This is a genomic window from Humibacter ginsengiterrae (genome assembly GCF_054780115.1).
The window spans coordinates 1-56,329 of the sequence record NZ_BAAGWY010000005.1; the positions used below are offsets into that span (position 1 = coordinate 1).

At 67.7% G+C, this 56,329-nt stretch carries 56 protein-coding genes, 1 tRNA gene, 1 rRNA gene and 1 pseudogene (1 of these 59 cut by a window edge); 42 read left to right on the forward strand and 17 right to left on the reverse strand.

The features are described 5' to 3' along the window. The first annotated feature begins 4 nt into the window (after positions 1-4). The 7 genes from rrf (at position 5) to recN (ending at position 7,078) form a co-directional block, all read left to right on the forward strand. Positions 5-121, forward strand: a 5S ribosomal RNA gene (rrf, locus tag ACYVII_RS07695). Positions 122-1,388: 1,267 nt separating this feature from the next. Then, entirely contained in the window at positions 1,389-2,321 is a 933-nt protein-coding gene (locus ACYVII_RS07700) for a hypothetical protein (protein WP_460533528.1), read from the forward strand. After that, on the forward strand, positions 2,311-3,342 hold the full coding sequence (locus tag ACYVII_RS07705) for an HAD-IIA family hydrolase (protein ID WP_460534029.1): 1,032 nt from the start codon (positions 2,311-2,313) through the stop codon (positions 3,340-3,342). The genes ACYVII_RS07700 and ACYVII_RS07705 overlap by 11 nt, the downstream gene beginning before the upstream one ends. A 48-nt stretch (positions 3,343-3,390) precedes the next feature. Continuing rightward, positions 3,391-3,552, forward strand: a complete 162-nt coding sequence (locus tag ACYVII_RS07710; protein WP_460533532.1) for a hypothetical protein — start codon at positions 3,391-3,393, stop codon at positions 3,550-3,552. A gap of 22 nt (positions 3,553-3,574) precedes the next feature. Further along, positions 3,575-4,444, forward strand: a complete 870-nt coding sequence (locus ACYVII_RS07715; protein WP_460533535.1) for a TlyA family RNA methyltransferase — start codon at positions 3,575-3,577, stop codon at positions 4,442-4,444. Positions 4,445-4,446: 2 nt separating this feature from the next. Then, the gene (locus tag ACYVII_RS07720) at positions 4,447-5,364 is read left to right on the forward strand and encodes an NAD kinase (RefSeq protein ID WP_460534031.1); all 918 of its coding nucleotides are present in this window, start codon (positions 4,447-4,449) and stop codon (positions 5,362-5,364) included. Then, a complete protein-coding gene (recN, locus tag ACYVII_RS07725; protein WP_460533538.1) occupies positions 5,357-7,078 on the forward strand; it encodes a DNA repair protein RecN in 1,722 nt (573 codons plus the stop codon). Before ACYVII_RS07720 ends, recN begins: the two co-directional genes overlap by 8 nt. A gap of 18 nt (positions 7,079-7,096) precedes the next feature. Here recN and ACYVII_RS07730 read toward each other — a convergent pair whose 3' ends face one another. Together ACYVII_RS07730 and ACYVII_RS07735 are read right to left on the reverse strand one after the other, a co-directional pair. Next, positions 7,097-7,585 carry an SRPBCC family protein gene (locus ACYVII_RS07730; RefSeq protein WP_460533541.1) on the reverse strand — a complete coding sequence of 163 codons (489 nt, stop codon included), beginning with the start codon at positions 7,583-7,585 and terminating at the stop codon, positions 7,097-7,099. A gap of 27 nt (positions 7,586-7,612) precedes the next feature. Further along, a complete protein-coding gene (locus ACYVII_RS07735; protein ID WP_460533543.1) occupies positions 7,613-7,933 on the reverse strand; it encodes an ArsR/SmtB family transcription factor in 321 nt (106 codons plus the stop codon). Positions 7,934-8,057: 124 nt separating this feature from the next. On the opposite strand from ACYVII_RS07735, the gene ACYVII_RS07740 reads away from it, so the two are divergent. The 3 genes and pseudogenes from ACYVII_RS07740 to xerD all read left to right on the forward strand — a co-directional run bounded on the left by ACYVII_RS07740 (position 8,058) and on the right by xerD (position 11,318). Then, positions 8,058-9,764 (forward strand): CTP synthase, encoded by a 1,707-nt coding sequence (locus ACYVII_RS07740; protein WP_460534033.1) that lies wholly within the window; start codon positions 8,058-8,060, stop codon positions 9,762-9,764. After that, positions 9,757-10,242, forward strand: a pseudogene (locus ACYVII_RS07745) (NUDIX domain-containing protein); the annotation flags it as partial. The gene ACYVII_RS07740 and the pseudogene ACYVII_RS07745, both read left to right, overlap by 8 nt. Before the next feature lie 158 nt (positions 10,243-10,400). Next, positions 10,401-11,318 carry a site-specific tyrosine recombinase XerD gene (gene xerD, locus ACYVII_RS07750; RefSeq protein WP_460534035.1) on the forward strand — a complete coding sequence of 306 codons (918 nt, stop codon included), beginning with the start codon at positions 10,401-10,403 and terminating at the stop codon, positions 11,316-11,318. A 39-nt stretch (positions 11,319-11,357) separates the two neighbouring features. On the opposite strand, the gene ACYVII_RS07755 is transcribed toward xerD, so the two are convergent. The 6 genes from ACYVII_RS07755 to ACYVII_RS07780 all read right to left on the reverse strand — a co-directional run bounded on the left by ACYVII_RS07755 (position 11,358) and on the right by ACYVII_RS07780 (position 17,963). Next, positions 11,358-12,380: a LacI family DNA-binding transcriptional regulator gene (locus ACYVII_RS07755; protein ID WP_460533546.1), complete on the reverse strand. Its 1,023-nt coding sequence runs from the start codon at positions 12,378-12,380 to the stop codon at positions 11,358-11,360. 40 nt (positions 12,381-12,420) lie between these two features. Next, a complete protein-coding gene (locus ACYVII_RS07760; protein WP_460533549.1) occupies positions 12,421-13,611 on the reverse strand; it encodes a family 1 glycosylhydrolase in 1,191 nt (396 codons plus the stop codon). 56 nt (positions 13,612-13,667) lie between these two features. After that, positions 13,668-14,546, reverse strand: a complete 879-nt coding sequence (locus ACYVII_RS07765) for a carbohydrate ABC transporter permease (RefSeq protein WP_460533552.1) — start codon at positions 14,544-14,546, stop codon at positions 13,668-13,670. After that, positions 14,543-15,493, reverse strand: coding sequence for a carbohydrate ABC transporter permease (locus tag ACYVII_RS07770; protein ID WP_460533554.1), 951 nt, complete (start codon positions 15,491-15,493; stop codon positions 14,543-14,545). Before ACYVII_RS07770 ends, ACYVII_RS07765 begins: the two co-directional genes overlap by 4 nt. A gap of 58 nt (positions 15,494-15,551) precedes the next feature. After that, positions 15,552-16,811, reverse strand: a complete 1,260-nt coding sequence (locus ACYVII_RS07775; protein ID WP_460533557.1) for an ABC transporter substrate-binding protein — start codon at positions 16,809-16,811, stop codon at positions 15,552-15,554. A gap of 159 nt (positions 16,812-16,970) precedes the next feature. Further along, the gene (locus ACYVII_RS07780; protein WP_460533560.1) at positions 16,971-17,963 is read right to left on the reverse strand and encodes a BPSS1187 family protein; all 993 of its coding nucleotides are present in this window, start codon (positions 17,961-17,963) and stop codon (positions 16,971-16,973) included. A 243-nt stretch (positions 17,964-18,206) separates the two neighbouring features. On the opposite strand from ACYVII_RS07780, the gene ACYVII_RS07785 reads away from it, so the two are divergent. The 7 genes from ACYVII_RS07785 to der are packed head-to-tail and all read left to right on the forward strand — an operon-like array spanning position 18,207 to position 24,727. Further along, positions 18,207-19,103, forward strand: a complete 897-nt coding sequence (locus ACYVII_RS07785; protein ID WP_460533563.1) for a ParA family protein — start codon at positions 18,207-18,209, stop codon at positions 19,101-19,103. After that, positions 19,087-19,947 carry a segregation and condensation protein A gene (locus tag ACYVII_RS07790; RefSeq protein ID WP_460533566.1) on the forward strand — a complete coding sequence of 287 codons (861 nt, stop codon included), beginning with the start codon at positions 19,087-19,089 and terminating at the stop codon, positions 19,945-19,947. Before ACYVII_RS07785 ends, ACYVII_RS07790 begins: the two co-directional genes overlap by 17 nt. Further along, complete coding sequence (scpB, locus tag ACYVII_RS07795) at positions 19,940-20,578, forward strand: SMC-Scp complex subunit ScpB (protein ID WP_460533569.1); 639 nt, start codon at positions 19,940-19,942, stop codon at positions 20,576-20,578. The genes ACYVII_RS07790 and scpB overlap by 8 nt, the downstream gene beginning before the upstream one ends. After that, complete coding sequence (locus tag ACYVII_RS07800; protein WP_460533573.1) at positions 20,568-21,389, forward strand: pseudouridine synthase; 822 nt, start codon at positions 20,568-20,570, stop codon at positions 21,387-21,389. Before scpB ends, ACYVII_RS07800 begins: the two co-directional genes overlap by 11 nt. Beyond that, on the forward strand, positions 21,386-22,492 hold the full coding sequence (locus ACYVII_RS07805) for a prephenate dehydrogenase (RefSeq protein WP_460533576.1): 1,107 nt from the start codon (positions 21,386-21,388) through the stop codon (positions 22,490-22,492). The genes ACYVII_RS07800 and ACYVII_RS07805 overlap by 4 nt, the downstream gene beginning before the upstream one ends. Beyond that, on the forward strand, positions 22,489-23,208 hold the full coding sequence (gene cmk, locus ACYVII_RS07810; RefSeq protein ID WP_460533579.1) for a (d)CMP kinase: 720 nt from the start codon (positions 22,489-22,491) through the stop codon (positions 23,206-23,208). Before ACYVII_RS07805 ends, cmk begins: the two co-directional genes overlap by 4 nt. Next, positions 23,201-24,727, forward strand: a complete 1,527-nt coding sequence (gene der / locus ACYVII_RS07815; RefSeq protein ID WP_460533582.1) for a ribosome-associated GTPase EngA — start codon at positions 23,201-23,203, stop codon at positions 24,725-24,727. The genes cmk and der overlap by 8 nt, the downstream gene beginning before the upstream one ends. 98 nt (positions 24,728-24,825) lie before the next feature. On the opposite strand, the gene ACYVII_RS07820 is transcribed toward der, so the two are convergent. Genes ACYVII_RS07820 through ACYVII_RS07830 form a run of 3 tightly spaced genes read right to left on the reverse strand, consistent with a single transcriptional unit; the run spans position 24,826 to position 27,468 of the window. Beyond that, complete coding sequence (locus tag ACYVII_RS07820; RefSeq protein ID WP_460533585.1) at positions 24,826-25,419, reverse strand: dihydrofolate reductase family protein; 594 nt, start codon at positions 25,417-25,419, stop codon at positions 24,826-24,828. A gap of 2 nt (positions 25,420-25,421) precedes the next feature. Continuing rightward, positions 25,422-26,804, reverse strand: coding sequence for a DUF2252 domain-containing protein (locus ACYVII_RS07825; protein WP_460533587.1), 1,383 nt, complete (start codon positions 26,802-26,804; stop codon positions 25,422-25,424). A gap of 55 nt (positions 26,805-26,859) precedes the next feature. Continuing rightward, positions 26,860-27,468, reverse strand: coding sequence for a GNAT family N-acetyltransferase (locus ACYVII_RS07830; protein ID WP_460533590.1), 609 nt, complete (start codon positions 27,466-27,468; stop codon positions 26,860-26,862). 111 nt (positions 27,469-27,579) lie between these two features. Here ACYVII_RS07830 and ACYVII_RS07835 point away from each other — a divergent pair. After that, positions 27,580-27,653, forward strand: a tRNA-Pro gene (locus ACYVII_RS07835). A gap of 179 nt (positions 27,654-27,832) precedes the next feature. Here the strand turns inward: ACYVII_RS07835 and ACYVII_RS07840 are convergent. After that, a complete protein-coding gene (locus ACYVII_RS07840; protein WP_460533593.1) occupies positions 27,833-28,375 on the reverse strand; it encodes a TetR/AcrR family transcriptional regulator in 543 nt (180 codons plus the stop codon). 80 nt (positions 28,376-28,455) lie between these two features. Between ACYVII_RS07840 and ACYVII_RS07845 the strand changes: the two genes are divergently transcribed. Beyond that, positions 28,456-29,379, forward strand: coding sequence for an SDR family NAD(P)-dependent oxidoreductase (locus tag ACYVII_RS07845; protein WP_460533596.1), 924 nt, complete (start codon positions 28,456-28,458; stop codon positions 29,377-29,379). 47 nt (positions 29,380-29,426) lie between these two features. Then, the gene (locus ACYVII_RS07850) at positions 29,427-30,524 is read left to right on the forward strand and encodes a Gfo/Idh/MocA family oxidoreductase (RefSeq protein WP_460533599.1); all 1,098 of its coding nucleotides are present in this window, start codon (positions 29,427-29,429) and stop codon (positions 30,522-30,524) included. Positions 30,525-30,545: 21 nt separating this feature from the next. On the opposite strand, the gene ACYVII_RS07855 is transcribed toward ACYVII_RS07850, so the two are convergent. Both ACYVII_RS07855 and ACYVII_RS07860 read right to left on the reverse strand, forming a co-directional pair. After that, entirely contained in the window at positions 30,546-31,010 is a 465-nt protein-coding gene (locus ACYVII_RS07855; RefSeq protein ID WP_460533602.1) for a phage tail protein, read from the reverse strand. A gap of 21 nt (positions 31,011-31,031) precedes the next feature. Continuing rightward, a complete protein-coding gene (locus ACYVII_RS07860; protein ID WP_460533605.1) occupies positions 31,032-31,625 on the reverse strand; it encodes a TetR/AcrR family transcriptional regulator in 594 nt (197 codons plus the stop codon). 58 nt (positions 31,626-31,683) lie between these two features. Between ACYVII_RS07860 and ACYVII_RS07865 the strand changes: the two genes are divergently transcribed. The 8 genes from ACYVII_RS07865 to ACYVII_RS07900 all read left to right on the forward strand — a co-directional run bounded on the left by ACYVII_RS07865 (position 31,684) and on the right by ACYVII_RS07900 (position 39,279). Then, positions 31,684-32,166 (forward strand): GNAT family N-acetyltransferase, encoded by a 483-nt coding sequence (locus ACYVII_RS07865; protein WP_460533608.1) that lies wholly within the window; start codon positions 31,684-31,686, stop codon positions 32,164-32,166. Positions 32,167-32,467: 301 nt separating this feature from the next. Then, positions 32,468-33,631 (forward strand): ABC transporter substrate-binding protein, encoded by a 1,164-nt coding sequence (locus tag ACYVII_RS07870; protein ID WP_460533611.1) that lies wholly within the window; start codon positions 32,468-32,470, stop codon positions 33,629-33,631. Between the two features lie 20 nt (positions 33,632-33,651). Further along, complete coding sequence (locus ACYVII_RS07875) at positions 33,652-35,454, forward strand: ABC transporter permease (RefSeq protein WP_460533614.1); 1,803 nt, start codon at positions 33,652-33,654, stop codon at positions 35,452-35,454. 41 nt (positions 35,455-35,495) lie between these two features. Next, positions 35,496-36,362 carry an ABC transporter ATP-binding protein gene (locus ACYVII_RS07880; RefSeq protein ID WP_460533617.1) on the forward strand — a complete coding sequence of 289 codons (867 nt, stop codon included), beginning with the start codon at positions 35,496-35,498 and terminating at the stop codon, positions 36,360-36,362. Continuing rightward, positions 36,359-37,087 carry an ABC transporter ATP-binding protein gene (locus tag ACYVII_RS07885; RefSeq protein ID WP_460533620.1) on the forward strand — a complete coding sequence of 243 codons (729 nt, stop codon included), beginning with the start codon at positions 36,359-36,361 and terminating at the stop codon, positions 37,085-37,087. Before ACYVII_RS07880 ends, ACYVII_RS07885 begins: the two co-directional genes overlap by 4 nt. Next, positions 37,084-38,079, forward strand: a complete 996-nt coding sequence (locus ACYVII_RS07890; RefSeq protein ID WP_460533623.1) for an LLM class oxidoreductase — start codon at positions 37,084-37,086, stop codon at positions 38,077-38,079. The genes ACYVII_RS07885 and ACYVII_RS07890 overlap by 4 nt, the downstream gene beginning before the upstream one ends. Before the next feature lie 10 nt (positions 38,080-38,089). Continuing rightward, complete coding sequence (locus ACYVII_RS07895; protein WP_460533626.1) at positions 38,090-38,674, forward strand: CMD domain-containing protein; 585 nt, start codon at positions 38,090-38,092, stop codon at positions 38,672-38,674. Then, positions 38,674-39,279: a carboxymuconolactone decarboxylase family protein gene (locus ACYVII_RS07900; protein WP_460533629.1), complete on the forward strand. Its 606-nt coding sequence runs from the start codon at positions 38,674-38,676 to the stop codon at positions 39,277-39,279. The genes ACYVII_RS07895 and ACYVII_RS07900 overlap by 1 nt, the downstream gene beginning before the upstream one ends. 20 nt (positions 39,280-39,299) lie before the next feature. Here ACYVII_RS07900 and pntB read toward each other — a convergent pair whose 3' ends face one another. Both pntB and ACYVII_RS07910 read right to left on the reverse strand, forming a co-directional pair. Further along, positions 39,300-40,679 (reverse strand): Re/Si-specific NAD(P)(+) transhydrogenase subunit beta, encoded by a 1,380-nt coding sequence (gene pntB / locus ACYVII_RS07905; protein WP_460534037.1) that lies wholly within the window; start codon positions 40,677-40,679, stop codon positions 39,300-39,302. A 56-nt stretch (positions 40,680-40,735) separates the two neighbouring features. Then, positions 40,736-42,310 carry an NAD(P) transhydrogenase subunit alpha gene (locus tag ACYVII_RS07910; RefSeq protein WP_460533632.1) on the reverse strand — a complete coding sequence of 525 codons (1,575 nt, stop codon included), beginning with the start codon at positions 42,308-42,310 and terminating at the stop codon, positions 40,736-40,738. A gap of 103 nt (positions 42,311-42,413) precedes the next feature. Between ACYVII_RS07910 and ACYVII_RS07915 the strand changes: the two genes are divergently transcribed. The 3 genes from ACYVII_RS07915 to ACYVII_RS07925 all read left to right on the forward strand — a co-directional run bounded on the left by ACYVII_RS07915 (position 42,414) and on the right by ACYVII_RS07925 (position 45,643). Then, positions 42,414-42,602, forward strand: coding sequence for a hypothetical protein (locus ACYVII_RS07915; protein ID WP_460533635.1), 189 nt, complete (start codon positions 42,414-42,416; stop codon positions 42,600-42,602). Then, the gene (locus tag ACYVII_RS07920; RefSeq protein WP_460533638.1) at positions 42,569-43,165 is read left to right on the forward strand and encodes a Fic family protein; all 597 of its coding nucleotides are present in this window, start codon (positions 42,569-42,571) and stop codon (positions 43,163-43,165) included. Before ACYVII_RS07915 ends, ACYVII_RS07920 begins: the two co-directional genes overlap by 34 nt. Positions 43,166-43,405: 240 nt before the next feature. Beyond that, positions 43,406-45,643 (forward strand): TOTE conflict system archaeo-eukaryotic primase domain-containing protein, encoded by a 2,238-nt coding sequence (locus tag ACYVII_RS07925; RefSeq protein WP_460534040.1) that lies wholly within the window; start codon positions 43,406-43,408, stop codon positions 45,641-45,643. A 25-nt stretch (positions 45,644-45,668) separates the two neighbouring features. Here ACYVII_RS07925 and ACYVII_RS07930 read toward each other — a convergent pair whose 3' ends face one another. Continuing rightward, positions 45,669-46,019, reverse strand: coding sequence for a DUF2200 domain-containing protein (locus ACYVII_RS07930; RefSeq protein WP_460533641.1), 351 nt, complete (start codon positions 46,017-46,019; stop codon positions 45,669-45,671). Between the two features lie 67 nt (positions 46,020-46,086). On the opposite strand from ACYVII_RS07930, the gene ACYVII_RS07935 reads away from it, so the two are divergent. The 11 genes from ACYVII_RS07935 to ACYVII_RS07985 form a co-directional block, all read left to right on the forward strand. Further along, positions 46,087-46,827: an IclR family transcriptional regulator gene (locus ACYVII_RS07935; RefSeq protein ID WP_460533644.1), complete on the forward strand. Its 741-nt coding sequence runs from the start codon at positions 46,087-46,089 to the stop codon at positions 46,825-46,827. A gap of 92 nt (positions 46,828-46,919) precedes the next feature. Then, positions 46,920-48,092 carry a 4-hydroxybenzoate 3-monooxygenase gene (locus tag ACYVII_RS07940; protein WP_460533647.1) on the forward strand — a complete coding sequence of 391 codons (1,173 nt, stop codon included), beginning with the start codon at positions 46,920-46,922 and terminating at the stop codon, positions 48,090-48,092. Between the two features lie 22 nt (positions 48,093-48,114). Next, positions 48,115-48,876, forward strand: coding sequence for a protocatechuate 3,4-dioxygenase subunit beta (gene pcaH, locus ACYVII_RS07945; protein ID WP_460533650.1), 762 nt, complete (start codon positions 48,115-48,117; stop codon positions 48,874-48,876). Then, a complete protein-coding gene (pcaG, locus tag ACYVII_RS07950; RefSeq protein ID WP_460533653.1) occupies positions 48,869-49,426 on the forward strand; it encodes a peptidase associated/transthyretin-like domain-containing protein in 558 nt (185 codons plus the stop codon). Before pcaH ends, pcaG begins: the two co-directional genes overlap by 8 nt. After that, positions 49,419-50,594, forward strand: coding sequence for a lyase family protein (locus ACYVII_RS07955; protein ID WP_460533656.1), 1,176 nt, complete (start codon positions 49,419-49,421; stop codon positions 50,592-50,594). Before pcaG ends, ACYVII_RS07955 begins: the two co-directional genes overlap by 8 nt. Beyond that, positions 50,591-51,931: a bifunctional 3-oxoadipate enol-lactonase/4-carboxymuconolactone decarboxylase PcaDC gene (pcaDC, locus tag ACYVII_RS07960; protein WP_460533659.1), complete on the forward strand. Its 1,341-nt coding sequence runs from the start codon at positions 50,591-50,593 to the stop codon at positions 51,929-51,931. The genes ACYVII_RS07955 and pcaDC overlap by 4 nt, the downstream gene beginning before the upstream one ends. Then, positions 51,924-52,724, forward strand: a complete 801-nt coding sequence (locus ACYVII_RS07965) for a CoA transferase subunit A (RefSeq protein WP_460533662.1) — start codon at positions 51,924-51,926, stop codon at positions 52,722-52,724. Before pcaDC ends, ACYVII_RS07965 begins: the two co-directional genes overlap by 8 nt. Before the next feature lies 1 nt (position 52,725). Next, complete coding sequence (locus ACYVII_RS07970; protein WP_460533665.1) at positions 52,726-53,376, forward strand: CoA transferase subunit B; 651 nt, start codon at positions 52,726-52,728, stop codon at positions 53,374-53,376. Further along, entirely contained in the window at positions 53,369-54,583 is a 1,215-nt protein-coding gene (locus tag ACYVII_RS07975) for an acetyl-CoA C-acetyltransferase (RefSeq protein ID WP_460533668.1), read from the forward strand. Before ACYVII_RS07970 ends, ACYVII_RS07975 begins: the two co-directional genes overlap by 8 nt. Positions 54,584-54,649: 66 nt before the next feature. Continuing rightward, positions 54,650-56,077 (forward strand): MFS transporter, encoded by a 1,428-nt coding sequence (locus ACYVII_RS07980; RefSeq protein ID WP_460533671.1) that lies wholly within the window; start codon positions 54,650-54,652, stop codon positions 56,075-56,077. A 224-nt stretch (positions 56,078-56,301) separates the two neighbouring features. After that, positions 56,302-56,329: the start of a hypothetical protein gene (locus ACYVII_RS07985; RefSeq protein ID WP_460533675.1), read on the forward strand. 242 nt of this gene lie beyond the right edge of the window; the window shows 28 of its 270 coding nt (coding positions 1-28); its start codon is at positions 56,302-56,304; its stop codon lies beyond the right edge, outside the window.

Consider the following 56,329-nt stretch of genomic DNA (forward strand, 5'->3'; position numbering starts at 1 on the left):
GTGTTACGGCGGCCATAGCGAGAGGGAAACGCCCGGAAACATTCCGAACCCGGAAGCTAAGACTCCCAGCGCCGATGGTACTGCAGGGGCGACCCTGTGGGAGAGTAGGACACCGCCGGACTCCTTTCAACGGAATGGCCACCCAACGAGGTGGCCATTCCGCATTTAACACACGAACAACACCACACGGCATCCGCGCCCACTATGCGACGGGAAGGATTGTGCACATGGCACGAGACGATCGAGGCGATCGAGGGGAAGATCGCGACGACTCCCGGCGGAGTACTGGCGGCGATGGTGACCGAAGAGGACCAAGGAACGGGAGTCCTGACGGCGGTCGGCCGGAGCAGCGCCCGTCGACGGGACGCGGCGGAGGGCGGGACGGACGATACGGACGTCCGCGTTCCGGTGACTCTGGGAGCTTTCGCCCGCAGCGCGGAGACGCGAACGGGGAACGGCGGAGTGGTCCGAACAGGGGTGCGGATAGCTCGCGGTCGCGGGTGGACCGGGCAGCGACGCCTCATTCGAACGATCGTGATCGTCGGTTCGGCGACCGGCGCCCTGGCGACGGACGCGGAGGCCAGGACAGCGGTCGGTTCGACCGTCCAGGCTCGGACGAACGCCGTCGCGGTGATCGCTGGTCCTCGGACCAGCGTCCTGGCGGTGATCGTTCGTCCTCGGGCGACCGTCGTGCTGGTGGGTACCGGCGCGCGAGTGGCGCCGACGAGTGGAATGAACGGCGTACCGACGGTTCGCCCCGGCGGGACGATCGGCGTACGGGCGGCACAGGCGCCCAGAATGATCGGCGGCCGAGTCGCGATGGTGGCCGCGACAACGGTCGACCGTATGGGGATCGTCGGACCGGGTCGGGTGACCGCGGGAATCGCGATGGCGGTCGCGATTATGGAGACCGCGGTCGGACCGGGTCGGGTGACCGCGGGAATCGCGATGGCGGTCGCGATTATGGAGACCGCGGTCGGACCGGGTCGGGTGACCGCGGGAATCGCGATGGCGGTCGCGATTATGGAGACCGCGGTCGGACCGGGTCGGGTGACCGCGGAAATGGCGGTCGCGGTCGCGATTACGGCGACCGCCGTCGCACTGCACCGGGTGACCGCGGGAACTCCGATGGTCGCCGCGACTACCGAGACCAAAGAGGCACCGATGGTGCAAGCGGGGGCGGCCAGCGCCGCTACAACGAGGGCCGCCCGGGCGCCGATCGTGGTGCCGGCGGTCAGCGGCGGGACCGAGGGGAGCGCGAAGGTGCCCGCGATTACGGGCGTGACAGCGACCGTCGTAACGCCCGTGGATATGGACATGACGGGGGTCGCGACCGCTTGCAGAAGGGTCCGTGGTCGGAGTCGCGGCGGGGAGACAACGATGCCCAGGTGGGCGAGCGCGGATTCGCGCCGCGGAGTGTGCGGCCGCGTCACAATGACCCCGAGCTGCCCGAATCGATCACATCGAAGGACCTCAACGGGGCGGCTCGGAACGAGCTGAAGACTCTCAGCAAGGAGAACGCCGAAGAAGTGGCCCGGCACCTTGCGATGGCCTCCCAGGTCATCGGCGAAGACCCGGAACTGGCGCATCGGCACGCGCTGGCCGCCGCGCGACGAGCCGGACGCATCGCGATCGTTCGCGAGACGCTTGCGATCACCGCGTACGAGACGGGAGACTTCGCCCTGGCACTGCGCGAGCTGCGCACCTATCGACGCATCTCCGGTAAGAACGACCAGCTGCCGCTCATCGTCGACAGCGAGCGGGGTATCGGCCGGCCGGATCGGGCCCTCGAGGAGGGACGTTCCGTTCCGCGTTCGGAACTCCCGAACGAGGTGCAGGTCGCGCTGGCCATCGCCATGTCCGGGGCGCGTCTCGACCTCGGGCAGACTGATGCCGCCCTGGCCGAGCTCGAGATCCCGCAGCTGGACCGTCGGCGCGCGTTCTCCTACAGTCCGACGCTCTTCGACGCGTACGCGACGGTGCTGGAAGACCTGGGCCGTAACGCTGAGTCCGAGGAATGGCGCAACCTCGCGGAACGCGCTCGGGAGGCGCTCGGGCAGAACGACGAGGACGTCATGGTCGTCGAAGACGAAGGCGGGGAAGCGATCGGCGACGGAGATGGCGGGGACGCCACCAGCGACGGGGTCGTCGAGGAGCTGCCTGGCGAAGGTGATGCCGGCGAAGGTGATGCCGGCGACGGGGATGCCGCCGACGGTGAGCCCAGCGATCAAGCGGGCGACGGAGCATCCGAGGCCGATACGGCGACGGATGACGATAGCGCGCGCGGCGAGGCATCCGGTGAGCGCGGCGATGGGGAGTGACGGCCGGCGTCGGCTGTTCCGCCGAGATGCGGAGCGGTCGCCGCTCGACGGGGTCGACGTCATCCTGGCCGATCTCGACGGGGTGCTGTACTCGGGCGCCGAGCCGATCCCGCATGCGGCCGAGGCACTGAGGCGCGCCCAGGACAAGGGCGTGCGGGTGGGATGCCTGACGAACAACGCCTCGCGCACCGACCGGTCCGTCGCCGATCACCTCAACCAACTCGGCTACGCGGTGCACACGGACGACATCATCACCTCGCCTCAGGCGGCTGTCATGATGCTGCACGATCTCATCCAGCCCGAGTCGACCGTGCTGGTGGTTGGGGGAGACGGGCTCGTGTCGGAACTCGACAAGGCCGGGTACCACGTCACGCGCTCGGCCGAGGACCGTCCGGCCGCCGTGGTGCAGGGGTTCGCGCCGGACGTGGGGTGGGCGCAGCTGGCGGAGGCGGCTTTCGCGCTGGCGGATGAATCCGTGCAGTGGGTCGCGACGAACACGGACTGGACGCTTCCACAGCCACGGGGAGTGGCTCCCGGAAACGGAACGCTCGTCTCCGCGGTGCACACCGCAGTCGGGCGGCTTCCGATCGTCGCCGGAAAGCCGGAGCGGGCGATGTACGACCTCGCGGTGCAGCGATTCGGCGCGAAGGCACCGCTGGCGATCGGCGACCGGCTCGACACGGACATCCTCGGGGCTAACCGGGCAGGCGTGCCGTCTCTGCTCGTGCTCACCGGCATCGACCGAGCGAAGCAAGTGCTGGCAGCCGGCCGGGACGAGCGACCGCAGTACCTGCTCTCCGATCTCCGCGAGCTCGACGAGCCGTATCCGGCGGTGAAGGTGTCCCGATCCGGCGATGCGGTCGAGGTGCGGAACGCATTCGTGCGCCTCCAAGGCAGCGCGGTACAGATCGTGCGCAGGGGCGATCGGGAGATCGACCTGCTTCGGGCGGCCAGTGCGCTCATCTGGAACTGCGGCCGGCCCATCTACGCGCTCGAGGTTCCCGAAGAGTTGTACACGTGAGCGGTGTCCGGGGCCCCAGGGCAATAGCCCTCGCGGTACCGTGGACTGATGCTTGACGAAATGGTGCACGAGGGAGACGACGGGCTCCTGTCCCGGCTGCGCCTCATCGAAGAGCGTCCGCTCGAGGAACGCGCGGACGCGTACACACGCATTCACACGGAGCTCGCCGAGGTGCTCGAGGGCCAGGACGACCACCGTCAGGATGCCTGAGGCCGCGCCGGGAGCCGACGGGGTGACCGAACCGGCTTCCGCGACCACGGGCTCTTCGGGCGACGGCTCGTCGGGCGCAAGGTCGGAGACGAGTGATCAGCGCCTCGATGCGGCCGTGACCGCTCGAGGACTGGCGCGGTCGCGCACCCACGCGGCTCGGCTCATCGCCGACGGGCGGGTCAGCGTGGATGGCAAGCCCGTGGTCAAGGCATCCGCCCGGGTACGCGAGGGCGGCGAGATCACCGTCGATGCGCCGGACCACTACGTCAGTCGTGCCGCGCACAAGCTCATCGCGGCGCTGGACGGATTCCACCTGGACGAGACGGTCGCGGATGCCACCGCGCTCGATGTCGGCGCATCCACAGGGGGCTTCACGCAGGTGCTGCTCGAACGCGGGGCGCGGCGGGTGATCGCTCTCGACGTGGGGCACGAACAGCTCGCGCCGTCCATCGCCTCGGACTCGAGGGTCACGGTCGCCGAGGGCGTCAACGTTCGGTATCTCGGCACGGCGGAGCTCGGCCAGCTCACCGGTGGCGAGGCGATCGGGATCGTTGTCGGCGACCTGTCGTTCATCTCGCTGACTCTGGTGCTGCCTCCGCTAGTGGGGGCGGTCGGGCGTGACGCAGAGTACGTGCTCCTCGTGAAGCCGCAGTTCGAGGTGGGCCGCACGGGCATCCGCGAGGGCATCGTGCGCGATCCCGCGCTGCGAGAGGATGCGGTCACGTCGGTCATGTGGGCGGCGTGGGACCTCGGGATGCCGACCGCCGGCATCCTTCCGTCCCCCATCGCGGGAAGCCACGGGAATCGTGAGTACCTCATCCGGCTCAGCACACGCGCGGGTCGGCATCCGACAGAATGGTTGAACGACATCGGCGCGATGGTGGGAGAGTGAGCGTGGGCGGACCCCGGCGGTACTTCCTCGTGGTTTCGCACACCGGTCGTGGGGACTCGATCCAAGCGGGCATCCAGGTGTGCCGGCAGCTCATCGCCGCCGGAGTCGTTCCGGTTCTCGGAGCGGATGAGCGCGCCGAGCTCGTGGACGCCGCATCCGATCTCGCATCGCTGGCGGTGCTCGGCGACGATGTGATGCCGGATCAACTCGAGCTCGTGATCGTGCTCGGGGGCGACGGAACGATCTTGCGCGCGGCGGAGACCGTGCGGGACTGCGACGTTCCGCTGCTGGGCGTGAACCTCGGACACGTCGGATTCCTCGCCGAGAGCGAGCGGGACGACCTGGAGCTCGCGGTGAGCCGCGCCGTCGCCAGGGACTACACCGTCGAGGAGCGCATGACATTGTTCGTGCGCGTGAAATCCGGCACCGAGGTCATCTACACCAGCTGGGCGCTCAACGAAGCGAGCATCGAGAAGGCCAGTCGCGAGCGCATGATCGAGGTCGTCGTCGAGGTCGACGGCCGGCCGCTGTCGAGCTTCGGATGCGACGGCGTTGTGATGTCCACCCCGACGGGGTCGACGGCGTACTCGTTCTCCGCCGGGGGTCCCGTCGTGTGGCCCACCCTCGATGCACTCCTGCTCGTGCCGCTGAGCGCGCATGCCCTGTTCTCGCGCCCGCTGGTCGTGGCCGCCGACTCTGTGCTCGCCGTCGAGTTGGTGCGTCGCACCGACACGCCGGCCGTGCTGTGGTGCGACGGCAGGCGGGCCTTCGACCTTCCGCCGGGCGCGCGGGTGATGGTCGCGCGATCCGACACCCCCGTGAAGCTGGCGCGGCTGCACACGGCGCCGTTCACCGACCGGCTGGTGCGCAAGTTCAACCTGCCGGTCACAGGCTGGCGAGGACCGAACGCCCGTGATTGAGGAGATCTCGATTCGCGACCTCGGGGTCATCGAGAGTGCCACGCTGCCGCTCGGGCCCGGGTTCACGGCGCTCACCGGCGAGACCGGCGCCGGCAAGACCATGGTCGTGACGGCGCTCGGGCTTTTGCTGGGTCAACGTGCCGACAGCGCCGTCGTTCGGTCAGGCAGCGCGCAGTTGTGGGTGGAAGGACGGTGGCTCGTCCCTGCTGACGGAGAGGTCGCCGAGCGGGTCAGGGATGCCGGTGGCGACCTCGACGACTCCGGTCAGGCATCCTATGGTGAGCTCGTGCTGAGCCGCTCCGTCGCGGCGGAGGGCCGCAGTCGCGCCGTGGTCGGCGGTCGCGGCGCGCCCGTCAGCGTTCTCGGCGAGCTCGCAGAGCAGCTCGTCGTCGTGCACGGTCAGTCGGACCAGATCAGGTTGCGGTCGGCGACGGCACAGCGTGAGGCGCTCGATAGGTTCGCCGGGGCGACCCTGACGGAAGCGCTCGACGCGTACCGTCAGGCGTTCCGGCGCTGGAGCGCGAATCGGGAGGAACTGGCCGAGCTCATCGACGAGCGGGATCGCCGCGCCCGCGAGGCCGACGACCTGCGGGTGGCGCTCAGCGAGATCGAGGCCGTGGCGCCAGAACCGGGCGAGGACGAGGCGCTCGCGGAGCAGGCGGAGCGGCTTACGAACCTGGAGTCGTTGCGCATAGCGGCGTCGGTCTCCCGGGAGGCACTGTCGGCGGAGGACTCCGACGGGCCGGACGTGCGGGGGCTCCTGGAGACGGCGCGCCGAGAGCTCGAGCGCGCCGGCGCGCACGACCCGGCACTCCAGGCGTTGGCGGACTCGATCGCGGGGCTCGGATTCCAGGTCGAGGATGCCGCAGCGCAGCTCTCCACCTACCTGGCGGCGCTCGACGCGGATGGCACGCGAGACTTGGAAGTGATCCAGGAGCGCCGTGCCGAACTGACCGCGCTCGTACGCAAGTACGGCCCCAGCCTCGACGAGGTGCTGGAGCGCGCCGCAAGCGGTGGAACGCGTCTGGCAGAGCTGGAAGGCGACGAGGAGCGCATCGAGCAGCTGACCACGCTCGTCACGGAGGACGAGGCGGAGGTCGACCGGCTGGCGGCATCCGTCTCACACCTCCGGTCGAAAGCGGCACACGAGCTCGCCGCACTCGTGACGGAAGAACTCGCGGCGCTGGCCATGGCGGATGCCGAGGTCGTCGTGGACGTGCAGTGGCGCGACGACTACACGCTCGCAGGCCGTGACGCCGTATCGATCCTGCTGCGACCGCACGCCGGCGCCGAGCCGCGACCGCTCGGCAAGGGCGCGTCCGGCGGGGAGCTCTCGCGGGTGATGCTGGCCATCGAGGTGGTGCTCGCCGGGAGCGATCCCGTGCCGACGTTCGTTTTCGACGAGATCGACGCGGGGGTCGGCGGGGCGTCCGCGATCGAGATCGGCCGACGACTGGCCAAGCTCGCAGAGACCGCTCAGGTGATCGTCGTCACGCACCTCGCGCAGGTTGCGGCGTTCGCGACCAACCACCTGACCGTGGTCAAGGCGGGGGACGGATCTGTGACGGCATCGAGCGTTCGGCAGCTGGACGGAGACGACCGCATCTCCGAGATGGCGCGCCTGCTTTCCGGGCTCACCGACTCGGAGAGCGGTCTCGCCCACGCACGGGAGCTCATCGAGCTCGCCAGGGATGGCGTAGGCGCCCGGTCGTAGACCGGGTGGGTATCACGATCAGCTCGTGACGTCCGCCGTCGCAGCCGATCCGAGCGCCGCACCAAGGGCATCCAGCTGATGCTCGATGCCTTGCGTTCTGTACTCCGGCTGGTCTTCGCCGTCGAGGTAGACGCCATGCTCGGTGAGCACCAGTTTCGTACCCGATCCCGATTGGTGGAACTCCACGGTGGTGAGGGACACCGAGATGCGTGTCTCACCTCGCAGCATGAAGTTCGTGTACACGATCCGCTCGTCGGGCACGATGTCGTCGTAGCGCGCGACGTAGGTGTAGACCGCGCCGTCCGGTGCGCCGCTGCGGCAGAATTCGCGGCCGTCGACTCGGAAGTCGAGCTCGTACTGGGTGCTCGAGGCATCCTCGTCAGCCTCGCCGAGGAACCAGGCGCGTTTGGCGCGCGCGTCAGTCCAGGCATGGAAGACCTTTTGCGGGTCTGCGGGGTAGGTGCGCTCCAGCACCATCGTGTCGTGAGTGACGTATCGTTCGGACATCTTTCGCTCCTTCGAATCGCTTTCTGATCATTCGTGCTCGTCGGCGAGGTAGTCGCCGAGCCGGTCGAGCCGGTCGTTCCAGGCGAGTCGCCTTTCGACGAACCACTTCTCCGCTCGGTCGAAGACGGCGCGGTCGAGGCTGCAGGTTCGCACTCGTCCGGTCTTGCGGCTGCGCACCAGCCCGCTGGCCTCCAGCACGGCGAGGTGCTGGAGGACGGCCGGCAGCGACATCGTCAGTGGACGGGCGAGTTCGCTGACCGCCTCGTCGCGAACAGCCAGCTGCTCGACGATGCTTCGACGGGTGGGATCGGCGAGCGCACGGAACACGTCGTCAATTTGGTTAAGCACATGCTTAACTAAGCATGCCAGGAGTCCCACGTCAAGCATCCTCTTGGCCCGGGCATCGAAGCCGGTGTGTCGTGCCCATGCGTCCGCTGCGGGCGCAGACGCGCTGATAAGATGAAAGCCCGTGGTGGAAAAAACTGACGCGGGCCCTTCAACTGATCACAGCAAGCCGAACGGCACTACCAAGCACATCTTCGTGACAGGTGGTGTCGTTTCTTCTTTGGGCAAGGGCCTCACGGCCGCCAGCCTCGGCAATCTGCTGACCTCCCGCGGACTGCGGGTCGTCATGCAGAAGCTGGACCCGTACCTCAACGTCGACCCAGGAACGATGAACCCGTTCCAGCACGGTGAGGTCTTCGTCACCGACGACGGCGCCGAGACCGATCTCGACATCGGCCACTACGAGCGGTTCCTCGACATCAATCTCAGCCAGGCCGCCAACGTCACCACCGGGCAGATCTACTCGCAGGTGATCGCCATGGAGCGCCGCGGCGAGTACCTCGGCGACACCGTGCAGGTCATCCCGCACATCACCGACGAGATCAAGCGCAGGATGCGGCTGCAGGCATCCGACGATCCCCAGCCCGACGTCATCATCACCGAGATCGGCGGGACGGTCGGCGACATCGAGTCGCAGCCGTTCATCGAGTCCGCCAGGCAGGTGCGCCACGAGCTCGGGCGCCAGAACTGCTTCTTCGTGCACGTGTCGCTCGTTCCGTACATGAACGCGTCGGGAGAGCAGAAGACCAAACCGACGCAGCACTCGGTGGCGGCGCTGCGGTCCATCGGAATTCAGCCGGACGCTCTCGTGCTGCGCAGTGACCGTCCGGTCTCCGAGGGCAACAAGAAGAAGATCGCGCTGATGTGCGACGTGGACGAGCGCGCCGTCGTGAACGCCGTCGACGTGCCGAGCATCTACGACATCCCGAACATGCTGCACGACCAGGGACTCGACGACTACATCGTCGACCAGCTCGGCCTCGCCGCCGAGCAGCCCGACCGGGAGAGTTGGGAGACCCTGCTCAAGGTGGTGCACGAGCCCAAGCACGAGGTGACCATCGGCCTCGTCGGCAAGTACGTCGACCTGCCGGATGCCTACCTTTCGGTCACCGAGGCGCTGCGGGCCGGCGGCTTCGCGAACCGGGCGAAGGTGAACCTGCGCTGGATCGCCAGCGACGGATGCCAGGAGCCGGAGGGCGCGGCTCGAGAGCTGGCCGATGTCGACGGGATCTGCGTGCCCGGCGGCTTCGGCATCCGCGGCATCGAGGGCAAGCTCGGCGCGCTGCGGTTCGCGCGCGAGAACGGAATCCCGGCGCTCGGGCTCTGCCTGGGCCTGCAGTGCATGGTGATCGAATACGCGAGGAACGAGGCCGGCCTCGACGGGGCATCCTCCAGCGAGTTCGACCCGGACACGCAGTTCCCGGTGATCGCGACGATGGCCGAGCAGGTGGAGATCATCGCGGGCGGCGACCTCGGCGGCACGATGCGGCTGGGCCTGTACCCCGCGAAACTGCAGGACGGGTCGATCGTGGCCGAGCTGTACGGCGCGGACGAGGCATCCGAGCGGCACCGTCACCGCTACGAGGTGAACAACCACTTCCGTGAGCAGATCGCCGCCGCTGGGCTCGCCTTCTCCGGCACATCGCCCGATGGCCACCTCGTGGAGTACGTCGAGCTGCCGCGCGAGACGCACCCGTTCTACGTGGGGACCCAGGCGCATCCGGAGCTGCGATCGCGGCCGAACAGGGCGCATCCGTTGTTCTGCGGCCTCATCGCCGCCGCTCTCATCCGCCAGGAGTCGACGCGTTTGTTCGAGGTGAAAGAGGATGCCTGAGGCCGCATACGACGATCTTGCGGACGAGCCGTACACCGGGCTGGTGACCGAATCCGACGTCGTGTACCGAGGTCGGGTCTGGGACGTGCGACGCGACACGGTCGATCTCGGCGGCTCCACCGTGGTGCGGGAGTACGTCGACCACACGGGTGCCGTCGCGGTTCTCGCGCTCGACGATGAGGACCGGGCGCTGCTGATCAGGCAGTACCGGCATCCGATCCGCTCGAAGGACTGGGAGTTGCCCGCCGGGCTGCTGGACATGACGGGAGAGCCTCCGCTCGATGCCGCCAAACGCGAACTGGCCGAAGAGGCCGACATGGTCGCCGACGAGTGGAATGTGCTCGTCGAGTTCGCGAGCACACCGGGCGGCAACAACGAGCTGATCCGCATCTACCTGGCCAGGGGGGTGCATCCCGCCGAGGAGGAGTTCGCCCGCGAGGAGGAAGAGGCCGACATCGAGGTGCGCTGGGTGCCGCTGGAGGAGGTCGTGCGCGGCGTGCTCGAACGGCGGCTGCGCAACGGGCCGCTCGCTCTCGCGTCACTCGCCGCAGTCGCCTCACGGACGAACGGATACGCCTCCCTCGGCGAGGCGGACGAGCCGCTGCGGCGGGGATCGTGGCTGAGCCGTCCGCTGGCATGACTCCGGAGGCCGCGGTCGGGGCGTACCTGCGGCACGTCGGAATCGAACGCGGGCTCTCGCGCAACACGGTCGCGGCGTACCGTCGCGACCTCGGGTCGTACGCCGAGTGGCTCACCGAGCGGGGCATCCACGACATGGGAGCGGTCGGCCCCCGTGCGGTAGACGACTACGCCCGGCACCTGGTGACCCGCGGAGAGACGGATGCGACGCAGCGGCTGGGTGCGGCATCCGTCGCCCGCATGCTCTCCACTGTGCGCGGTCTGCACCGCTTTCTCCTCGACGAGGGGGAGGTGCAGGAGGACGCCGCGCGCGACGTGCGGCCGCCCAAGCTGCCGTCTCGCTTGCCGAAGGCGTTGACCGTCGCGCAGGTGGAGTCGCTCCTGGCGGCGACGGACGGGGACGAGCCTTCGCGGATCCGCGACAAGGCGCTGCTGGAACTGCTGTATGCGACCGGCGCCCGGGTCTCCGAGGCCGTCGACCTCAACGTGGACGATGTGATCGAGCGCGATGTCATCCGGCTGACAGGCAAGGGCAGCAAGCAGCGGATCGTGCCACTCGGCCGCTACGCGCGACAGGCCGTTGACGAGTACCTGGTGCGGGTACGGCCGCTGTACTCGGTGCGCGGGCGCGCGACCCCCGCGTTGTTTCTCGGTGCGCGCGGCGCGCGGCTGAGCAGGCAGAGCGCGTGGCTCGTCATCCGTGCGGCGGCGGAGCGGGCCGAACTCACGGCCTCAGTTTCGCCGCACACGCTGCGACATTCGTTCGCGACGCACCTGCTTGAGGGCGGCGCCGACGTGCGCGTGGTGCAGGAGCTGCTGGGCCACTCGTCAGTGGCGACGACGCAGATCTACACGCTGGTCACGGCCGACACGCTGCGTGACATGTACACGACGGCGCATCCGCGGGCGCGGTAGGCGGATCTGCGTCGTGCGGGTCGGCCGAGCCGGTTGCCCTCACGACAGCTCCTGCGTCGATTCGCGCTGGATGATGGCGAACTCCGACGTGAATCCCTCGACGGGCGTCCGCAGCTCGGGCCCTTCATCGAGCCGACGCAGCAGGAATCGCACGGCGGATGCCGCCATGGCTGCGAGGTTCACCTTGACTGTGGTCAGCGTGGGCTGGTTGAATCGCGCCTCCTCGATGTCGTCGAAGCCGATCACATCGACATCCTCCGGAACCCGCAACCCGGCGTCCTGGAGAGCACGGATCGCACCGAGGGCGAGGGCATCGTTGAAGGCCACGACCCCGTCGAACGGTGTCTTCTGGAGTAGCGCCTCACGTACCGCCTTAGCGGCATTCTCTCGCTGCCAGAGCCCGGCATCGATCTCGAACGCCGGATCCGGTGCGATCCCGGCATCCGCGAGAGCACGACGGTAACCACGAAGCCGGAGATGCGCTGGTCCGGCCAGGTCGCCCGTTCGCCGCCCGAGGGCGAGGATGCGCCGGCGCCCGCGGGCGAGCAGGTGTTCCGTGGCAGCTCGGGCCCCCGACTCGTTCGGCATGGTGACGAAATCGGTCGACCATCCTGCGATGGGCTCTCCGAGGAGCACGACCGGCATCGTGACGGTTTCGGAGAGCTCGGCATTCCCTGCCGTCAGTGCGAGTGCGCTGAACAGGATGCCGTCGACGAGTCGCGCCCGTCGTCCGCGAAGCAGTTCGAGCTCTGCCTCTGGCTCTCCGCCCGACTGCTCGAGCACGACGAGAAGCTCGTGCTGGTCGGCTACCTCGATCACGGCTGCCGCCAGCTCAGAGAAGAACGGGTTCCGGATGTCTGGAACGATCAGGCTGATCGCTCCGACACGACCCGAACGCAGGCCGCGCGCCGCCAGGTTGGGCTTGTAGCCGAGCTCGGCGATCGCCGCGCGAACACGCTCGGCTGTGTCTTCGCTGAACTTGCCCTGCGCGCGGACGACGTTCGAGGCGGTCTTGATCGAGACTCCCGCCGCGCGAGCCACGTCGACCAGCGTCACGGTCATGCGTCACCCCTCCCGCCGAGGCTGCCAGTGTAATGGCCGGTCAGTCTGCCTCGCCGTTGGCGTGCGCTCGATACGCTTTCGCCACAGAGTTCCGCCGTCTCTGAAGACCGCCTTCGGTTTCCACGAGGTCGTAGAGACCCATCGCGAGACGATGTGCAAGCGGCGGTGCACTGGTGTGACGCCAGGTCCACTCGATCATGTCGAACAGCGGCCACCAGGTGTATCCGACGATCGATATGCCGCCGGAGCGGAGATCCTCGATCTCGTCGAGGGAATCGTTCAACCAGGTAATACGTTCGGTCTCCGAGCCCGTCACGCATGTCTCGCTGAGCAGCACGGGATGGCCGTACCTCTCCGCGTAGGCGGTCAGCACCTCACGGAGGCCCGCAACTCCGTCGTCGCGGGTCGGCCGCGGATCCGCGAACCCGCCTCGGTGGGAGACGCCCGCCTCGAAGACCTCGGTCGAGTGGCGCGGATAGTAGTTGACACCCATGATCTGCGGGGGAGCCGGATGCGCCGCGATCCGGTCCAGGCGTCGCAGTTCGATGCCGGACTTCAGAAGACCCTGGTGCAGTGGGTGTCCATCGACCACCAGGCCGTGCATGAGATCCTCGAAGAGGAACCGCTCGACGAGGAGACGCTCCACGTGCGGGGCATGCTCCATGGCCGTGACATCGCCCACGTACCGGAAGCCGGCATCGACGTGCACGATGTTCGCCGCTGCCCCTACCGCATCGCGGATGCCCGCCTGAGCGAGCTGCGACGCCTCCGCCAGCGCCACCACGATCCGGTTCAACCCGGACTGCCCTTCGAGATACGGCGGCCAGTAGGCATATTCGCCGGTGAACTGGGCATGGATCATCGGCTCGTTCACCGGTGTGTAGTCCGTGACGATGTTGGAGTAGCGCTGCGCCGTCCGGCTCGCGAATTCACCGAATCGAGCGGCGAAGTCGGGGTTCGCGAACTCGTCCTCGAGCCAAAGGGGTGTGCCGTAGTGCAGGAGGTCGACGACGGGACGAATCCCGAGCTCGGTCATCCGGCCCAGAACCCTGTCGGTCCACTCGAAGTCCCACGTGCCGGGTGCGGGGTTCACGCGATGCCAGGGAACACCCCACCGAAGGAACTCGGCGCCGACGCGGTTCACGAGATCCAGGTCATCGCGCCATCTCGTGTAGTGCTCCGTCAGCTCGTACTCGTCGATCGCGCGTTCGCCGGGACCGCTCTGAGGCACGAAGGTGTCCTCGATCCCGAGCCCGAAGCGAAGGCGCTCACCGGACCACCAGCCGCTCACTTGAGACCCGTCGCTGCGACGCTCGACACGAATCTGCGCTGCACGATCACGAACAAGGCGGTTAATGGCAACAACGCGATGAGCGAGCCGGCCATCATCACGCCGTACGGCACGATGCCGCTAGGCCCCGTGAGCAGGGTGAGGCCGGACGTGATGGTTGCCATGTCCGACTTCGTCGAGAAGACGAGTGGCCAGAGCAGATCGTTCCAGTTGTTCACGAAGACGAAGACCCCCAGTGTCATGAGCGCCGGCACGGCGTTCGGCAGGATGATGCTGCGATATATGCGCCACTCCGAAGCGCCGTCCATACGGGCGGCGTTGTCGAGATCGCGCGGAAGGGCGAGGAAGAACTGCCGCAGGAAGAAGATGCCGAAGGCATCTGCCGCACGCGGAACGATGAGCGCTGCGAACGTGTTGATCCAGCCGAGTCCGGCCACGATCTGGTAGAGCGGCACGAGTGTCGCCTGGAACGGGATCATCAGCGTCGCGACGATGAGCACGAGGAGAACCCGGTTGCCCGTGAAATCGATGCGGGCCAGCGCGTAGGCGGCCAGCGAATCGAAGATCAGTGCGCAGACGGTGACCCCGCCGGCGAAGACGAAGCTGTTGAGCACCAGCCTGCCGAACGGCAGATCATGGAAGATCGTCTCGAAGTTGGCTAGCGTCCAGTGCGCCGGTATCAGCGTGGGTGGGAAGGCGTTCACCTCCGAAACGGGTTTGAACGCCGTGAAAACGACGACGAGTACGGGCAGCAGGATGGCAAGTACGCCGATCGCGATGAGGATCCCGAGAACGGTTGTCCCGAGCGCCTTGCCCGTGGAGGCGCGCCTGATGCCCACACCTCGGCGCGCCGTGACGCTCTGTGTCGCGCTCATGCGGAGAGATCCTTCTCGCGCCGGGAGCCGAGCAGGAACTGCGCGAGGCTCAGCACCAGGGTTCCGATGAGCAGAACATAGGAGAGCGCCGAGGCCACGCCGAGGTCGAGCTTCTGGAATCCGGTCTGGTAGATCTCCGTGACGACCGTGTCGGTCGCGTGGTATGGGCCGCCCTGCGTCATCACATAGATCTGATCGAACGCCTGCAAGGCCGCGATGAGTGCGAAGATCACGACGAACGTCATCGTGTTGTTCAGAAGGGGCAGCGTTACCTTCATGAAGCGCCGGAACGGCCCCGCGCCGTCGACTCGAGCCGCCTCGTAGAGGCTCTCCGGGATGTCTTGGAGCCCGGCGAGGAAGATCACCATGTAGAAGCCGAAATTCTTCCAGACGGCTACCAGGACGACCGCGGGCATTGCCAGCGTGGGCGAGTTCAACACGTTGCCGATGTGGATCCCTATGCCTTGCAGCCAGTAGTTGAGAAGGCCGACCTGGGGGTCGAGAAGGTACTGCCACGCGAACGCCGAAACGGCGAGCGAAACAATGAAGGGGAAGAACAGCGCGGAGCGGAACAGGCCTCGAAGCGGGACCACCCGCGAGTTCATGAGCAGCGCGAGAAGCAGGGAGACGATGATCGCCGCCGGGACGAACAGCACGGCGTAGAGAGCCGTGTTGGTGAACGCCCTCAGGAATGTCGGATCGGTGAACACCTGCACGTAGTTGCCGAAGCCGACGAACGTCTCGCTGCCGAATCCGCTCGATTCGAAGAACGATGTGCGCAGAGCGGAAAGCATCGGCGTGACCACGAAGATCGCGAGGATCGCGCAGGCGGGCACGAGGAAGCAGATGGCCGCTATCCATCGGCGGGCAACGGTGGGGATGCGGCCGCGGCCACCGAGTTGCATCCGGGGCCGGTAGCGCCTCATTTGCTGGGTGTTGGTGCTCATCACACCTCCTCTCGTCGGAGTGGGCGGGCGGCGGTCGTTCGTGCCGCCCGCCCTTGTCTCATTTGGACAGCGCCGCCTGCGCGGCCGATTGCGCGGTCTTGAGCGCCGCGTCGGCGCTCTCGCCTCCCGATATGGCGTGTTGCGTCGCGTCGTCGACCGCGGAAAGCACGTCAGAGCTGTCGACCACGCCGGGCAGCAGCGGCCGGGCGAGGGAGGACATCTTCGTCAGTGCTGCGACCACAGCGTTCGATGACACATCGGACGCCGGGATGTCGGTACGCAGCGGAGGCCAGCCGGAGCCAAGAGACCACTCAGTGTCCACCTTCTTGCTGTAGAAGTAGTCGAAGAATTTCTCGGCGGCCGCCTTCTGTGCGCTGTTTGCCTGAGCGGTGATGCCCATGGAGACGCCGATGGCGGACGCGGCCTGCGTGACGGGACCGGCGGGCACCGGCGCAAGGCCCCACGAGATGTGGTTGTCCGTGGCGGTCGCGGGCATCCACGGACCGGCGATTTCCATCGCAGCCTTTCCAGCCGCGAAGAGGTTGTCCGCGGCGACGCCTGTCAGGCCCGTAGGTGAGATGTGGTCGTTGCGCACCGCATCTGCCCAGTACGTAAGCGTCTTCACGTTCGCCGACGAATCGACCTTTGCCGTCTTTTCGTCGGCGATGGTGCCTCCGCCTTCGAGGAACAGTGTCTGCCACACACCGTTGGCCACCGTCTGGTGGTCGGGCAAGGCGAGCCCGTACTGAGTGGGCGTCGAGGAGCCTGCCGGAGTCACCGTCAGCTTCTTGGCATCCGCTACCCACTCATCCCACGTCTTCGGGAAGGATGTGATGCCTGCAGTCTGGAACATGGTCTTGTTGTAGATGACGGAGAGCGGGACGAAGCCTGTGGGGACCCCGTACTTCTTGCCTTCGACCACCTCCATCGTGACAGCGTTCTTGTTCAGCGACTTGGCGTTGGCGCTGGACGAGTACCAGGAGCTCAGGTCTTGCAGTGCTCCCTTGCCCGCGTACACGGGCAGGTCTTCTGCGGGCAGTGCGACAAGTTCCGGTCCGGATTTCGCCGTCAGCGCCGGCAGTAGCGAGTTCTCGATGACCGCCCAAGTCTTCGTGGATTCCTGAACGGTCACCTGATGCTGCGACTTGTTGAAGTCGTCGATGATCTTGTCCAGCTTCTTGCCGTCGTCGGCGGTGTAGCCGTGCCAAAAGGTGAGTGTGACGTGTTGGCCGGACGAGCCCGACGAACTCGCCGCGCATCCTGTCAGCATGGCGACTGCAGCGCCGACCGCGGCCATCGCGGCGATTGCTCTCTTCATTGAAAACCGGTGCCTTTCCGCCGGTCGAGTTGCTGCGCGCCGGCGATCGAGGGCTTAGCCCTGGGTAGGAGGTACAACGTTGTACCCAACGTCGTGGAACTAGTGTCGCCGCGCGTGAGGAGGTTGTCAAGTAGACAACACCGCAGCGCCGGTTCGTCCTCAGCGCACCTGCTCGAGCATCCAGCGCCAGGTCGGCGCGAACACCATGGCCCTCTCGGTGCGCGGCCCTGCGTCATCGACGGTGTGGCCGTGCGACTCCAAGGGGTTGCCGATGTCGAGTGAGCTGAGTAGCAGGTGACCGCCGGTGGGCACGTGGGACGCGCGCCGGGCATTCGGAGTCCCCATGCCGAGCCGCTGCCAGGAGCCCACGATGCGGTGGAAGTAGATGTCGTGCACATCGTCGAAGCCGTACATGCGCGACGGGGGAGTCGCGCCGCGGGTGCGCATCCACGAGGCGGCGACGTCGCCATACGTCTCCACCGGGGAGGAGTACATCAGCACGCCGCGCACGCGGTGATAGTGCGAGATGAACGCGGACTCGCCGCCGCCCTGGGAGTGCCCGGCGAAGACGACGCGACTCCAGTTCGGATGCCCGTCCACGATGTACCGTCCCCAGTCGCCTGACGCGTCCTGCTTCTCGAGGTAAGCGATGGCGGCCGCGAAACGGCGTTCGATCGAGTTCGCTGCCCCCACGCGGCTGAACCGTGACGGGTGCGAGCCGTCGTACCGGTTCTGTTGCAGTTGGGTGTAGCACTCCGCGTTGGCCCGGCAGGTGCGCGTGACGGATCGGCCGATGTTCCAGTAGTCGAGTCCGAGCACGCTGTAGCCCACAGAGACTGCCGTTGCCAGATACTCCCGGTAGTTGTTGGGCACCTCGCCGGTTGCGGGGAGGAAGACGAGGAGAGGGGCGTCGCCCGCCGCGTGCTGCGCGACCTCCTGTGCGTTCGGGTCGTGCACTTTCAACGCGAGATAGGGGAGCGTGAAGCTGAGCACCTTGCCGTTCTGGGAAGGCAGGCTTCCGGTGCTTTCGGATGTCTGTGCGCGGGCGTATTGCGCCGGAGGAGGCACCGGAACGACGCCCGCGGTCAGGCCGGCGAGCAGCATCGCAAGAGCGGACGCAGCAGTGGTCCACATGCGTCGCCTGCCGTTCATGCGGGCCAAGGTAGCAACAGCTTTCGTCCACGCGCTTGAGGCGGGCCGCTCAAGGGTGCGAGCCCGCTCAGGGATTGCACAGCATCGGCGGCGGTCGCCGGCGCTGGGAACCCGACTCCGCGGTGCGGATCCGGTGCTGCGCCTGCGGAACGGCGGCGTTCCGGACTGTTCACCATCCCGATGCTCGATAGACTCGATCGCGAATCCTTGAGCCAGAGTCAAGCAGAGCCGAGCGGAGAAGTCGTGGCGCGTATTCCAGCCGACGAGCAGGAACTGCCGGGCCTCGGCGGCACCGCCGTCGAAACGCTGGGCCCGACGGGACGTCCGCTGCGCCAGTTCCCGATCCCTCCGGCGCTCACCGAGCACGGGCCCGCCCGGGTCATCGCCCTGTGCAACCAGAAGGGCGGCGTGGGCAAGACCACCTCGAGCATCAACCTCGGCGCGGCGCTCGCCGAATACGGGCGCAAGGTGCTGGCGATCGACTTCGACCCGCAGGGTGCGCTGTCGGCTGGGCTCGGCGTCGCCACCCACGAGGCCGTCACCATCTACGACCTGCTGCTCTCCACCGCCCACGACCCGGCCGAGGCCATCCAGCACACGGCGACGCCGGGACTCGACGTCATCCCGGCGAACATCGATCTCTCGGCGGCCGAGGTGCACCTCGTGAACGAGGTCGCCCGTGAGCAGGCCCTCGCCCGCGTGCTGCGCAAGGTCGCGGGAGACTACGACGTCGTGCTGATCGACTGCCAGCCGTCGCTGGGCATCCTCACCGTCAACGCGCTCACCGCCAGCCACGGGGTGCTCATCCCGCTGGAGTGCGAGTACTTCGCGCTGCGCGGTGTCGCTCTGCTCATCGAGACGATCGACAAGGTGCGCGAGCGCCTCAATCCCGCTCTTGAGCTCGACGGCATCCTGGCGACGATGTACGACGCCCGCACGCTGCACTCGCGCGAGGTCCTCGAACGAGTGGTCGACGCGTTCGGCGACAAGGTGCTCGAGACCGTGATCAGCCGCACGGTGAAGTTCCCCGACGCAAGCGTCGCGGCCACGCCGATCACCCAGTTCGCGCCTGAGCACCAGGCAGCCGACGCCTACCGTCAGCTGGCGCGGGAACTGGTCTTCCGTGGCGCCGCCGCCTGAGCCGTCGGCGCAGCACGACGCACAGGATGCCGTCGAGAGCGACGTCGTCGAGGGTGCAGCGGGTGCACCGTCGTTCCGTGTCGCACTCGAGGTGTTCGAGGGTCCGTTCGACCTGCTGCTGAGCCTCATCGGGCGGCACGAACTGGACATCACCGAGGTCGCGCTGAGCAAGGTGACCGACGAGTTCATCGCGTACCTCAAAAACATCGACACCGCAGATGAGCTCGACCAGGCCAGCGAGTTCCTCGTGGTGGCCGCCACGCTCCTCGACCTGAAGGTCGCAGGCCTTCTGCCGCAGGGAGAACTCGTCGACGCCGAGGATGTCGCCCTGCTCGAAGCGCGCGATCTGCTGTTCGCCAGGTTGCTGCAGTACCGCGCCTTCAAGGAGGCCTCCACCTGGTTCGCGCAGCGTCTTGAGGCGGAGTGGGCCAGGCATCCACGCTCCGTGCGCCTGGAAGAGAAGTATCGATCACGCGAACCGGAGCTGCAGTGGACGCTCAGCGTCGACGACTTCGCGGCCATAGCCGAGCTCGCGTTCGCGCCGAAGGCGATCCCCGTGGTCGAGCTCGATCATCTGCACGCGCCTCTCGTGAGCGTGCGCGAGCAGGCTGCGCTCGTCGTGGCGCAGCTGAGGCGCGGCACGCCGCACACGTTCCGCGAGCTGATCGCCGGGGCCGAGCGCAAAGGCGTGATCGTCGCACGGTTCGTGGCCGTTCTGGAACTGTACCGGTTCGCGGCGGTGGCGTTCGAGCAACTGGAACCCCTGGGCGAACTGACCATCAGATGGGTGGCGGATGCCTGGTCCGACGAGAATCTGGCGAACCTGGGAGCCGACTATGGATGATGACGCGCAGTCCTTCGACCTGCAACCGCCGCCGGAATCGACGGAGCAGGCAGAACCCCCGCACGAGGAGAAGCATGCGTACGACGTGCCGAGGGCCATCGAGGCCGTGCTCATGGTCGCGGACGAGCCGCTCCCGCTGGTGACCCTGGCGACTGCGGTCGGCGCGCCCGTCGCCGCCGTGCGGCAGGCGATCGACGGGCTCGTCGCCGACTTCGACGGCGAGACCGGTGGACCGGTCCGCGGCTTCGAGCTGCGCGAGGTCGGAGGCGGCTGGCGGCTCTACGTGCGCGCCGAGTACGACAGCCTCGTGACCGACTTCGTCAGCGAGCAGGCGCCCGCCAAGCTGTCCCAGGCGGCGCTGGAGACCCTCGCCGTGGTCGCCTACCGCCAGCCGATCACCCGGGGCGCTATCGCGTCCATCCGTGCCGTGAACGTCGACTCCGTCGTGCGCACACTGCTGTCCCGCGGGCTCATCACGGAGCTGTTCACGGACGCCGAGACCGGTGCGATCAACTACGGCACGACCGACCTGCTGTTGCAGCAGCTGGGCATCAACTCGATCGAGGAGCTCCCGCTCATCTCGCCTCTGCTCGCCGATGGTGCGGAAGGGTTCGAGGGCGATGTGCGCTGACAGAGCCGGCCGCGGGCCGGCCGAGAAACCGGATGCCGGCAACGGCGCCGATCGCGCAGACATCGGTTCCGAGCCGGGGGAGCGTCTGCAGAAGGTGATGGCGGCGGCCGGTGTGGCATCGCGCAGGGTGAGCGAGCAGCTCATCATCGAGGGCCGGGTGCGCGTGAACGGCGAGGTCGTGCGCGAACTCGGCAGCCGCATCGACGTCGCCGTGGATCGACTGGAGGTGGACGGCATCGCCGTGCAGCTGGATGCCTCCAAGCACTACGTCATGTTGAACAAGCCGACCGGCGTGGTCAGTTCGATGCGCGATGACCGTGGCCGTCCCGACCTGACGCAGTTCGCCGACCGGTACGAGGTGCGGCTCTTCAACGTGGGCCGGCTGGATGCCGACACCAGCGGCCTGCTGCTGCTGACCAACGACGGCGAGGTGGCGAACGTGCTCGCGCATCCGTCGTTCGGCGTCACCAAGACCTACATCGCGACCGTGCGGGGGAGCGTGATGCCGGCCACGATGGCGAAGCTCATGCGCGGGATCGAGCTCGACGACGGTCCGATCGCGGCGGACAAGGCGCGGCTGGTGCAGGCATCCGGCGGGCAGAGCATCGTGGAGGTGACGCTGCACTCCGGGCGCAACCGGATCGTGCGGCGCATGCTCGACGCGGTCGGGCATCCTGTCACCGCTCTCGTGCGACGCCAGTTCGGGCCGCTGAAGCTGGGCAGCCTGCGGTCTGGCGGCACCCGCGAGTTGACTAAAATCGAGCTCGGCCAGGTGCTCACTCTTGCCAGGTCGAAATCGGAGCGAACGTGAATCAGAACCCTGTCGCGCGCCTCGACGGCAGCGTGCGCGTCGTGGGGGCCGGGCTGCTCGGGGCATCGATCGGGCTGGGCCTGCGGGCGCGCGGTGTCGACGTCATCCTGGCGGATGCCTCTCGCGCCGGGCTGAGCCTCGCCGTCGACTACGGTGCGGGTCGGTTGCCGCACGAGGGCGATGACCCGTCGGTGATCGTCGTGGCGGTGCCGCCGGATGCCACGGCATCCGTCGTCGCAGCCGAGCTCGCGGCGTTCCCGGATGCCACGGTGACGGATGTCGCCAGCGTGAAAGGCGCGCTGCTCGCCGAGCTCGAACAGCTCGGCACCGAACTCGGCCCCGTCGACTTGAGCCGGTACGTCGGCTCACACCCGCTCGCCGGCCGGGAGCGCGGCGGGGCGATCGCCGCCCGCGCGGACCTTTTCATCGGACGGCCGTGGGTGGTGTGCCCGCGACCGGAGGTGCCTCGAGAGCGCGTCGTGGCGATCGAGCACCTCATCCTCGACCTGGACGCGACACCCGTCACGCTGCCTGCGGACGAGCACGACGCGGCGGTGGCACTCGTATCGCACGCACCGCAGGTGGTGTCGTCGCTGATGGCCAAACGGTTGGACGGTGCGCCGTCGTCCGCTCTGGCGCTCGCCGGGCAGGGCGTGCGCGACGTGACCCGCATCGCCTCCAGCGACCCCGAACTGTGGGTGCAGATCCTGTCGGCCAATGCGCCCGCCGTGGTAGACATCCTGCGGGCGTACCGCGACGATCTCGACGCCGTTATGAGCGCACTGGCGGATGTCGAGGCATCCGGTGCCCGCCGCGCGATCGCGCAGGATCTCGCCGCCGGCAACGCCGGGGTGGCCGGGCTTCCCGGCAAGCACGGGCAGGATCGCCGCTACGCGGGCATCGTCGTCATGGTCGACGACCGGCCGGGCGAGCTCGGGCGGTTGTTCACCGAGCTGGGCGAGATAGGGGTCAACATCGAAGACTTGCGGCTGGAGCACTCGCCCGGCGCGCAGATCGGCCTGGCCGAGATCGCGGTGCTGCCCGAGGTGAAGACCCGAGCGATCGAAGACCTCTCGGCACGAGGATGGAGGACCGCCGGATGACCGAGCCCACTCCCATCGTCGTCGCCGTGGACGGGCCCGCGGGCAGCGGCAAGTCCAGCGTGAGCAAGGCCGCCGCTTCCCGCCTCGGCTTCGCGTTCCTCGATACCGGCGCGGCCTACCGCGCGCTGACCTGGTTCGCGATGCGACGCGGCATCGACGTGACCGACATGGGCGCCGTGGTCGACGCCATCGCCGACTTCGACTACCGCATCGACACGGAACCCGGCCGCCTCCGGGTCTTCGTGGGTGGGACCGACGTCACCACAGACATCCGCGATCCCGAGGTTTCGGCGCGGGTGAGCGCCGTGGCGCGCATCCCGGAGGTGCGGCTGCGGCTGAACGAACTGTTCCGAGGACTGCTGGCAGGCACGGACCACGAGGGGATCGTCGCCGAGGGCCGCGACATCACGACGGTGGTGGCGCCCGACGCCCCGGTGCGCATCCTGCTGACCGCGGCGCCCGAGGTGCGCGCGGCCCGCCGGGCAGGCGAACTCGACGGGCACGCCGCAGCGGATGTAGCGGCGCAGCTGCACGCCCGCGACCACGCAGACCTGCAGGTGGTCGACTTCATGACCGCGGCAGAGGGTGTGACCACGGTGGATTCCACCGACTTGGATTTCGATGAGACCGTCGACGCCGTGATCGACGTGATCCAGGCCGCGCGCGCCGCAGACGCGCGCGGGGCCGCCCCGTCCCGAGGAGGAACGGATGTCTGACGCCCACCCCACCGAACGCGCCGCCGACGACTTCGAGGCGGGTCCCGACGACCTCGTCGAACGTCTGGCGAACGTGGACGACGACCTCGCCCACCAGCGAGCCAACGCTCTGCGGGCCGGTCTCGAGGACTACGAGCTCGACGACGCCGACCTTGACGTGCTGGATGCCGTCACCGAGAACCCGGACGAGATCCAGTACCTGCCCGCGCTGCCGGTCGTCGCGATCGTCGGGCGCCCGAACGTGGGCAAGTCCGCGCTCGTGAACCGCATTCTCGGCCGTCGCGAGGCCGTCGTCGAGGACGTGCCCGGTGTGACGCGGGACCGCGTCACGTACCAGGCGGAATGGAACGACCGCCGTTTCAGTGTGGTCGACACCGGCGGATGGGAGCCCGACGCGAAGGGCATCGACGCCTCGGTCGCTGCGCAGGCCGAGGTCGCGATCGACCTCGCAGACGTGGTGATGTTCGTGGTCGACGCGAACGTGGGTGCAACATCCACCGACGAGCATGTCGTTCGGTTGCTGCGCAAGTCGAAGAAGCCCGTGTTCCTCGTCGCGAACAAGGTGGATGACGCCCGCCACGAGCCGCAGGCGACCGAGCTGTGGTCGCTGGGGCTGGGGGAGCCGCATCCGGTCAGCGCACTGCACGGCAGGGGAGTCGCCGACCTGCTCGACGAGGTGCTGAAGGTGCTGCCCACAGAATCCGCCTTCGCGCAGCGCGAGATCGGTGGTCCGCGTCGCGTCGCCATCGTCGGGCGGCCCAACGTGGGCAAGTCGAGCCTGCTGAACAAGGCGGCGGGGGAGGAGCGCGTGGTCGTCAACGACCTCGCCGGCACCACCCGCGACCCGGTGGACGAGCAGATCGAGCTCGGCGGACGCGTGTGGCGCTTCGTCGACACCGCGGGCATCCGTCGCCGCGTTCACCTGCAGCAGGGCGCCGACTTCTATGCGTCGCTGCGCACGAGCACGGCGCTGGAGAAGGCCGAGGTCGCCGTCGTCGTGCTCGATGTGAGCGAGCCGATCAGCGAGCAGGATGTTCGCATCATCGACCTCGTTCTGGAGAGCGGGCGCGCGCTCGTGCTCGCATACAACAAGTGGGACCTGCTCGACGACGACCGGCGCCGCTACCTGGAGCGCGAGATCGAGCAGGACCTCGCGCACGTGTCGTGGGCACCCCGGGTGAACATCTCTGCACGCACCGGACGGCATCTGGAGAAGCTGGTCCCCGCGCTCGAGACGGCGCTGGAGTCGTGGGACACGCGCATCCCCACCGGCAAGTTCAACGCGTTCCTCGCCGAGCTGACGGCGGCGCATCCGCACCCGGTGCGCGGAGGCAAACAGCCTCGCATCCTGTTCGGAACGCAGGCCTCGAGCCGGCCGCCGACCTTCGTGCTGTTCACGACCGGGTTCCTCGACCCCGGCTACCGGAGGTACATCCAGCGCCGACTGCGCGAAATCTACGGCTTCGAGGGCACCCCGATAGTGCTGAATATGCGTGTTCGCGAGAAGCGGCGGCGCTAGTTCTTCGCGAGACTAGCCGTATGCGCTGAGACCGGGCGCCATGCGCTCAGGGTCGGCGCATGCAGCTAGTCTCACTTGTTGCGGTGGTGGCGCATCGCTCAGTTCGCCCCGCGCACGGCGTAGCGATGCAGCGTGACGCCCTGGTCGTACGTCTGCTGCTCGAGCAGGTCGAGATCGACGCGAGGGTGCGGGTCGTCGAACAGCGGTCGCCCCGCGCCGAGGATGGTCGGATGCGTGAACAGCATCAGCTCGTCGATCAGCCCGGCGCGCAGCAACTGCGTGGCAAGCGTCGCGCCGCCGACGCCGATGTCGCCCTCGGCACTCTGCCGTAGCGCGGCCAGCTGGTCGATCGCGTCGTCTCCCCCGATGATGCGCGTGTTGTGGGATGCTGTCGTGCGGGTGCGCGAGACGAGCACCTTGGGCATCGAGGTCCAGATCTCGCCGTACTCGCGCAGGTAGGCGGGAAGCGACTCGTTGGTGCGGGCATCCGGCCAGAAGGGGTCCATCATCTCGTAGACGATGCGTCCCTCGACGAACATCGACATCCCTTGAGCACGCCGGTTGAATTCGCGATGGAGCGGCTCCCCGATGCGAACCCAGTCCGGGCCGTCCAGATCGGAGTGGTCGCCGGCCTGGTGCTCGATGTAGAGGTCGAGCGAGACGTTCATCCAGTACACGAATCTCGCGCTCATGGTCAGATCTCCCCCTTCTTCACGGCCTTGCGCAGTGCCTGGTAGTCCTCGACCGACTGGTCCGCGTAGGCGGATGCCCACTCCGCGACGGCGGAATCGAACGGGGTGCCGCCGCCGAGGTATCCCGCGATGAACGGGGCGGCAGGGGATTGGGCGTGGGCGCGCGCGAGCACCGTGCCGCAGGCATCCACGTAGTCGGTGAACGGCCGGAAGTCGAGCGTCTCGGTGTCGATGGAGACGTTCTGGTCGCGGAACTGCCGGATGTAGAACGCGTGCCCGTCGTACTTGACCCAGCCGAGGAACGGGTCGCTGACCGCCTGCAGCACGTGCTGGTTCGCGACGACGCGGTGCCCGTGCTCGTCGGGCTCGACCCGGTCACCGAAGACCGGCGCCCTTCCCGCCTTGGCGCCGCCGAACTCGACCGCGACGGACTCCACGGCTTCTTTCACCTGCAGCACCAGCGACTCGCCGGCGGGACCAGACAGAACGATGATGTAGCAGCGGCTGCCGACGCTGCCGACGCCGACGACGCGACGCACGGCATCCGTAGGCACGTACTGAGAGAGCAGCACCGCGATGTCGGAGGGCACCGTTGCGAGGTAGCGCTTGACGATGCCCAGGATGCGTTTCTCCGTCGTCTCCGGCACGTGCGACAGCACCGGCGGATTCTCGGCGATCATCGTCGAGCCGTCGTCGGCTCGCTTCGTGATCTTGCGCACCACTCGCGCGGACGTGCGACGGGATGCGGCCTCGATCGCGTGATCGAGCACCTTCTGAGAACTCGAATGCCGCTGGCCCCTGTGCACGTCGGCTCGGATGTAGTACCGCTCCAGCACACTCAGCTGCGTGATCTGCCGCATTGCGATGCGGTAGCTCGCGGCGGCTTCGAGCGCGGCGGTCTGCACCTTGGACTCCTTGAATCCACGCTGCCGGGCGGCGACCACGACGCTGGTGACGAACCGCTTCACGTCCCACTCCCACGGTCCGTACGCGGACTCGTCGAAGTCGTTCAGATCGAAGACGAGTGAGCGTTCGGGCGAAGCGTAGATGCCGAAGTTCGCGAGGTGCGCGTCACCGCAGATCGTGACATCGACGCCCGTGCGAGGCGCATCGCGCAGGTCCGCGGCCTGGATCGCTGCCGAGCCCCGGTAGAACGCGAAAGGGCTGGCCGTCATCCGCTCCAGGCGCAACGGGACCAACTCGGACACGCGCTGCTCGTGCTGCTTGCGCAGGATGCCCACCGGATCGCGGCCTTTGGCCGGCTTGTATTCCGCATGTCCCGAGCGCGGAAGCTTGCCGCGGGCAGCCTTGCCCGCATCGAACAGCTCGGCCGCGCTATGGATCGCCTCATGCTCGAACCGAAGGCGTCCCTCGTCTGCGCTCATGCAGATAAGACTAGGGCGGCGCAGGTCCCGCACGCTGAGGTCGTGCGGGCCGGACTCAGAGGGTGAGGCTCACGACGGCGCGGCTCGGCTGCGGCCGGGAGACGATGTCGAATCCTGCGCCGATAAACACGGAGAGCACGCCGTGGAACAGCTCGGCCGACGACGCCGTGCGTTCATCGGTGTCGACGGGATAAGCCTCGACGATCCGTGCGCCGGATACTCGCGCATGCTCCACCGCCGCTGTGAGCAGTGCGGATGCCACGCCTCGCCTGCGGAATCCGACCCGCACGACGAAGCACGTGATCGACCACACGCTCGAGTCGTCGTGCTGCTGCGCTGGCCGACCCTGCGCAACGATACGGCTCGTGCGAAGCCGCGGATAGGTCGATCGTGGTTCCACTGCGACCCAGCCTGCTGGCTCATCGCCCACGTAAGCGATCAGGCCAGGTCCGGGTTCTCGTCTCACCTGCTCACACAGCGCGGACTCGAGAGTGGGGACATCCGTCTCGCGCCACTGCGCGTTCGACAGCTTGAAGAACTGGCACCAGCAGGTGGCCGGGTCTCCGCGGATGCCGAACACGGTACGCACGTCGCTCCACGGCACGTCGCCTACCGGCTCTACTCGGATGTCTGTCACCGCGTCGTCGCGCACCTTCGTCGCCATGCGGTCAAGCTATCGCGCGCCCCCGACATGCCGCTATCGCGGGTCCCAGGAGTTGGTGCGGTCGCCGTCTCCGCACCCTGTAAACTGTCCAAGGCCGTTCGCGGACGGCTACGGGATGTGGCGCAGCTTGGTAGCGCACCTGACTGGGGGTCAGGGGGTCGCAGGTTCAAATCCTGTCATCCCGACAGAAAAGCCCAGGCGAGAAGCGGTTTTCTCGCCTGGGATTACGTTTCGCGAACTCTCGGCGTTCTGGTCTGCCGGTGCATCCAGTCCCGGATGCCAGGAGGCTGCGACGCAAGACCGGCGACATGCGCGAGACCCGTGGCCGGGGTCCTCCGCATCGATGCCCCGCTCGAGTGCCGTTTCAGGGCGTTCGTGGGCTGAGGCCGGCGATCATGACGTCGATCAGAAGCTCCTGATCCCGGCCGTTACCCAGACGCACGGCATGCTCGAGACCGCACACGAGCCGCTGGACGTGTCCGATCGAGATTTCGGGTCTGATCCGGCCCTCCCGAATGGCCGCTTCGAGAGCGACATCGGTGAGGCGAACGAGCTCTTCTCGCAACACGCGGAATTCGGGTGAGACATCGTCAGCGATGAGCACTGTCTGCAGGCCGTCGCAGGAGATCTGCATTTCGGCGCCTCGCTTGACGAGGCTTGCGAATGCCGACCCGGCAGAGGGACCCTCGGCGGCGTCGCGGGCGATCTCGACCAGTTCTTTCAGCGCGTCCAGGTTGAGCGCTTCGAGAAGCGACGTGACGGTCGGGAAATGGCGATACACGGTCCCGACTCCGAGACCAGTGTCTCGCGCGATGTCATTGAGCCGGATGCTTTCGGGTGCACGAGCGCGCGCGGCGTCGAGGATCCGAGCGCGGGAGCGCGCCGCATCGGCTCTCAGGGCGGGCATCCGCTCATCGTAACAAAACGGATAGCTTGTCCGGTTGCACTAGAGTAAGCGGACAACCTATCCGCTTTGGAGGAGAGCAGATGAACTGGGATCCACAGCGACTGCCCGATCTGAGCGGCCGCGTCTACGCCGTGACCGGCGCCACCGGCGGAATCGGCTACTTCGCTGCCGAGCAGCTCGCGACGGCCGGCGCTGAAGTGGTGCTCGCCTCCCGCGCGCAGACGAAACTTCAGCAGGCGAGCGAAGCCATCCTCCAGCAGGCGCCCGGCGCAATCACGCACCACGTTCGGATTGATCTCACGTCGCTTGCGTCGGTCGCCTCAGCGGCCGACCGGCTCGCGGAACTTCCTCGTCTGGACGGAATCTTTCTCAATGGCGGTCCCATGGAGTTCTCGCGTCGCGCGCTCACCGAGGATGGCCTGCCGCTCATGCTCGGCGCTCACACCGTGGCCAACGTCGCGCTCATCGCGATGTTGATGCCGTTTCTTCTCGGTCAGGGAATAGATGGGCACCGTCGCATCGTCCACGCCTCGACGGGCTACGTTCAGCGGTTCCCCACGAGCGTCGCCGACGTCGAGCACACACCGCGCACCGGGATCGGTGCGTATGTGAAGGCGAAGACGGCCACCGAGGTGTTCGCGTTCGAGCTCGACCGCCGCCTTCGAGCGGCAGGGCTTCCACTGGACTCGATTGTGACGCGTCCAGGTGTGGGTGTGGATGCGAAGACGCCCCGCAGGCCGGGCGTACGCGATGAGACCGTGCGATACCGGCGCAATCCCTATACTCCGTGGGCCCAGGGAAAGGACGCCGCAGCCTGGTCCGGCGTTCGCGCGCTGACGGACCCCGATGCTCAGGGCGGCGAGTACTACGCGCCCGCGGAGGGCATGCGGGGCAAGCCCGTGCGCGTGGCGCCAGACCCACGCACGGTGGATCCGGGACCCGACATCGCCGAGCGGGTCTGGACCAGGCTTGCAGAGCTGGGCGGCGCCGGATCTCCGCTCTGAGGGTTGGGCCGGAGGTGGATCCGCGGCACGTCGGGTATCCATGGGACATGACCACGATGCGTACACCCACGGAGCCGGCGACCCTCGCGATCGTAGGAGGCGGGTACCGGGCAGAGGCGTTCCTGCGGGTGGCGGATGCGCTGCCCGAGCGGTTCAGAGTCACCGCCGTCATGGCGCGCAGGCCCGAGAATCGCGAAGAGATCCGCGATCGGTGGTCGGTGGACACCGTCGACTCGATCGACGACCTCGACCGCGGCAGGCCCGGCTTCGTCGTCGTGGCGGTCAGCCCGTCCGTGTCGACCGATATCATCCTCGCCCTGACCGGAGCAGGCCACGCAGTTCTCACGGAGACGCCGGTGGCGCCCGACCTGCCGTCCTGCCTCGCACTCGTCGACGCGGTTCGCGAAGGTGCACGCATCCAGGTCGCGGAGCAGTACCACCTCGAGCCCTTGGTCTCGGCGCAACTCGAAGTGGTTCGGAGAGGCGTGGTGGGCGAGGTGTCGGAGGCATCCGTCTCGATCGCGCATGATTATCACGGCATGAGCGTGCTGCGGCGGTTTCTCGGCATCGAGTTCCAGAATGCGCGCATCACCGCCCGCCGATTCTCCGAACGCCTGCAAGACGGGCCGAGCCGGCAGGGCGATCCGCTCGAGGACCGTCTCGTCGACGGCATCCGCACCTCGGCGTGGCTCGAGTTCGACGGTGGAGCGCACGGTGCCTACGAGTTCCACGACCAGCAGTACCGGTCGTGGATCCGCACACCTTCGGTTCAGGTGCGCGGATCCCGCGGCGAGCTCAGAGACGAGACAGTACGCCACCTCCGGGATGGGTTCACACCGGTGAAGAGCCGCATCGAACGCGTCGAGGCGGGTGGTGCCGGGAACCACGAGGGGAAGTTCCTGCGGTCGTACGCCTTCGAGGGAGGCATCCTCTACGACAACCGATATCGCCCGGCTCGGTTGGCGGACGACGAGCTGAGCATCGCGGCGCTTCTCGACGGGATGGCTGCCTACGCAGGCGGGGGCGCCCCCGTGTACAGCGTCGCCGAGGCGTGCCAGGACCAGTACCTGCAGCTCGAGATCCGCCGTGCGATCGAGGCCGGTTCCCCTCTCGCCACGGCCACACAGCCCTGGGCTGAACGGTGAGCGAGACTCCGGCCCGAGCGCTCAGTAAGCGCCCTTGATGACGAAGTAGGACCCGCGGATGACGCCGGCCAGCCGCGACTTCTGCCGGGCGAACTTGAAGTTCGACGCCAGTTCTTCCGGCACCTCCATGCCCTCGGCGAGCTTGAAACCCACGGCCCGCTTTCCGCCGTCATCGAGTGTGTACATCACGTTGATGGAGAGCCCGGACTCGTAGAACACGTACGTCATGCGGATGTCGTCCACCTCGAACTCCGTCACCTCGAGCGGACGCGAAGCGATGACGATACCTCGCTCCTCGAACAGGATGCGCTTCACCCGATCGAGCGCTCCCGTCGCCTCGTCGGCCGGAACGACGGTGAACGTGTGGTCGTACTTGTTCTTGAAGTAGCGCGCCTCATTGGCGCGCAGGCCTGCAAGCGCTTCGGCCACGGGGGACGACTCGAGTCCCGTGGTCGACACGTTCACAAAGTCGACGGCGTACCCCATACATCCTCCATAGTCGGTGTTTCAGGCAACCGTACTCGACGGGGATGACGGCGAGGCCGTGCCGGCGAGGGCCGACGTGAACGCAGCGTCCACGCGTACCCGCTCCCCGGTCGCGAGCAGGTCGAGCATGCAGCCGCGCAGCACGGCGAGCACGGCCCTCGAGCGCATCTTCGCGTCGTCGGTGCCGTCGCCGAACGCATCGAAGAGTACGAGCCAGTCGTGCACGGTCTCGGCGGCGAAGCCGGCCAATGGGCCGTCCTGCGCGATCAACGATCGCCCGTACGCTTCGACCCAGAGGTTCAGCAGTCGGCGATGCTCGGGTGCGGCGAGCCAGGCCCACACCTTCCCGGCGACCGTTGCGAGGTCGGCGTGAGAGGACGAGCGACGCACCTCGTCGAGCATGGTGAGCTCATCCGCGCGTGCCTCGGCCAGGATGGCCCGCACGACGCCGTCCTTGCTGCCGAACAGGAACATCAGCACGCCGGCGCTCGTACCGATCGCGTCGGCGAGCGGCCGCAGGGACAGGTCGGCGAGACCGTGCTCGGAGACGTACTCATACCCGCGCCGGGCGAGCTCGTGGCGACGTGGCGAGGCATCCGTTCTCACTTCGGGCATGTCGCGATAGTATCGCCACTGGAACGACTGTTCCAGTGAGTTCTTCGCGGAGGATGACATGGATGTCACAGTGCGGACCGCCGACCGGCCCGGCGACCTCGGATGGATGGTCATGGCGAACGCCGAGGTGTATGCCCAGCAGTTCGGCTGGAGCACCGACTACGAGACGCTGGTTGCTCGCATCGTCGCCGACTTCGCCGAGGGCGCCGGCTCCGAACGACAACGTGCCTGGATCGCCGAGGTCGACGGCCGCCGCATCGGCTGCGTGATGTGCGTCGACGCGGGGCAGGACGTCGCCCGGCTGCGCCTGCTGCTCGTCACGCCCGACGGCCGCGGGCGCGGTGCCGGGAGCGCGCTCGTGGATGCCTGCCTCGACTTCGCCCGCCGCTCCGACTACCGCAAGACAGTCCTCTGGACCAACTCGGTGCTCGAGTCTGCTCGGCACATCTATCAGCGCGCCGGCTTCCAGCTCGTCGCCGAGAAACCGCATCACAATTTCGGCGCCGACCTCGTCGGACAGGACTGGGAGCTCGTCCTGTAGGAAAAGCGCAAGCATGCTGCAACCGGCGGCGCCAGGAATTTCTTCCCTCGTGACGCCGTGTTGCCTTCGGTTCCCGTCTGTTACCGGTCGCGCGGGTCGCGCGCCCCGACGGCCATAGTGTGGCGTCACCTGTAGGCGCCCGCAAGGTCGCCGAACCATCCACGCATCGTCGCGTCGGCTCCCCGAGGGTTGAGCCTGTCGAAACCGGGACGCGACGTGAACCTCGTTTCGACAAGCTCGACCAGCAGTGCGGGAGACCGGATGCCTGTGCACGCGCCACCCGACACGAAGAGGAAGTCCCATGAAGAAGCTCCTTCAACGCGCAGCCGTCGTCTCCGTCGCCGGGTTCATGGCGCTCGGTCTCGCCGCGTGCAGTGGTGCAGCGGATGCGTCGTCGACGAGCGGCTCGGGCAAGAAGAGCACCGTCTACTTCGGGGTCTCCGCGGCCGAGACCGGCCAGTACGCGCAGTACGGACAGCAGTTCAAGGAGGCGTTCGACCTCGCCGTCGAGCAGGTGAACGCGAAGGGCGGCATCAACGGCCACCCGGTTGCGCTGAAGTACGAGGACTCGCAGTCCGACCCCAAGCAGTCGGTGCCGGTCGCCCAGAAGTTCGTGGGCGACAGCAGCGTGGTGCTGGTGTTCGGCGACTACTCGTCGGCGGCATCCATACCCGCCTCCCCGATCTACACGGCGGGCAAGCTGCTGCAGTACGGCTTCAACAACTCGAACCCCGACTTCACCGCGAAGGGCTCGGAGTACCAGTGGTCCACGTCGATCACGACGAGTGACACCTACAAGTGGACCGCCGACTACATCAAGAAGCGGGGCATCAAGTCGGTCGGCGTGAGCTACCTGAACACCGCGGACTGGGGCATCCCCGCCTTCCAGGCCTTCAAGTCGGAGGCCGACAAGATCGGTCTGAAGATCACGGACTCCGAGGCCGTGCTCGACACCGCTGACGACTACAAGCCGTCGCTCATCAAGGCGGTCAAGGGCAACCCGCAGGCCTTCGTGCACATCGGCTACGGTCCGGATGCCTCCAAGATCGTCACGCAGCTGCGCGCGATCGGGTACAAGGGCACCTTCTTCGGCGGCCAGGACGAGGAGTCCTTCGACGGCACACCGGCTGCCGAGGGCGCCATCAACGGGGCCCAGTTCGTGGAGACGAGCACCGACCCAGCGGTGAAGAGCTTCGTGACGGCGTTCAAGAAGAAGTATCCGAACGAGACCGACGTGACGAGCTTCGAGGCAGGCGCGTACGACGCGCTCAACGTCGCTGTGGCTGCGGCCAAGAAGGGCGGCATCACGCGGGAGGGGATCCTCAAGGGATTCAAAGAGGTCAAGGATGTTCCGAGCGTCGTCTACGGAAAGATCACGTTCGACCCGACCACCCGTCGGGTGCAGTCGCCGCAGCTCACGCCCACGATTCTCAAGGGCGGCAAATGGGTCGTCTACAACGGCTGAGCCGTTAGACCTGCGCACCCATGCTTGACACACTGATCGCCGGCGTGCTCCGAGGGAACGTCTACGCCCTCGGAGCGGTCGGCATCTCCCTCGTCTTCGGCGTCATGAACGTCGTCAACTTCGCCCAGTTCTCGTTCTTCGGTCTGGGCGCCATGCTCACGTGGTTCTTCGTCGCCCGCCTCGGCCTGTCGTTCTGGCTGGCGCTCCCGCTCGTGCTGGTTGTGTGCGCGGCGCTCGGACTGATCATCAACGCCGCCGTCGTGCGTCCGCTGGCGAAGTTCCTGCCGCTGGCGGCGATGCTCTCGACGTACGCGGTCTCGCTGATCCTCGACAACACGTCGCAGGCCGCGTTCGGCGCGAACTCGCGCGTCTTCCCGCAGGTGCTGCAGACATCCAACCTGCACGTCGGCAACATGCGGTTCGGCACCGCGGATGTCGTGATGCTCGGCATCACGGCCGGCGTCATGATCGTGATGTCGCTGTTCCTCAAGTACGGCAAGGTCGGCAGGGCCATCAGGGCGACCGCGCAGGACCAAGAGGCGGCCCTGCAGATGGGCATCCCCGTCGCGCTGGTGCAGAACCTCTCGTTCGTGATCGCGTCGGCCCTCGGTGGGCTCGCGGGCATCTTCATCGCGCTCTACGTGGGAGTCGCGGATCCGACATCCGGGCTCGAGACCGGCATGACGGCGTTCGTCGCTGCGACGCTCGGCGGTCTCGGGTCGCTGGTCGGCGCCGTGATCGGCGGATTCGTGCTCGGCATCCTCGAGTCGTTCGGGATCTACTTCTTCGGCGGAAGCGCCGACCAGATCATCGTGTTCGTCATCCTGATCGCGGTGCTGATCATCCGGCCGGGCGGGCTGCTTGGCAAGGTGCCGCTGATCTCCAGCGAACCGCTGACCGGCACGTTCCTGGGGAAGGGCAGGCCGTTCCGGATTCCGCGCTGGGTCTGGCCGGCGGCGCTCGCGGTCGCCGCCGTCATCGTTCCGCTGATCGGGAACGATTACGTGCTCAGCACCGGCACCCAGGTGCTCGTCTACGCGATCATCGCCTCCGGCTTCACGATCACCGCAGGGCAGGCCGGGGTGATGGCACTCGGCCAGGCAGGACCGATCGCCATCGGGGCGTACGCCTCCGCTCTGATCACCCTCTACCTGCACGTGTCGTTCTGGGTGGCGCTGCCACTGGCGGGCCTTGCCGCCGCCCTCATCGCGTCGATACTCGCCTCGCCCATCTGGGGCGTGAAGGGGCACTACATCTCGATCGCGACGCTCGGTATCGGCATCGTGATCGTGGCGGTCATCCAGCTGATCGTGCCCCTCGGCGTGCAGGGCATCCCGTGGCCCAAGATCGGCGACACCGTGCTGTTCACCGCGCAGGACTTCTACTTCATCGACCTGGGCGTGCTGGTGCTGACGCTGCTGGTGATGTGGCGCATCCGTCGTTCCCACCTCGGACGGGTGATCTCGTCGGTCGGAGCGGATGAGGTCGCGGCGCTCGCCTCGGGCGTGCGGGTGCGCGACTACAAGGCGCTGGCGTTCGCGATCTCCGCGTTCTTCGCCGGCATCGGCGGGTCGCTCCTGGCGCACCAGTACACGTACATCGACACGTCGATCTTCTCGATGCTGATGTCGCTCGTCGTGGTCACGATCGTGATCCTGGGCGGCGTGAACCTGCCGTACGGGGCCGTGGTGGGCTCGCTCATCCTGATCGGCGGGCTCGAGGCACTGCGCTTCACGGACGAGCTGCGCATCGTCGTGTACGGGCTGGTGCTGATCCTCGTGGTGAGGTTCCGGCCTGGCGGAATCCTGGTGAGGAACTCGTGAGCCCAGAAGGAGTGAGCACAGAAGGAGTGCGCGCAGAAAGAGTGAGCACAGAGGCGGAGGAGCTGCTGCAGGTGGTCGGCCTGGAGCGGCATTTCGACGGGCTGAAGGCGGTCGACGGCGTCTCGTTCACGGTCGCGCCGCACGAGGTGGTCTCGATCATCGGCCCCAACGGATCGGGCAAGACCACCACGCTCAACCTCGTCACCGGAACGATCCGGGCGAACGCGGGCACGATCATCCTGGATGGCCGTGACATCGGTCATGCGGACACCGCACGGATCGCGGAGGACGGCATCGGCCGCACCTTCCAGAACGGACGGGTGTTCGCGACGCTCTCCGTGGCGGACAACATCGAGGTGGGCATCCACTCGACGCTGACGGCCAGCAGGCCGTTCCGCAGGCTCTCGCACGTGTTCCTGCTGCGCTGGATCCCGCTGCTGGCCGAGCTGTTCATCGCGATCGTGGGAACACCTGCATCGCGGAGGGAGCGCAAGGCGATCGACGCGACGATCGAGGAGGAGATCCAGCGGTTCCAGGCGCGGCTGGGGCCCAGGCGCGACGATCCGGCGTACACGCTCAGCTACGCCAACCGGCGCCGCACCGAGATCGCGCGGGCGCTGGCCCTGAAGCCCAAGCTGCTCGTGCTCGACGAGCCGACCGCGGGGATGAACCAGTCGGAGACCGCGGAGGTGCTGGAACAGCTGCTCGAGCTGAAGGCATCCGGTCAGGCGATGCTGCTGGTCGAGCACAAGCTCGACCTCGTCATGACCGTCTCCGACCGCATCATCGTGATGGACGGCGGCCGCATCATCGCGCAGGGCAGACCGGAGGAGGTGCGCAGCGATCCCGCGGTGATCGAGGCCTACCTGGGGCGGCGTCGCGGGCTCGGCGGGGAGGTGCTGGCATGACCGCGCTGCTCGAACTCGATGATGTGCACGTCTACTACGGCCCGTTCCACGCGCTGCGCGGCAACACGATCACGGTCGGCGAGGGCGAGATCGTCTCCCTGCTCGGCGGCAATGCCAGCGGCAAGTCGACGACGATGAAGACGATTCTCGGGCTGACGCCGGTGAAGAAGGGATCCGTGCACTTCGCCGGCCGCGACATCACGCGTTCGTCCACCAGGCAGCGCATCAAAGCCGGAATCGCCTCAGTGCCGGAGGCGCGCCGCGTCTTCCCGCAGCTCACGGTCGACGAGAACCTGCTCACCGGTGCGTACACGAGATCGGACCGCGCGGGAATCGCCGAAGATCTGGAACGGATGCGCGAGCACTTCCCGCGACTCGCCGAGCGTCGCAGACAGGAGGCGGGAACCCTCTCCGGCGGAGAACAGCAGATGCTGGCGTTCGCGCGCGCCCTGATGAGCCGGCCCAGGCTGATCTGCATGGACGAGCCCACCATGGGGCTTTCGCCCAAGCTCGTCGACCAGGTGCTGGACGAGATCGCCCGCATCAACAGGGAGCTCGGCGTGGCGGTGCTCTTCGTCGAACAACAGGCGGAGCTCGCGCTCTCCATAGCGTCGCGCGGCTACGTGCTGGCCACCGGTGCGATCGTGCTGGAGGGCGAAGCGCGCGATCTGCTCGATGACCCGCAGATCCAAGAGGCCTACCTCGGAAAGGGACGACAGTCATGACCACCAGCCCCAGGCTCGGCTACTTCACGCGGCTGCTCGACGATGTGGAACCGGTGGAGCGCTACCGCAACGCACTTGCGCAGATCGTGCGCGCCGAGGAGCTCGGGTTCGACACGGCGTGGGTCGCGCAGCACCACTTCCATCGCGACGAGGGCGGGCTGCCGTCGCCGTTCGTGCTGCTCGCGCAGGCGGCGGCGCAGACCTCTCGCATCGTGCTCGCCACCGGCATCGTCACGCTCCCGCTGGAGGCGCCGCTACGCGTGGCCGAGGACGCCGCCGTGCTGTGGCTGCTCTCCGACGGCCGGTTCGAGCTCGGCATCGGCTCCGGCGGCACGGCGTCGTCGTTCCCACCGTTCGGGCACACTCCCGAGGACCGGCCGGCCATCTACGCCGACCACAAGCAGATCCTGCTGCGGGCGCTGTCCGGCGAGGTGCTGACCAGCGACGGCGGCGCCCTGTATCCGCCTGCGCCGCAACTCGCCGACACGCTGTGGGAGGCGACGTTCTCCGCCACGGGCGCCGAGCGGATCGGCGGGGCCGGGCACGGACTCATGCTCTCGCGCACCCAGCCGCGACGCGAGTACACGGGCCGCGGGTCGGCATCCGATCAGGTCGAGATCGTCGACCGCTACGTCGCCGCGTTGCCGGGTGTCGAGCCGCGCGTGATGGCGTCCCGCTCCGTTCTCGTGGTCGACAGCGAGGAGGATGCCCGAGAATGGCGCGCGCAGGGCATCGCACGCTCGCTTCCGGCACTCCGTGCGCAGGGCGTCACCGTACCCGAGGCAGACGATGCCGAGCTCGCCGCCTACCTCGACCTGCACATCGGCACTCCGGAGCAGGTGCTGGCGACGCTGAAGGACGACCCGATCCTGCCGCGCGCGACCGACATCGTGCTGCAGGCGCATCCGGTCGATCCGCCGCACGAAGTGGTGCTCCGCTCGCTCGAGCTCATCGCCGAACGGATCGCGCCTCAACTCGGCTGGAAACACTAGGAGGAACCCCATGGCCACCGACGTCATCGACGAACTCGTGGGCATCCGCGACGGAGACGCGCTCTTCGAGCTGCGGCTGCGACGTCCTGAGGCGAAGCGGAACGCGCAGGCGAGCTACGACGCCCTGTTCGCCTCGGACGAGCTCGAGCACGTCTCGCAGCTGGAGAGGCTCGCGATCGCGTATTGGGCGGTCGCGCTTGCGCAGAGCGGCACCGCTTTGCACTACCGGGAACTTCTGGCGGCGGCCCCGCAGGACACGCTTGCGGCGCTCGAGGCGGCAGCGCCCGGTGCCATCACCACCGGCCCGTACGGGGACTATCCGGAAGGACCGCTCAGTGCCGAGAACGTCGCCGGTGAGCACTGGGAACCCACGGCCGAGCTCGCCGCAGTGATCGGTCCGCGGCTGGCGGCCGCGCTGACACACACCCACCTGCTCACGTACCGGCCGAGAGACGCGACGCCCGACGCGCTGCAATCGCTCCTGGACGCCGGCTGGTCGACCACCGGCATCGTGACGCTCTCGCAGCTCGTGTCGTTCCTGAACTTCCAGCTCCGCGTCGTCGCGGGCCTCACCGTGTTGAAGGGAGAGCTGTGATGCCCGAGCAGGTCATCCGTCACTCGTTCGAACGTCCCAACGCGTTCACCCAGGCCCAGCTCGGCTGGGAGGCGTGGCTCGAACCGCTGCCCGTCGATGCTCTCACCGAGCGTCACTACGCCGGGCTTGTCGACAAGGGACGCGCGAACAGCCCGTACTTCCGGCTGCTCGTGCGGGACCCGGACATCCTCGGTGCCCGTACCCGCACCGACAACGACATCTTCTACAACGAGAAGGGCGGACTCACCCGCGCCCAGCGCGAGCTCTCCGCTGCCGCGGCCTCGCGCACGAACGGATGTCTGTTCTGCGCGTCCGTGCACGCCCGGTTCGCCTCGCAGAAGTCGAAGCGACCCGACGACGTGCAGCGGCTTCTGGACGACGGCACGTCAGCCCCGCAGGACGACCCGCAGTGGCGCGCGACGATCGACGCATCGGTCGCACTCACCCGCACGCCCGGCCAGTTCACCGCCGAGAACGTGCGGCAGCTGCGGGATGCCGGGCTGGACGATCTCGCGATCGCCGACGTCATCCACGGTGCCGCATTCTTCAACTGGGCGAACCGGCTCATGCTGTCGCTGGGGGAGCCGACGCCGCCCGCCGGGTGAGACCTGTTCGATGCGGCCGTTCATCGGGCCTGGCGCTGGGCCGGCTCCGATTGGCTCGACAGCACCTTGAGGATGTCTTCGACCCGCTCCTTCGCGTCGCCGAACAGCATCTGCGTGTTGTCGCGGTAGAACAACGGGTTGTCCACACCCGCGTATCCGGCCGCCATCGACCGCTTGAACACGATGACGTTCTCCGCCTCCCAGACCCGCAGCACGGGCATCCCCGCGATCGGGCTTCCCGGGTCCTCGGCGGCGGCCGGATTGACCGTGTCGTTCGCGCCGATCACCAGCACGACCGAGGTGGAGGCGAAGTCGTCGTTGATCTCGTCCATCTCCAGCACGATGTCGTACGGCACCCGGGCCTCCGCGAGCAGCACGTTCATGTGCCCCGGCAGGCGTCCGGCGACCGGGTGGATGCCGAACCTCACCTCGACACCCTGCTCCCGCAGGCGACGGGCGAGCTCGGCGACCGGGTACTGCGCCTGGGCGACGGCCATGCCGTACCCGGGCGTGATGATCACGCTCGAGGCGCCCTCCAGCATCGCCGCCGCTCCAGCCGCGTCGATCTCCCGGTGCTCGCCGCCGCCGGCATCCGTCTTCGACGGTGCCTCGATCCCGAAGCCACCCGCGATGACGGACAGGAACGAGCGGTTCATGGCCTTGCACATGATGTAGGAGAGGTAGGCGCCGGAGGAGCCGACGAGCGCACCCGTGACGATCAGCAGGTCGTTGTTCAGCAGGAACCCGGCAGCTGCCGCGGCCCATCCGGAGTAGCTGTTCAGCATCGAGATGACGACGGGCATGTCGCCGCCGCCGATCGAGGCGACCAGGTGCCAGCCGAGCGCCAGGGCGAGCGCCGTGACGACGATCAGGAGCCACAGCTGCGGTGCGGCGATGTACCAGACGGTGAGCGCCACGAAGACGACGAGGGCGCCGATGTTCAGCGCGTTCTTGCCGGGCAGTATGAGCGGCCTCGAGGAGATGCGTGCCGAGAGCTTGAGGAACGCGACGACGGACCCGGTCAGGGTGATGCCGCCGATGAAGACCCCGATGAAGACCTCGCCATGGTGCACGCCCAGGAGATCCGCCGGAATGCCTCTGGTGTCGATCGCGCCGTTCCAGCCGACGAGCACTGCCGCCGCGCCGACGAAGCTGTGGAACAGGGCGATGAGCTGAGGCATCCCCGTCATCTCGACGGTGCGCGCCCGCCACAGGCCGATGACCGCACCGATGACGATCGCGACCACGAGGAACGTGAGGCCGAGCGGCAGGGACGACGAGCCCCACGCACCGGTCAGCACGACGATGACGGTGGCCACGAGGGCGATCGTCATGCCGATGATCCCGTACACGACGCCGCGGCGCGACGTCTGGTGCTTGCTGAGCCCGGCGAGGCTCATGATGAAGAGGAGTGCCGCGACGATGTAAGCCGCGTCGGCGATCGCGGTTGCCGCGCTCACCGGTCTTCCGCCTTCGTGAACATGGCGAGCATGCGGCGGGTGACGGCGAAGCCGCCGAACACGTTGATGGATGCGACGAGCACCGCGACCGCGGCGATCGCCTGAACCACGGGGGAGGGCGCCATGATCTGAACCATCGCGCCCACGATGATGATGCCCGAGATCGCGTTCGTGACGCTCATCAGCGGGGTGTGCAGTGCGTGCGCCACGTGACCGATGACGTAGAACCCGACGACCACGGCGAGCACGAGAACGAGGAAGTGCTGCGGTAGCGGCGGAGGGGCGAACGCGCACACCGCGAAGAGGGCCGCGATTCCCAGTGCGACCAGCCCTGTCAGGGCGCGCGGCGACGTCCTTCGTTTCGGTTCTGGCGCCTCCTTCTCGGGCTTGGGCATCATCGTGCTCGGAGCCGCCGCGACAGCCACCGGCGGAGGCGGCCACGTGATCGATCCGTCGCGCACCACGGTGACCGCGCGCTGAACGACGTCGTCGAAGTCGATGACCAGGCGGCCGTCCTTGCCCGGCGTGAGGAGCTTGATCAGGTTGAGCAGGTTGGTGCCGTAGAGCTGGGATGCCTGGGTGGGCAGCCGTCCGGCGAGGTCGGTGTAGCCGAGGATGATCACCCCGCCCTCGGTGACGACGCGCTTGCCGGGAACGGAGCCCTCGACGTTCCCGCCCTGCGCCGCCGCCATGTCGACGATGACACTGCCCGGTCTCATGCGGGCGACGTCCGTGGCAGTGATGAGCCGGGGAGCCGGACGACCGGGGATGAGCGCGGTGGTGATGATGACATCCACCTCCGCCGCCTGCTCCGAGTAGATCTCGGCGGCCCGACGGTCGTACGCCTCGCTGGTCGCCTTGGCGTACCCGTCGGTCGATTGCTCGACGGCCACGTCGACGGGCAGGTACTCGCCGCCGATCGAGTGCACCTGGTCGGCGACCTCGGGGCGCGGATCGGTCGCCCGCACCACGGCGCCGAGGCTGGATGCCGCTCCGATCGCGGCGAGGCCTGCGACACCCGCGCCCGCCACGAGCACCTTCGCCGGCGGCACCTTTCCCGCCGCTGTCACCTGCCCGGTGAAGAAACGGCCGAACTCGTGGGCCGCCTCGACGACGGCGCGATAGCCGGCGATATTGGACATCGAGCTGAGCACATCCATCGACTGGGCGCGGGAGATGCGGGGAACGGTATCCATCGCGATGGCGGTGAGGTCGCGAACAGCCAGCAACTGCAGGAGTTCGGGCCGAAGCGAGGGACTCAGCATGCCGACGATGGTGGCGCCGTCCTTCAACCGGGCGATGTCGGCGGAGGTCGGCGGGTTGATCCGCAGCACGACATTGCACGACCACGCCTCGGCGGTGTCGACGATCGCGGCGCCGGCGCCCTCGTACGCGTCATCGGGAAAGGATGCCGCGGCTCCCGCCCCGCGTTCGACCACGACCGTGTAGCCGAGGCCGGCCAGTTTCGCCGCGGTGTCCGGGGTCGCGGCGACACGCGTCTCGCCATCGGGCTCTCTGACGATTCCCATGCGGAGTGGGTTGCCGCTCCGCTCCGATGCGGTGCTTTCCATGATTTGACCATAGGGGAACTTCCCCGGGCGGCATCGATGTGCCGGGGGAACGTAGGCGCGCGCAAGGTGCAGTCCCAAAGTGCCGGAGTAGAATGGCCGGGCCATGAGCCCCACCGTTTCGATCAGCCAGTCAGCGGCAGAGTCGCTGTCGCGTTGGCGTGCTCTCACCGAAGACGAGAAACGTGTGGCGCGGCTTTCCGTAGTGGTCGACCGTGTCGCCGCGAGCATGGCGATGGAGAACGAGCCGGTTTCGGACGCGTGGATCCAGCAGGCGAAGAAGACGGAAGTCTGACCCGTCGGTTCGCCACCGCCGACGGCCATATTGACTACGCGCAACTCGCGGACGCGATCGCGCCGCACCTTGCCTCGCTGTTGACGCGCATTGGACGCGGCGAGTTCACGGGACATCCATACAACGACGATCTCATCCGACGCTTCCACCGGGAGATCATCGGCAACCTTCTCCCCGAGATCGCCGGCCGGTGGCGGCGCGAGCCCGTGCAGATCGGCAATCATGTTGCCCCCGAGAACTTCCTCGTCCCCATGCTCATGCGCGATTACGCCGACAACGTGCGTGCACGCCTTGCGAACGCGGAAACGCCCGACCTCCAGCTTGAACTGCTTGCATACGCCGAAGGGGAGTTCCTACGCATCCACCCGTTCGCCGATTTCAATGGGCGCACTGTCCGGGCATTGATGAGCGAACTGCTGGTTCGCATCGACCTGCCCTACGTGGAGGTGGCCGTCGATCGGAACACCCGGGAATTCGACAGGTACCGTACGGCACTCGCTGACTTCGACAACGGGAGGTCGGGGCTCCTCATCGAGTTCTGGATCCACCGTTTCGAGTCGTAGACGGCAACGCGGGCCTCGCGTGGTGAGAGCCAGGAGGCGCGGCGCCGTCTCGTCAGTAGCCTGATATGCGTGGGATCGCAGGAGTTTGACGGCGAGATCAACGCGCTGCGCTCGCGGATCACCACTCTCGAAAGCGAACTGGCGCAGGCCCGCGCCGCGCTCGTCCGGCTAGAAAGCGATCAGGTGCGGCGCGGAAGTGCCGGCATCCCGGTGGCCGTTCGCCATGGAGCGCGACCGAGCGTGACCGCCGCGTCCTCGAGCTCAGAGAAGCTCGCGCTCTTCAGGGCGCGCTTCATCGGTCGAGAGGATGCCTACGCGGTCAGGTGGACTAGTGCTCGCACGGGCAAGTCCGGGTGGAGTCCAGCGGTTCGTGGTGGCTTCTACACAGGATCGGAGTCCGCGGCTGATCACCTCGCTCTCGACGACAAGATCATCGAACGTCACCTTCGCGGTGGCACGCAGTCCGGCGATCGCGAATTTCATGTGGGCCTCTATCCGATGCTTGACGAGGACCGGTGCCGTCTCCTGGTGTGCGACTTCGACGACGCGGATTGGCGGCTGGATGCCGCTGCCTTCGTCGCAGAATGCGAACGCGCTGAGATCGACGTTCTCACTGAGATTTCGCGATCTGGGGCAGGAGCACACGTGTGGATGTTCTTCGCCGGGCCTGTGTCGGCGGCACTTGCCCGGTCGGCGGGGATGCGGCTGCTGCGTGCTGCTATGGCACGGCGGCCAAAGATGGACTTCCGCAGCTACGACCGCTTCTTCCCTTCGCAGGACACTCTGCCGGAACGATCACCTGGCAGGGCGCGCCTTGGGAACCTCATCGCGCTTCCATTACAGGGAGACTGCCGGCGTCGCGGAACGACAGTGTTCGCCGATCCGGCGACATGGCGTCCATACGAGGATCAGTTCGCGGCGCTCGCGGCCATAAGTCCGGTGCCCGTAGAGCGCATCATGAAACTCGGTACGACCTTGGTGGATGCGCGTGTCGGTCCGTCGGAGTCGCTGGGCGCGCGACCGCGGCGAGCGAGTATCAGGGCTTTGGCTCGGACAACCGCTGGGCGAGTGCTTGAACTGCGCCGTGACGCCGTCCTGCATATTCCGACGAGCGATCTTCCGGGCATCGTCGTTACTGAACTCAAACACATGTCGTCCGTGCCCAACCCAGAGTTCTACCGCAAACAGGCACAGCGATTCAGCACGTACGGCACTCCCCGCTTTGTCACCAGCTTCGAGCACGACGAAGAAGAGTTGCGGCTGCCCCGCGGCCTTACGGATGAAGCGGCAGCGTTGCTGCGCGACGCGGGTTTCCGCGTCGTCATCAACCTCATGGCGGACAGCCCCACAAGTGTAGAGGTGACTTTCACGGGAGAACTCCGGAGTGAGCAACGCGAAGCCGTCGAGGCGCTTCTCGCACATGACACGGGTGTACTCGTAGCACCTCCGGGCGCGGGCAAGACGGTCATAGCCTGCGCGCTCATTGCGCACCGTGCCACGCCCTCGGCGATCCTGGTGAACCGGGCCGAGCTGCTCACGCAATGGCGCGAACGCCTGGGGCAGTTTCTCGGACTGACGGACAAGCAGATCGGCCAGCTCGGGGCGGGCCGGAGAAAACGGCGCGGACTCGTCGATCTCATCATGATGCAGTCCATATCGCATCGGAACGCCGACGCGGCAGTGCTCGAGGAATATGGCCAGATCATCATCGACGAATGCCACGCTGTCGCGGCACCCGCGACCGAGGCGGCCCTGCGAAAAGTGAACGCCCGCTACTGGGCTGGGCTGACGGCGACTCCCTATCGCGCCGACCAGATGAACGGGCTGATCACGATGCAATGCGGTCCCATCCGGCATGTGATGGACACCATCGATCGCGCTCATCGCGAGTTGATCACACACGAGACCGGCTTCACGACCGAAGAGCCGGGAACGGACGGGCGTTCGATCCAGGCGATCTATTCCGAGCTCGCGTCAGATGCTGATCGCAACGAGATGATCGCGCAGCATGTCAGGGACGCAGCCGACGCAGGCCGCGCATGCCTCGTTCTGACGAACCGACTTGATCATCTCGACGCGCTCGCGGACGCCATCGAAGGATGCGGTGCGCCGGTGTTCCGGCTCCACGGGCGCATGTCCTCTGCCGGACGTCGTGAAACAAGGGACGAGCTTCGGGCGGCAGACTCACAGCGTCGATCGTTCGTACTCATCGCCATCGACAAGATCGCCGGGGAAGGCCTGGACCTTCCGACCCTCAACACGCTGTTTCTCGCGGTTCCTGTCTCCTTCAAGGGTCGCGTGATCCAGCAACTCGGACGCATCACCCGCGGTAGCGCGGAAGCCTCGCTGCCAGCGGTTGTCCACGACTACCGCGACAAAGAGGTACCGCTCCTGGAACGAATGTACGGGCGGCGACGCCGAGTCATGACAAAGGAAGGCTTCGTGACCGTAGACGAGACGTGGTCACCGCATGCATAGCCGCGGGGCCTGAGCCGGTGCCATCTCAGATGGCCGGCGTGCGCAGGATCTTCTCCATCGGCTTGCCCTTCGCGAGTTCGTCGACGAGCTTGTCGAGGTAGCGGATCTTCTGCATCAGCGGGTCCTCGATCGTCTCGACGCGCACGCCGCAGATCGAGCCGGTGATGAGCGAGGCGTTCTCGTTGAGGCGGGCATCCGCGAAGAAGTCCTCGAAGGTGGCACCCGACTCGAGCCGGCTGTGGAGGGCCGCGGCGTCGTATCCGGTCAGCCAGCTGATCACCTCGTCGAGCTCCGCCTTCGTGCGACCTTTGCGTTCGACCTTGGCGAGGTAGAGCGGATACACCGAGGCGACGGTGGTGGTGAAGATCCTGCTCATGGCTCGAGCCTAACGAGCGGGATGCGGAGAACGCGGCGTCGGTTATGGTGCGTTCATGGTGCACCCGATGGATGACCGCGGCGTCGCACAGCGGGTGTTCGCCGTCGCCGACGCGTTCGAGCGCGGCGACGCGCTGACGCTGAGCGACGTCGCGCGTAGGGCCGGCCTGCCGGTCTCCACGACGCACCGCCTGCTGAAGGAGTGGGTCGACTGGGGCGGACTCGTGCGCGGCGACGACGGACGGTATCGGGTGGGGATGAAGCTGTGGCGGCTGGGCGTGCGACAGCCGACCGCGAGGCGGTTGCGGGAGCTGGCGCTGCCCTACCTGGAAGACCTGCTCGAGGCAACCGGCGAGCACGTGCACCTGGCCGTGCGCGACGGCCTCGGCGTGATCTACCTCGAACGGCTCTCCGGGCCGGGGGCGATCTCGGTGATCAGCGACGTGGGCGCCAGGCTGCCGTTGCACGCGACGGGTGTGGGGCTCGTGCTGCTCGCGCACGCGCCACGGGACACGCTCGAGGAGGTCCTTGCATCACAGCCGCGCAAGTTCCTGCCGAACACGTTGACGGGGGAGCGGGAGCTTCGGGCGCGGCTGGCGAACATCCGCTCCACGGGCATCTCCGTCTCGATCGAGGAGTTGACCCGCGGCGCCTTCTCGGTGGCGGCTCCGGTGCGGGATGCCGGTGGCGAAGTGGTCGCGGCGGTCTCGATCATCGCCCACGCCGAACGACGGAATGAGCCTCAGTTCGCGCTGGGGGTGCGGATGGCCGCCCGCGGTATCTCGGGAGCGCTCGGCGCGCACCCGTAATTGTCTTCCACCCGGTGGAAACCGCTGCCGCACGAGCCACGCGTCCCGGCACGATGAACGTGACCTTCCCATCGACGTGAGAGGCATAGCCGGTGCGAACGCAAGTCGCCATCATCGGAGCCGGCCCCGCGGGGCTGCTGCTCGGGCACATCCTGCATCGGGCCGGCATCCAGTTCGTCATCCTCGAGCAGAAGAGCCGGGAATACATCCTGGGGCGCATCCGTGCCGGAGTCCTCGAGCAGGGGTCTGTCGACATTCTGCGTGAACTCGGCCTCGACAGCGACCTTGCGGAGCGCGGGCTCACACACCACGGCATCTACCTGCAGTACGAGGGTCAGCGTCACCACATCGACTTTCTCGACCTCGTCGGACGCACGGTGACGATCTACGGGCAGCAGGCGCTAGTGAAGCACCTGCTGGCCGAGCACGATCGCATCGGGTCGGACGTGCGGTTCGAGGTGTCCGACGTTCAGCCGCACGACGTGGAGAGCGATGCGCCGTTCGTGACGGCCGCGCACGACGGCGACGAACTCCGGATCGACTGCGACTTCGTGATCGGATCCGACGGCTACCACGGGGTGTGCAGGCCGGCTATTCCAGGCATCCGCGCGTTGGAGCGCAGCTATCCGTATGCGTGGCTGGGCATTCTCTCGCACGTGCCGCCCTCCACCGACGACCTCATCTACGCTCTGCACCCTTCAGGGTTTGCGATGCACTCGATGCGATCGCTCGAGGTCTCGCGCCTGTACCTGCAGGTCGACCCGGACGAATCGATCGACGACTGGCCGGATGACCGCATCTGGGAGCAGCTGCAGTTGCGGCTGGGCACACCGGGCTGGACCCTGCACGAGGGCGCGATCAGCGAGAAGTCGATCACCCCGATGCGCAGCTTCGTCGCCTCGACGCTCGAGCACGGGCGGTTGTTCCTCGCCGGCGACGCCGGCCACATCGTGCCGCCGACCGGCGCTAAGGGCCTCAACTCGGCCATCGCCGACGTAGCGCTGCTGGGCCGGTCGCTGGTGGCGCGGTACGGCGGGGATGAGACACCGTTGAAGAGTTACAGCCGCTCAGCATTGGCCAGGCAGTGGAAGGTGCAGCAGTTCTCGCAGTGGATGACGGAGATGCTGCACGTGCACCGCGAGAGCCCGGACGAGGCGACGAGGGCATTCCGGTACCGCACGCAGGTCGGCCAGCTTGAATACACCACAGGTTCGCGTCACGCTCAGGCGGCCCTCGCCGAGCAGTACGCCGGACTCCCGTTCTGAGCCGATTACTCGAGGTGGATGCATGACAGAGCTCAGTCAGGAACAGATCAGCGCCGAGATCGCCGCGGTGCACGCCGCCGCAGGAACCGGTCCGTTGCCGACGCACCCGCTGCGGGACTTCCGGCCGTACCGCAGCTCGACGCTGCGGCATCCGACCCACGAACTCGTGCGCGCCGACCCCGAGGAGATCGAGCTCGTCTCGCCCGCGTTCGGACACTCCGACGTGGCACCGGAGGAGAGCGACCTCACGATCCAGCACAGCGCTGAGCCGCTCGGTGAGCGGATCATCGTGGCCGGCCGCGTGCTCGACGGCGAAGGCCGTCCGGTACGGGGACAGCTCATCGAGATCTGGCAGGCGAACTCGTCCGGTCGCTACGTGCACAAGCGCGACCAGCATCCGGCGCCCCTCGACCCGAACTTCACCGGCGTGGGCCGTGCGATCACGGGCGACGACGGGTCATACCGCTTCATTACGATCAAGCCGGGGCCCTACCCGTGGAAGAACCACCGCAACGCGTGGCGGCCCGCGCACATCCATTTCTCGCTGTTCGGCTCGGCGTTCACTCAGCGGCTCGTGACCCAGATGTACTTTCCGAATGATCCGTTGTTCGCGCTCGACCCGATCTACCAGTCGATCGTCGACCCGGCAGCGCGGGAGCGGCTGAAGTCGGTGTACGACCACGACCTCAGTGTTCCGGAGTGGGCGATGGGCTACCGGTGGGACATCGTGCTCACCGGCGGCAAGGCCACCTGGATGGAGCCGGAGGAGACCGACCATGCCTGAACAGGAATATCTCCAGACCCCGTCGCAAACCGTAGGCCCGTTCTTCGGGTACGCACTGCCGTACGATGGCGGGCCGGATGTCGCCTCCCGCGCGGATCCCGACTCGATCCGGCTGCACGGCACCGTGTACGACGGGGCGGGGGAGCCGGTACCCGACGCGATCCTGGAGATCTGGGGACCCGACGCATCCGGTGCTCCGATCTCTGAACGCGGCAGCCTGCACCGGGACGGCTACACGGTGACCGGGTTCGGTCGGGCAGCGGTGGATCGCGCTGGGCACTACACGTTCACCACGGTGCGGCCCGGTTCCAGTTCCGAGGGACGCGCTCCCTACATCCTCGTCACCGTGTTCGCGCGCGGGCTGCTGCACCACCTCTTCACTCGCGCCTACTTCTCGGGCGACGATCCGTTCCTTGAGAGCGTTCCGGCCGAGCGCCGCGGCACCCTGCTCGTCGAACAGGACGGCGAGCGCAGCTACCGGTTCGACATCCGGCTGCAGGGCGAGGGCGAGACGGTGTTTCTCGACTTCAAGGGCGACGGGCGTGGCTGACGCGTTCGACTGGGGCCTGCTCGAACCCGCCGGCGCCGCGGGCCTCGTGGCGTCGGACGACCGTGTGCTCGAAGCGATGGTGGAGGTCGAGCGGGCCTATCTGGCGGCGTGGTGCGAATTGCTCGGCGTCGAGTCGGGCGGCGCGCCGAGCGCTGAGGCGATCGACGAGGATGCCCTGCTGCGGTCATCGAGGCAGGCGGGTGTGCCCGTCGTCGGGCTGGTGCACGAGCTCCGCCGGCAAGGCGGGGAACGGGTTCACCAGGGCATGACCAGCCAGGACGTGCTCGATACGGCGCTGATGATCGTGTCGAAGGATGCTCTGGGCGCAGCGCGCGCGCAGCTCGAGACCGCGGGTCGCAGGCTTCGTGACCTCGCGCTCGAGCACCGTGCGACGCCCACGATCGCGCGCACGCTCACCCAGCAGGCGGAGCCGACCACGCTGGGTGCCGCGATCTCCGTCTGGCTGGATGCCGTCACATCCGCTCTCGAGGTGCTCGCCTCGGTGTCGTACCCGGTGCAGCTCGGCGGAGCGGTCGGCGATGGGAATGCCATGGTGCGGCGAAGCGGCGACCCGAACGCGGTCGCAACCCTGCGCCGCCGCGTCGCCGAGGAGCTCGGTCTCACGGACCCCGGGCGGTCGTGGCACACCGAGAGAACGGCGGTGCTCACGCTGACGCGGGCGGCGGCGAGCGTCTGCGCGGCCGGCGGCCGGATAGGACGGGACCTCGGCCTGCTCGCGCGAGACGGCCTGATCACGCCGGGGCACGGGGGCGGCTCATCGTCGATGCCGCACAAGCACAACCCGGTAGACGCGGTGTTGCTCGTGGCGAACGGGCTTCGAGCCGGGGGAGCGCTGGCCGTGCTGCAGTCGGCGGCGCTGAGCTACGACGCGCGTCCGGCCGGGGAATGGCAGGCCGAGTGGCAGGCCTGGCGGGAGACGCTCCGGCTCGCGGCCGAGAGCGCGAGCCTGCTCGACCAGGCATCGAGTGACCTGGTCGTGCACGGTGATCCCGGATCGAACGGCACCGCAGGGAGGTCGCTCGACGCGGGCGCCCGCGGCGCGCACGAGAGCGACACGATCGCGGCCGCGCGCGTGGTCGATGCCGCGGTGGAGCGGTTCGACCGGGTTGCGGCGCCCGGCGGTACGGCGGAAGGGAGCGCACGATGACGGATCTGCGCCTGCGCGGCTCCATGGTCCCGGCGGCGCCGACCGCGGCCGACGCACCGCTGCTGGTTCTCCTCCCGTCGCTCGGAACGACTGCAGAGCTCTGGGACGGCGTCGTCGGGACGTTCGCCGCGAGCCCGGATCGACCGCGCGTCCTCCGAATCGACCTGCCGGGCCACGGTGCGTCACCGGCCGCGCGCGATCCGTTCACCGTGGGCGACCTGGCGGCCGCGGCGCTCGACGTCGTCGACGAGGTCGGCGGCGGCGCGTTCCACGTGGCTGGCGACTCCCTCGGCGGTGCCGTCGCCCTCGAGCTCGCACTCACCGTGCCCGAGCGCGTGCTGAGCCTGAGCATGTTCTGCTCGGGAGCAGCCATCGGCACCCCGGACGGCTGGGCCGAGCGGGCGGCGCAGGTGCGGGCATCCGGAACCGCGTCCGTCGTCGCGGGCAGCGCTCAGCGCTGGTTCGCGCCCGGCTACCTGGATCGGAACCCCGACGGGCCGGGCGGCCGCGCACTGCGCACGCTCATCGACGTCGACGACGAGTCGTACGCGCTGTGCTGCGAGGCGCTCGCCGCATTCGACCGGCGCGAGGCCGTAGCTGAGGTGCGAGCCCCTGCAGTGATCGTCGCCGGCTGTCACGACGTCGTGACCACCCCGGAGCTCATGCGCGAGCTGGCGGACGCGCTGCCCGACTCCCGATTCGTGGAGCTGGATGCCTCGCACCTGATTCCGCTCGAGTGTTCCGCGAAGACGGCCGCGCTGATCGAATCGCAGCTGTCAGGGCAGGAGATCGCGGCCGACGGCACGCCTTCAGCGAGAACCCCGGGCGATGTTCGCTCAGCGGGCATGCGCGTGCGGCGCGAGGTGCTGGGCGACGCGCACGTCGACCGGGCGACCGCGGCGATCACGCCGGAGACCGCCGACTTTCAAGACTTCATCACCCGCTACGCGTGGGGCGAAGTCTGGGCACGGCCGCAGTTGACCAGGGGAGAGCGGTCGATCGCCACGCTCGCCAGCCTCGTGACCGGCGGCCACGAGAACGAACTGCGGATGCACGTGCGCGCCGCCCTGCGCAACGGCCTGAGCCGCGCGCAGATCGCCGAGGTCATCCAGCACACCGCCCTCTACGCCGGGTTGCCCGCCGCGAACAGTGCACTCGCCGCCATGCGGCAGGTGTTCGCCGAGCCAGCCGATGCTGCTGAGTCGTCCTTCTCGCCGGCGGAGGCGGGCCAGCCGGCCGAGGCAGGTTCGCCGACCGAGAAAGACTCGCAGGCTGAGGCGGGCCAGCCGGCCGAACCGGCCGAGACATCCAAACAGATCCGGGAGAACGATGGATAAGACGTACGCCTCCGCCGCCGACGCGGTCGCCGACATACCCGATGGCGCATCGCTCGCCGTCGGCGGTTTCGGGCTGTCCGGCGTGCCGATCGTCACGATCCGAGCGTTGCTCGCCCGCGGGGTCGGGGGTCTCACCGTGGTCTCGAACAACTGCGGCGTCGACGGCTGGGGCCTCGGGGAGCTTTTGGCGGCGGGGCGCATCCGGCGCGTGATCGCCAGCTACATCGGGGAGAACAAGGAGTTCGCCAGGCAGTACCTGGGCGGTGAGGTCGAGGTGGAGCTCACGCCGCAGGGCACGCTGGCCGAGAGGCTTCGGGCGGGCGGTGCGGGCATCCCTGCGTTCTACACAGCGACCGGCGCGGGGACCGCCGTCTCCGACGGTGGGATGCCCATCCGCTACGCCGCCGACGGCACCGTGGCCGTGGCGAGCGAGCCGAAAGAGCTGCGCCCGTTCGATATGTTCGGCACATCGCGCGAGTACGTGCTCGAGACCGCGATCCGTACCGACTACGGGCTGGTCCGTGCCGCGGTCGGCGACAAGCACGGCAACCTGCGGTTCGAGAAGTCGACCCGCAACTTCAACCCCCTCGCCGGAATGGCCGGGCGGATCACGATCGCCGAGGTGGACGAGCTCGTGGAGCCGGGCGAGCTCGCGCCTGACGACATCCACCTGCCGGGGATCTACGTGGACCGCGTGGTAGCTCTGACGCCCGAGCAGTCCGCGGACCTCCCGATCGAGAAGGTCACCGTGCGCCAGCGGGCAGCCCACTTCACAGATCAGGAGGCGAACTGAGATGCCGCGAACCCGCAACGCGATGGCCGCCCGTGCCGCGCTCGAGCTCGAGGACGGATCGTACGTGAACCTCGGGATCGGGCTGCCCACCCTCATCCCGAACCATCTGCCGGAAGGGGTGCACGTCGTTCTGCATTCCGAGAACGGCATATTGGGCGTCGGGCCCTACCCGTGGGAAGGCCAGGCGGACCCGAAGCTCATCAACGCGGGCAAGGAGACCGTCACGGTGCTGCCCGGCGCAAGCTACTTCGACTCGTCCACCAGCTTCGGCATGATCCGCGGAGGACGCATCGCCACCGCCGTACTCGGTGCGATGCAGGTCTCCGCATCCGGCGACATCGCCAACTGGGCCGTGCCGGGCAAGATGGTCAAGGGCATGGGAGGCGCGATGGACCTGGTGAACGGAGCCGAGCGGGTCATCGTCGTGATGGAGCACGTCGCCAAGGACGGCTCGCCCAAACTCGTCGAGCAGTGCACGCTTCCGCTCACCGGCCGCGGATGCGTCGACCGGGTCATCACGGATCTCGCGGTGATCGACGTCACCGGCGACGGCCTCGTGCTGCGTGAACTCGCACCAGGCGTCACCGAAGACGACGTGAGGCGGGCGACAGGCGCCGGGCTCGTCGTCGAACTGGAGAAGACGGATGCCTGAACTTCGCGACGTCGTGATCTGCTCGCCCCTGCGCACCCCGGTCGGTCGCATGGGCGGGGCGCTCGCACCGGTGTCGGCGCTGGCACTGGCCGAGACGGTACTGCGCGCCCTGCTCGAGCGGACGGGAGTCGATCCTGCCGCGGTCGAGGGTGTGATCGGTTCCCAGGGGTACCCCACCATGGAGGCGCCCGCCTTCGGGCGGGTCGCCGCGCTCAACGCGGGCTTCCCGGTCACCACAACCGGATACCAGCTCGACCGCCGCTGCGGCTCCGGCCTGCAGGCCGTGATCAACGCCGCGATGGAGGTGCAGACCGGAGCCAGCGACGTGCTGATCGCGCTCGGCGCCGAGTCGATGTCGAACGCGCCGTTGTACACCGAGCAAGGCCGGCGCGGCATCCCCTCGGGTGGACTGATGCTGCACGACGCTCTGGCTCGAGGACGCGAGACGGCGGGAGGCCGATCGTTTCCGACGCCGGAGGGCAACGTCGGTTCGGCCGAGCAGTTGCGACGCGACTACGGGATCCCACGTGCGGCGCAGGACGAGGTTGCGCTGCGCTCTCACCAGCGCGCGGTCGCCGCACAGCAATCCGGCGCGTTCGACGACGAGCTCGTGCCCGTGGTGGTCCCGGGAAGGCGAGGGGAGACGGTCGTCGACCGCGACGAGCATCCACGAGCCGACACGTCTCTGGAAGCACTGTCGGCGTTGCGCCCGATCCTCGGACGCGACGATCCGGACGCGACCGTCACCGCGGGGAACTCGAGCGGGCAGAACGACGCGGCCGCCGCCGCGATCGTCACCACACCGGAGCGCGCGACCGCCCTCGGTCTCACGCCGCTGCTGCGCCTGCGCTCCTGGGCGATAGCCGGCAACGATCCCCGCGTCTTCGGTGTCGCGCCAGTGCCTGCCGCCGAGCGTGCTCTGGACCGGGCGGGGGTCACGTGGGCGGAACTCGACGTGATCGAGCTCAACGAGGCATTCGCGGTGCAAGTTCTCGCCTGCCTGGCCGACTGGGGCATCGACGCAGAAGACCCGAGACTGAACCCGCGGGGCAGCGGCATCTCTATCGGGCATCCGATCGGGGCGACGGGACTGCGGATGCTCGCCACACTCGCTCACGAACTCCCCGCACTCGACGGCTCGCTCGCGATCGAGACGATGTGCATCGGCGGGGGGCAGGCGCTCGCCGCCGTGTTCGAGCGGGTGTAGGACACGACGCGGGCTCGGTGGTAAGTTTTCGCTCGCCCTCACACAGTGACGTGGAAGGAGCTTCAGATGAACGGCGAACCCATCCCCGAGTCGTCGCGCCGCATTATGGCCCGGCTGGACCGCATCAGAACCTGGTCGCTGTCGCCCGCCTTTCTGGCGATCATCGGCCTCGGATTCCTGTTCACGTTCTACGACATCTTCGACATCAACGTGTCGTTCGTGCAGACCTGTACGCAACTGGTGCATGGGTGCACGCCCGAGACTGCGCTGACCTACCTGCCGCTGCCGACCCTGCTGAACCTGCTCGGGTACGTCGTCGGCACGCTCGTGCTCTCGCCCCTGTCCGACCGGATCGGCCGCCGGAACATGCTGCTGATCACGATGCTGATCACCGGGCTCGGCTCGCTGTACACGGCGCTGTCGACCGACTACGTGAACTTCACGATCTCCCGCATCGTCACGGGGATCGGCATCGGCGCGGACCTCGCCATCGTGAACACATACATCGGCGAGGTCTCGCCCAAGCAGTCGCGAGCGAAGTTCACCACGGTCATCTTCATCATGTCGGCGCTCGGCGCCTTCTTCGGGGTCTGGCTCGGGCTGCTGCTCACCACAGCGCCGGCGCCCTGGCCGACCGGGCTTCCTTTTGCGCTGGGACTGGCATCCGGATGGCGCTGGATGTACGCCATTGGTGCGGTCCTCGCCGTGATCGCCATTCTGCTGCGGTTCCAGCTGCCCGAATCGCCGCGCTGGCTGTTGCAGCGGGGACGCGTGGACGACGCGGAGAAGATCGCCGGGGGCATGGAGGCACGCGCGGCACGTCGCGGTGCGCTCGCCGCGCCGGTTATGGATGACGTGCCCACCCACTGGCCGCCCGCCCGAACCGTGCCGTACGCGGACATCTTCCTGAACCCCGTCTATCTGAAGCGGGTCATCCTGTTGTTCCTGCTCTGGTTCTTCGGGTACATCACCGTGTACGCCTACGCGGCCGGCTTCACCTCGGTGCTCACGTCGCTGAAGTTCTCGCCGCCGGAGGCGGGCGTGATCGCCGCGGTCGGGACGATCGGCTTCGTCGTCGAGGCGATCGTCATGTCGTTCATCGTGGAGAAGCTGGAACGGCGCTACTGGCTCCCGGTGGGAACCGTCGTCACGTTCATCGGCGCGATCCTCATCGCGGTGGCCGGCAAGTCGCTCACGATCGACTTCATCGGCGCGATGCTGATCTTCGCAGGGTTCAACCTCTGGGTGTCGCCGACCTACGCGCTGACCGCGGAGAACTTCCCCACCAGAGCGCGATCCACGGGCTTCGCGATCGTCGACGGCGTCGGCCACGTCGGAGGAGGCATCGGCATCCTCGTGCTCGCACCGCTCATTCCGCAGCTTTCGGTGTTCTGGGCGCTGATGCTGATCTCGTGCTTCCTCATCATCGCGTCGGTGATCGCTCAGTTCACGGTGCACACCCGCAACCGCGTGTTCGAGGACGTCTCGCCGTGAGGTGCGGACGGCGATCCGAACCTCGGGAACACTTTGAGCGGGCGGCTGCCGTAGAGCGCGGGTCTCATCCGGACCATCGTCGCTTCGAACTGAGCGCCGGTGCGAGTACGTCTCATTTGGGGACTGCGGGCGCGGTTGTCAATCCGCTCCGGCGCGCCTCCGTCTCGCTCTATCGTGTGCAGACCGCGGCCGGTCGGCCGCGTTCAGCACGCGAGGAGTGAGCAATGGACAGCGACGAGGGCATCCACATCG

Coding starts and splice junctions, on each gene's coding strand:
- ACYVII_RS07870 (WP_460533611.1), top strand. CDS start 32,468: ATGAAGAAGCTCCTTCAACGCGCAGCCGTCGTCTCCGTCGCCGGGTTC.
- ACYVII_RS07915 (WP_460533635.1), top strand. CDS start 42,414: ATGAGCCCCACCGTTTCGATCAGCCAGTCAGCGGCAGAGTCGCTGTCG.
- ACYVII_RS07850 (WP_460533599.1), top strand. CDS start 29,427: ATGACCACGATGCGTACACCCACGGAGCCGGCGACCCTCGCGATCGTA.
- scpB (WP_460533569.1), top strand. CDS start 19,940: ATGGATGATGACGCGCAGTCCTTCGACCTGCAACCGCCGCCGGAATCG.
- ACYVII_RS07980 (WP_460533671.1), top strand. CDS start 54,650: ATGAACGGCGAACCCATCCCCGAGTCGTCGCGCCGCATTATGGCCCGG.
- ACYVII_RS07900 (WP_460533629.1), top strand. CDS start 38,674: ATGCCCGAGCAGGTCATCCGTCACTCGTTCGAACGTCCCAACGCGTTC.
- ACYVII_RS07765 (WP_460533552.1), bottom strand. CDS start 14,546: ATGAGCGCGACACAGAGCGTCACGGCGCGCCGAGGTGTGGGCATCAGG.
- der (WP_460533582.1), top strand. CDS start 23,201: ATGTCTGACGCCCACCCCACCGAACGCGCCGCCGACGACTTCGAGGCG.
- ACYVII_RS07770 (WP_460533554.1), bottom strand. CDS start 15,493: ATGAGCACCAACACCCAGCAAATGAGGCGCTACCGGCCCCGGATGCAA.
- ACYVII_RS07895 (WP_460533626.1), top strand. CDS start 38,090: ATGGCCACCGACGTCATCGACGAACTCGTGGGCATCCGCGACGGAGAC.
- ACYVII_RS07855 (WP_460533602.1), bottom strand. CDS start 31,010: ATGGGGTACGCCGTCGACTTTGTGAACGTGTCGACCACGGGACTCGAG.
- ACYVII_RS07930 (WP_460533641.1), bottom strand. CDS start 46,019: ATGAGCAGGATCTTCACCACCACCGTCGCCTCGGTGTATCCGCTCTAC.
- ACYVII_RS07975 (WP_460533668.1), top strand. CDS start 53,369: ATGCCTGAACTTCGCGACGTCGTGATCTGCTCGCCCCTGCGCACCCCG.
- ACYVII_RS07890 (WP_460533623.1), top strand. CDS start 37,084: ATGACCACCAGCCCCAGGCTCGGCTACTTCACGCGGCTGCTCGACGAT.
- ACYVII_RS07970 (WP_460533665.1), top strand. CDS start 52,726: ATGCCGCGAACCCGCAACGCGATGGCCGCCCGTGCCGCGCTCGAGCTC.
- ACYVII_RS07775 (WP_460533557.1), bottom strand. CDS start 16,811: ATGAAGAGAGCAATCGCCGCGATGGCCGCGGTCGGCGCTGCAGTCGCC.
- ACYVII_RS07910 (WP_460533632.1), bottom strand. CDS start 42,310: ATGGAAAGCACCGCATCGGAGCGGAGCGGCAACCCACTCCGCATGGGA.
- ACYVII_RS07730 (WP_460533541.1), bottom strand. CDS start 7,585: ATGTCCGAACGATACGTCACTCACGACACGATGGTGCTGGAGCGCACC.
- pntB (WP_460534037.1), bottom strand. CDS start 40,679: ATGAGCCTCGCCGGGCTCAGCAAGCACCAGACGTCGCGCCGCGGCGTC.
- ACYVII_RS07885 (WP_460533620.1), top strand. CDS start 36,359: ATGACCGCGCTGCTCGAACTCGATGATGTGCACGTCTACTACGGCCCG.
- ACYVII_RS07860 (WP_460533605.1), bottom strand. CDS start 31,625: ATGCCCGAAGTGAGAACGGATGCCTCGCCACGTCGCCACGAGCTCGCC.
- pcaG (WP_460533653.1), top strand. CDS start 48,869: ATGCCTGAACAGGAATATCTCCAGACCCCGTCGCAAACCGTAGGCCCG.
- ACYVII_RS07800 (WP_460533573.1), top strand. CDS start 20,568: ATGTGCGCTGACAGAGCCGGCCGCGGGCCGGCCGAGAAACCGGATGCC.
- ACYVII_RS07865 (WP_460533608.1), top strand. CDS start 31,684: ATGGATGTCACAGTGCGGACCGCCGACCGGCCCGGCGACCTCGGATGG.
- ACYVII_RS07965 (WP_460533662.1), top strand. CDS start 51,924: ATGGATAAGACGTACGCCTCCGCCGCCGACGCGGTCGCCGACATACCC.
- ACYVII_RS07820 (WP_460533585.1), bottom strand. CDS start 25,419: ATGAGCGCGAGATTCGTGTACTGGATGAACGTCTCGCTCGACCTCTAC.
- ACYVII_RS07705 (WP_460534029.1), top strand. CDS start 2,311: ATGGGGAGTGACGGCCGGCGTCGGCTGTTCCGCCGAGATGCGGAGCGG.
- ACYVII_RS07875 (WP_460533614.1), top strand. CDS start 33,652: ATGCTTGACACACTGATCGCCGGCGTGCTCCGAGGGAACGTCTACGCC.
- ACYVII_RS07825 (WP_460533587.1), bottom strand. CDS start 26,804: ATGAGCGCAGACGAGGGACGCCTTCGGTTCGAGCATGAGGCGATCCAT.
- ACYVII_RS07710 (WP_460533532.1), top strand. CDS start 3,391: ATGCTTGACGAAATGGTGCACGAGGGAGACGACGGGCTCCTGTCCCGG.
- ACYVII_RS07845 (WP_460533596.1), top strand. CDS start 28,456: ATGAACTGGGATCCACAGCGACTGCCCGATCTGAGCGGCCGCGTCTAC.
- ACYVII_RS07935 (WP_460533644.1), top strand. CDS start 46,087: ATGGATGACCGCGGCGTCGCACAGCGGGTGTTCGCCGTCGCCGACGCG.
- ACYVII_RS07755 (WP_460533546.1), bottom strand. CDS start 12,380: ATGACCGTGACGCTGGTCGACGTGGCTCGCGCGGCGGGAGTCTCGATC.
- pcaH (WP_460533650.1), top strand. CDS start 48,115: ATGACAGAGCTCAGTCAGGAACAGATCAGCGCCGAGATCGCCGCGGTG.
- ACYVII_RS07780 (WP_460533560.1), bottom strand. CDS start 17,963: ATGAACGGCAGGCGACGCATGTGGACCACTGCTGCGTCCGCTCTTGCG.
- ACYVII_RS07840 (WP_460533593.1), bottom strand. CDS start 28,375: ATGCCCGCCCTGAGAGCCGATGCGGCGCGCTCCCGCGCTCGGATCCTC.
- cmk (WP_460533579.1), top strand. CDS start 22,489: ATGACCGAGCCCACTCCCATCGTCGTCGCCGTGGACGGGCCCGCGGGC.
- ACYVII_RS07830 (WP_460533590.1), bottom strand. CDS start 27,468: ATGGCGACGAAGGTGCGCGACGACGCGGTGACAGACATCCGAGTAGAG.
- pcaDC (WP_460533659.1), top strand. CDS start 50,591: ATGACGGATCTGCGCCTGCGCGGCTCCATGGTCCCGGCGGCGCCGACC.
- xerD (WP_460534035.1), top strand. CDS start 10,401: ATGACTCCGGAGGCCGCGGTCGGGGCGTACCTGCGGCACGTCGGAATC.